The following is a 57671-nucleotide window of genomic DNA, read 5'->3' as shown; positions in this document are numbered from 1 at the left end:
CCGTTGACCTTGTTGTAAGCGCCCATGACCGCCCCGGCGCCCGCCCGTACGGCCGCCTCGAAGCCGGGCAGCTCCGTCTCCCGCATCGTCCGCTCGTCGGCGATGACATCGATCGACTCGCGCTCGTACTCCTGGTTGTTCAGGGCGAAGTGCTTGACGGTGACGATCAGGCCCTCGCCCTGGATGCCGCGGACCTCCTCGGCCACCAGCTCGGAGGCGAGCAGGGGGTCCTCGCCGAAGGTCTCGAAGTTGCGCCCGGCGTACGGGGTGCGGATGAGATTGACCATGGGGGAGAGCAGCACATCCTGGCCCAGCGCGCGGCCCTCGCGCCCGATGGTGCGCCCGTACTCCCGCGCCAGGGCCGGGTCGAAGGCGGAGGCGAGCAGCACCGGCGCGGGCAGCGCGGTGGCCCGCCGGGCGACCCGTACCCCGGCGGGCCCGTCGGCGAGGCGCAGCGGTGGAACGCCGAGCCGGGGGACACCGGGGGTGTAGCCCGCCTGCCCCAGGCTCAGGGGATCCTTCGCGCCGTGCAGCAGCGAGACCTTCTCCTCGAGCGTCATCCGGCCGATGAGGGAGTACACCCGGGAGGCGGGACCACTTGCGGGACCGGGCGCGGATCCGGGGCCGGAAGCGGGATCGGCCGCGGCCGCCGGCCATCCGCCACCACCGGTGGCGGCGACGGCCATCGCCCCTCCCAGGAAGGACAGGGCGGAACGTCGTGACAGGGCGCCCGGCATGGCGTCACTTCATCTCTCGCGGCTCGAAGACGTGGGTGTACGCAGGCGTGCTGACGTTGCTTCGGTGTCCGTCGGGTGAACACCGTGCGGACATCACATCACGCGGTCGGCCGCTCGCCGGTGTGCGCCGGGTTTCGGGATCGAGGTGTCGGGCTCAGTGCGCGGCGATCCGCGCGGCCACGCAGAGGTCCTCGTTGCGGTAGCCGAGGCGGGTGTAGAGCCGTTCGGCGGGGGCGTTGTCGGCGAGCTGCCACAGTGTGCAGAAGCCGTGCCGGCGTACGGCGTACCGGGTGAGCCAGGAGGTCAGCGCCGCGCCGAGCCCCTGGCCGCGCTGCCGGGCGTCGGTCGCCACGGACGCCATCAGCGGGGCGCCGCTGTCCCGCAGGCTGCTCAGGGCGCCGCAGGCCACCAGCCGCCCGTCCTCGTCCCGGATCCCGGCCCACAGGCTGATACCCGAGGAGTCGGGACCGGTCGAATGGGCCGGGCTGTGTTCCCGGAGGAAGGCCAGCAGCTCCTCGTGGTGGCCCTCGCCGAGCTCCACCACGCGCTCCTCACCCGGATGGACGGGCGGCTCGTCCGGTGTCCAGCGGAAGACCCACTCGACCACATCGGCCAGCGGCAGATGGCGGGCGACCAGGGTGTCGGTGCCGCGGGGACCCGTGAACTCCTTCACCTCGTCGGGAAGGCGCTGTGCCGCGCCCAGCACCAGTCCGGCGGCGGCCACCGGCTTCCCGACGCTCCACACATGACTCCGGGAGCCATCGAGCCAGGCCACGGCGCCGGGGCCGGACCAGCTGAGCCGGCCGGCCGGGCGTCGGCGCGCCGCGCCGAAACGCAGCAGGGCGGAGCCCGGGCGGTCCTCCAGGCCCTGGGTGAACAGATCCGCGGTGCGGGGAGGGAACGTCGTGGACTGCATCACTTTCGGAAGGGTGGGGAGTAGGGGAGGGGCGGTCCACTGTGGCATACCGCCCCGGGCCGGGGGCAAATGCGGTGGACCCCGCCCGGGAGGGGCGGGGTTCACGGTCACGGGGAGGGGTGCTCAGATGCGGTAGGCATAGTAGGCCGAGGTCGGGTACGAGGCGATGATGCTGGCCACGGACTTCCGGTAGGTGTTGACCGAGTGGTAGGTCAGATACGGGACCCCGCTGGAGCTCCGGTAGGTGACGACCATGGTGTGGTCCTTGGACCCGTCCTTGTCGAAGTCCATCTGCATGACGTCGCCGACGCCCATGTAGTAGACGTTCGCCAGGTTGGTGGCGCGCTTGGAGTCCAGCGTGAACCACGACCACTCGTTGGTGCCCACCCAGGACGTCGACTGGTACGAGGTGTCGTACCACCAGCTGCGGTAGTCCTCGGCGTCGCCGGACTTGTTGGCCCAGCCGCCCGCCTTCAGGGCCTGGCTGACGAAGTTGGTGCAGTCGCCACCGGCCTCGTTGAACTTCCGGTAGGCAGGGTTGTAGTTCTGCCAGTACTTCTCGGCGTACGCGGCCATCGCCGCGTAGTTGTAGCTTCCCGCGGGCTTGGTCTGCGGCCGGGACGGCACCGAGATGGCGGCGGGCGTCGCATCGGGCAGGGCCGTCGTCCTGGCCGCCACCGGCGCCGTGGCGGGCTCGTTGACCGCCAGCGGGCCGTCGTCGGTCGAGGTGAGGCCGGTCAGCCGCCACTTCCCGTCCGCGGTGGCGGCGAAGCTCAGCCGGTGGTGCGCCTGGAAGCCGGTCGTCGCGGGCTCGTCGCCGCGTATCTTCTTGTAGGCCAGCGTCGTGGTCTCGGTGGCCTGGACGGTGGCGTGTCCGGCCTCGACCCGCACCCGGTCCACCGTCACCTTGGTGTCGGCGGATGTGTACGCCTCGCCCAGGGCCGCGAGCCGCGCCTTGCGGGAGCGCAGCGTGGACAGCGCGGTGTCCTCGGTCCGGCTCTGGCCGGCCGACAGGCGGACGTTCTTCTCGGTGAGCGGGGCCGCGCGCCGCACCGACTGCTCGGTGTCCAGCAGCGCCGCCGTGCGCTGGGTCAGCACCGCGTCGGCCAGGCGCCCGAAGGACTGCGCGGTCGCGGTGTCCACGGTGCCGGCCGCCGCCGGGGTCTGCGCCGCGCTCGCGGCGGAGGCGGGCAGGACCACGGCGGACAGGGCCGCCGTCAGCACGGCCCCCACGGCGGATCTGAAGGTCGTTGACTTCACGTGTATTTCCCCTCCACACCCCCGGCCCGGACGGGCCGGGGTCACCGAATCATCACATGAACTCCGTGTGTGTGGAGGTCATGTGATGATTTCGGCTGTGCGGAGGCCGGGCCCGTCCGAGACTGTGCGTGGAGGCCGGGTCGTGCCTGGCGTTGTCACCAGGTGACGGGCAGCTCGTGTGCTCCGTAGATGACCATGTCGCTGCGCATCCGGACCTCCTCCGGGGGCACGGCGAGCCGCAGCCCCGGGAACCGGCGGATCAATCCGCGGTAGCCCGACACCAGCTCGATCCTGGCCAGATGCTGACCGAGACACTGATGGATGCCGTATCCGAAGGCCAGATGGCTGCTGCGGGGACGCCCGACATCGAGCGTGTCCGGGTCGTCCACCAGCGCCGGGTCCCGGTTGACCGCCGGGACCGAGACGGCCACGGACTGGCCCGCCGCGATGGTGACACCGCCGACGACCACGTCCTCCAGCGCGATACGGACGGGGAAGGCATTGACGATGCTGAGATAGCGCAGCAGCTCCTCGACGGCTGTCGGAAGGAGCGACTCGTCGGCCCGCAGCCGCTCGAACTGCTCGGGCCGGCGCAGCAGGGCGAAGGTGCCGAGGCTGAGCATGTTGGTGGTGGTCTCGTGGCCGGCGATCAGCAGCAGCCCCGCGATACCGCCGATCTCCATGTCATTGAGCTCGTCGACGGCGGTCAACAGGGAGATCAGATCGTCCTGCGGCTCCTTGCGCTTGGCCTCGACCAGTGTGCGCAGGAAGTCGTCGAGTGCGGTCTTCCCGGCGACGAACTCCTCGTCGGTGCGGTCCTGGCGGAGCAGCCGCGCGGCGACGGTCTGGAAGAACTCCCGCTCCTCGTACGGCACACCGAGCATCTCGCAGATCACCAGCGAGGGAATGGGGAGGGCGAAGTGCCGCACCAGATCGGCCGGTTTGCCGGCCGCCTCCAACGCGTCCAGTTGGTTGGCAACGATGTCTTCTACGCGCGCTTCCAGCTCGCGCATCCGCCGCACCGTGAAGTACCGCGTGAGCTGTCCCCGGTAGCGGCCGTGCTCCGGCGCGTCCATGGCCAGGAATGACCCCGCCCCGCTGCTGCGGTCCCGGCGGACCGACTCGGGGACCTTCCGCATCGTGTCGTCGCCACGCCAGCGCTCGGCGCTGAACCGGGAATCCCGCAGTACCTCCCGCGCCTCGTGATACCCGGTCACCAGCCAGCCGGCGCTGCCGCCGGCGAACCTCAGCGGGCTGATCGGTGGCCCGGTGAGCAGCGCACGTGCCGGGTTGACGTAGTCGTCCCGGTCGTTCGGATATGAAGGGAGGTCGTGGAGGTCTCGGAGGTCGTCATGGGTCGTGGGCATCGGAGCGTTCACGATGGCTCTCCTTCGTGCTTCCTCGAACTTTCCGGGGCGAACTTCCCGGAGCCGTCGGCCGCGGCTTTCAATAGGGAACGCTACCGATAGGGTTCCCTACTGAACAGAGGGACAGATCGGCTACCGTACGGATCTGGCCAGGTTTCCGAACAACTGGAGGAGAGGGGCACACCGATGCCGCCGCAGCGGTCAAAGACCGTGGAAGCGCTGATCGTCGGGGCGGAGCGGGCGTTCTCCGAACGCGGCTTCCACGGGGCCTCGATCGGATACATCTGCCAGTGCGCGGGCAGGACCACCGGGGCCTTCTACTCCAACTACGACAGCAAGCTGAAGCTCTTCCTCGATGTCTTCCGGCGGCACAGCGACCGCACCGCCGACTACATCGGGGAGCGGATCGCCGAGATGGACACCGGACGGGATCTGACCCCCCAGCTCGCCCGGACCTTCGCCGAGATCTTCAACGGGGAGCATCTGGACACCCGGTGGGTCTTCATCCACCTGGAATTCCGGCTGATGGCGCTCCGGGACGGCGATGCCGCCTCCGCGCTGGTGGAACACGAGAGGCGGTTCAGCCGCCGTATCGGCACCATGCTGGACGGGCTGTTCGATCGGGCCGGGCACCGGCCCGCCCTGCGAGGCACCGAACTGGCCACGCTGCTCGGCGCGATGACGCGGGGCATCAAACTGGACCGGGGCATCTACGCGATGGGCGGTGTCGACGACCCACTCTCGGCCGACCAGGTGGCGAGCGCGCTGGAGGGCTTGTTCCGCTCGGTGGACTGAGTCCGCGGCCACGTCACGCGCGTCGTCGTTCGCTTGGCCACCGCGGCTGTGGGTCGGCCACCGCGGCCTTTGCCCGCCCGCGGTGGCCTGAGCGTGCCTGAGGTCCGCCCGCCCGGCGGAAGCTGTCGACGGGACCGCCGAAACCGCCCTCGGGGCCCTTCTAGTTGATCGCCAGGGCGTCATCGCCCTTCATCCCCACGGTGCCCTCGCCCCGTCCCGTCCCTGCCGCCCTTGCACGACAGGGTCGGGAAAGGCTCGTCCTCGCCGCCCTTCCGGCCGGATCCAGGACACCCGTGGCCGCGATCTGTACGCCACCCTGCGCGCCTGGATCGACGCGAACACCGACGCCCAGCGGACCGCCCGCCATCCCGGTCTCAGCCGGAACACCGTCAGGGCCCATCTGCGGGCCGCCGAACACCTGCTCAGCCGTGATCTCCTCACCACCGGCTCCGGCATCCACGACCTGGTGCACGCCCTGCACATCACCGGACTCCAGCCGGTGGACTGACTGCGCACGGTGCACATATCGCGGGCGCGCGATGCGCACCGTGCACCGTTGCCCGCCCCGGTGATCCGCTTTACCGTCACTCCTGCCGCGCGGCGCGGGAACGAAGCCTCGCCTCCCAGCGTGACGCCGGTCTGTATCACCACGAGGGGAGTGATGCAGGCCGGCGCCGTACGGTGCTTCACAGCTCCGAGGGCTTCTTTCCCGCGGTGGGCGCGGTACCCGCTCGGGGACGTGCCGGTCCGCGTCCCCGGGTGACGGCGAGCACCGCACCCGACAGCAGCACCAGGGCGCCCAGCGCCTGCAGACCGCCGAAGGACTCGTCCAGGAAGAGCATGGCGCACACGGTGTTGATCACCGGGACCATGAACATCATCAACGACGCGGACGCGGGACCCACCGCGCCCACTCCGCGGTAGTAGAGGAGATTGGCGACGGCGGCCGGGCCGATGGCGAGGAACACCACGTTCAGCCAGAGGCCGGCCGGCAGCTCACTCCAGTGCGTATCGCCGATATCGGGTACGGCGAGCGCCCCCAGCAGCACCGCCCCCGCACACGTCGCGTAGGTCGTGGCGCGCAGCGGATCGACACCGGCCAGCACCCGGGGCCCGATGAGCGTGTACGCGGCCCAGCACACCGCGCTGAGCAGATAGAGCAGATCGCCCGTCAGCCGGGTGGCGCCGCCGTGCGCGCTGCCGCCCGCGCCGAAGAAGAACACCACTGCCCCGGCGAGCCCGAGCGCGAGCCCCGCCAGCCGTGCGCCGGAGGGCCGGTCACGGCCGGTGAACAGGAGAAAGGCGCTGGTGAGCACCGAGCTCAGGACGGGGATGAGGATTCCCGCGTCGAGCGAGGGCGCCAGCGACAGCCCCCAGAAGAAGAAGCCGTTGTAGGCGAAGACCCCCAGCAGGCCCGCGAGCGCGGCCCGCCCGCCACCGCGCGCGGAAGCAGGGGCGGCCGGTCTGCCGAAGAGCGCCACGGCCGCCAGCAGGGCGATGGCCCCGCCGCCGAAGCGCAGCAGCGCCGCCACGGTGTGCGGCATCTGGGCGACCACCGACTTGGAACTGGAGAAGGCGCTGCCCCACAGCAGCATGGTGACCGTGAGCAGGAGATACGGGCTCTTCCAGCCCTTGTTCGCAGGCATGCGCCGACCCTGGCCCCCGGCCTCGCCTCCGGTCTTGAACGCTGGTGCGCCCGCGTAGCGCCGCCCTGTCCGATCCGTGAGGAATACCCCTTCCCGGGGCGTGGAACCGAGTAGGTGTCATCCGTGGCAGCCAAGCCTCGGAGGGCAACCCGTGACATGGACCGTCCATGACGGTTCCCGCTTCGGAAGGTGGTAGGTGGTCCCGTTGAACACCGCTGACCAGGAGACACCCAGCGAGCGCAAGGAGTTCCGCCGATCCGGGCCGCACTTCGCCGACCGGATCACCGCCGACGGCCGGGACGGCTGGCCGGTGGAGGCCGGGCGCTATCGGCTGGTGGCCAGCCGGGCCTGTCCGTGGGCGAGCCGGGCGCTGATCTCACGGCGGCTGCTCGGCCTGGAGCCGGCCCTCTCGCTGGCCATCACCGATCCCATCCAGGACGAGCGTAGCTGGCGCTTCACTCTCGACCCGGGGGACCGGGACCCGGTGCTGGGCATCGCCTTCCTCAGCGAGGCGTACGACGCCCGCGAGACCGGATATCCGGGCGGGGTGAGCGTGCCCGCGGTCGTGGACGTCCCCAGTGGAGCGCTGGTCACCAACGACTTCCACCGGATCACCCTGGACCTCGCCACCGAATGGACCGCCCTCCAGCGCGAGGGTGCCCCGGACCTGTATCCCGAGGAGCACCGCGACGAGATCGACGACGTGGCGGAGGGGGTCTACCGCGATGTGAACAACGGTGTGTACCGGGCGGGCTTCGCCGAGCACCAGGACACCTACGACGACGCGTACCGGCGACTCTTCGCCCGCCTCGACGAGCTGTCCGAGCGGCTGTCCACGCGCCGCTATCTGGTCGGCGACACCATCACCGAGGCCGACATCCGGCTGTTCACCACGCTGGTCCGCTTCGACGCCGTCTACCACGGCCACTTCAAGTGCAACCGCAACAAGCTCAGCGAGGACCCGGTGCTGTGGGCCTATGTCCGTGACCTCTTCCAGACACCGGGTTTCGGGGACACCGTCGACTTCGACCACATCAAGCGCCACTACTACCGGGTGCACACCAACATCAATCCCACCGGCATCGTTCCGCTCGGCCCCGACCTCTCCGGCTGGCTGACCCCGCATCACCGTGAGGAGCTGGGCGGGCGCCCGTTCGGCGACGGCACCGCGCCCGGTCCGGTGCCGGACGGCGAGGTGGTACCGGAGGCGGGCCGGGCGGTCTGAAGTCGCACATGTCGCATTCCCGCCCCGTCACGCCCTCGCATGCGGCCTTGTTCGCCTGGTCTTCAAGCGATCGGCACACCTGTTACACAGACGCCATGTGTGCCACCCGGCTCATGTGCCACCTCGGCCCCGGCCCTGGCGGTCCGAACCGAAATGACGCGCGTCACCTCGCCCGAGGGATGCGATACCAGGTGAGGTCGGTGACCTTCCTGTGAGGGAATGGCGTCGATGAGGTGCGCGACTGTGTTCGTCGTGTGATCGGAAAGTGGCGGAATGCCCGGTTCCGGCTCGTGGGTGATTCGCCGCGTGGCGGACCCCGTGGTTACATCCCTTCCGCGCTCAGGCATTTCACGGAGCCCGGTGTCCTCCGGGCATCCCGTGACCATGCCGCGGGAGCTGATTCCCCTCGGCCCCCGTGCGCTGTTGCAAGCTCAAAGAGACGTTCACCCAAGGGAGACGCAACAATGAACAACGCGCCCAAGGTCGCGACCCAGGAGATCTCCGACGCCGAGCTGGACAACGTGGCGGGCGGGATCGCCAGCCCCGTGGGCGACGTCCTCGGCCCGGTGACCGGCGTCCTCGGCACCGTGACCGGCACCGTGGACGGCCTCACCGGCCTGAACACCACCGGCATCGTCGGTGGGGTCGTCGGCACCCTCTGAGGCTGCTTTACCGCTCCCCTGTGCCCCGGGCCTGCCTGGTCCGGGGCACTCGGCGGTCCGCGGCCCCCCTTGATCACTCCCTTCGCGGCTGAGGAAAGACTCTCGTGCAGTTCCGCCAGCAGGCCCTCTCCAAGCTGCAGTCGGCAGAGGACATCGACCTGCCGGTGCGCTACGCCCGCCCCCAGGGATGGCTGGCACTGGCGGTCACGATGGCGGTCATGGCCGGTGCCGCCGTATGGGCCGTCACCGGCACCGTGTCCAACACCCTTGATGCCACCGGGATCCTCACCCACGGCCAGGGCAGCTATGTGCTGCAGAGCCCGATCGCCGGCCAGGTGACCTCCGTCCTCGCCCAGGAGGGCAGCACCCTCCCGGCGGGCGCACCACTGCTGAAGGTCCGCACCACCCGTGGCACCACGGTCGTGCGCACCATCGCGGGCGGCCGGCTCACCACCCTCACCGCCTCGATCGGCTCCGTGCTGACCACCGGCGCCAACGTCGCCTCCGTGGAGCGGGTCGGCCACTCCGACGATCCCCTGGTCGCGACCCTGTACATCCCCGCGGACCGGGCGGCGTCGGTGCGGCCGGGCGCGTCGGTCGACCTCAGTGTGCAGTCCGCGCCCACCCAGACCTACGGTGTGCTCCGCGGTGAAGTGCGCGCCGTCGGCCGGACCGCCCAGTCGAGCCAGCAGATCGGCTCCTACCTCGGCAGTGAGCAACTCGGCGAGGAGTTCTCCAAGCACGGCCCGCCGGTCGCCGTCCAGGTACGCCTTCAGCGCAGCTCCGGCACCCGCTCCGGCTACCGCTGGTCGTCCCCCGAGGGCCCGCCGTTCGTCCTCGGCTCCATGACCCTGACCAGCGGCACCGTCCATCTGGCCGACCAACATCCCAGCGATTGGCTGCTCCCGTGACCGCGACGAACCAGGGCGGGCCGCCCCGGCCCGCACCCGCCGGAAGCAGCGGAGCGCGCCGCCCCCAGCCGGCCCGCGGACGGCGCCGGGCGCCACGTGGCGGAGCCGGACCGAGGAAGACCCGGCGCCGGACCGTGCGCACCCCCACCGTGCTCCAGATGGAGGCCCTGGAGTGCGGTGCGGCGTCGCTCGCCATGGTGCTCGCCCACTACGGGCGCCATGTGCCGCTGGAGGAGCTGCGGATCGCCTGCGGTGTCTCCCGGGACGGATCGCGCGCCAGCAATCTGCTCAAGGCCGCCCGGAGCTACGGTCTGCGCGCCAAGGGCATGCAGATGGAGCCCGAGGCCCTCGCGGAGGTCAAGGCCCCGGCCATCCTGTTCTGGGAGTTCAACCACTACGTCGTCTACGACGGAATGGGACGGCGGTTCGGCAAGCGCGGCGTCCACATCAACGACCCCGACAAGGGGCGCCGTTTCGTCCCCGTCGAGGAATTCGACACCAGCTTCACCGGTGTGGTCCTGGTCCTCGAACCCGAGGACTCCTTCCGCCGGGGCGGGCGCCGTCCCGGGGTGCTGGGCGCCCTGCCGCCGCGCATGCGCGGCACCACGGGCACCCTGCTGGCCTCGCTGCTGGCCAGCCTGCTGCTGGTGGCGGTGGGAGCCGCGGTCCCGGCGCTCAGCCGCACCTTCATCGACACCTTCCTGATCGGCGGCCAGGACTCGACGCTGGACCCACTGTTCGCGTCCATGGCCGTGGCGGTGGTGCTCACCGCCGTGCTGACCGGCGTCCAGCAGGCGAACCTGCTGCGCGGACGCATCATCTCCTCCACCCTCAGCAGCGCACGGTTCCTGCGGCATCTGCTGCGGCTGCCCGTCACCTTCTTCGCCCAGCGCAGCCCGGCCGACCTGGTCCAGCGGCTGCGTTCCAACGACACCGTCGCCGAAACCCTCGCCCGCGATCTGGCCGCCGCGGCCGTCGACGGGGTCGTCGTGGTGCTCTACGCCTTTCTGCTGTGGACCTACGATCCCCAACTCACCGGTGTCGGCGTCGGGTTGGCGCTGCTCAACGTGGTGGCGATACGGGTGGTGGTGCGGCTGCGGGCCACCAGGACCCAGAAGCTGCGGGCCGACACCGCGCGGCTGACCACCACCTCGTACACCGGTCTCCAGCTCATCGAGACGGTGAAGGCCACCGGCGGGGAGACCGGCTTCTTCCGCCGCTGGGCCGGACAGCACGCCATCACCCTGGAGGAGCAGCAGCGCCTCGGCGTGCCGAGCGCCGTACTGGCCGTGGTCGCCCCCACCCTCGCCACCCTCAACAGCGCCCTCATTCTCTGGATCGGCGGGCTGCGGGCCGTCGAGGGCCATATCTCCATCGGTCTGCTGGTGGCCTTCCAGGCACTGGTGACCCGCTTCACCGCGCCCATCACCCGGCTCAACGGAGTGGCCGGACGCATCCAGGACTTCTCCGCCGATGTGACCCGGCTCAAGGACGTGGAGAACTTCCCGGTGGACTCCCTCTACACCCGCGACGAGCCGCGCGAGGACACCCGCCGGCTGACCGGGCAGGTGACACTGGAGAACATCACCTTCGGCTACAGCCCGCTGGACGAACCGCTGCTGCGCGACTTCTCGCTGTCCGTCGGCCCCGGCCGCCAGGTGGCGCTGGTCGGCGCCTCCGGCAGCGGCAAGTCCACCGTCTCCCGGCTCGTCTCCGGCCTCTACGCCCCCTGGGAGGGGGTCATCCGCATCGACGGACAGCGTCTGGAGGACATCCCCCGCGGTGCGCTGGCCGCCTCGGTCTCCTTCGTCGACCAGGACGTCTTCCTGTTCGAGGGCACGGTGCGGGACAACGTGGCGCTCTGGGACCCGTCGATCCCGGACGAGGCGGTGGTGGAGGCCCTGCGGGACGCCGCGCTCTACGACGATGTGATCACACGGCGCCCGGAGGGGATCCACTGCCGGGTGGAGCAGGACGGCCGCAACTTCTCCGGCGGCCAGCGGCAACGGCTGGAGATCGCCCGCGCCCTGGTGCGCCGCCCCAGCGTGCTGGTCCTGGACGAGGTCACCAGCGCCCTGGACGCGCGTACCGAGCAGATCGTCATGGACAACCTGCGCCGCCGCGGCTGTGCGTGTGTGGTGATCGCCCACCGGCTCAGCACCGTGCGGGACAGCGACGAGATCCTCGTCCTGAACCGCGGCACGGTCGTCGAACGCGGACGGCACGAGGACCTCGCCGCCGCCGGAGGCCCGTACGCCGAGCTGATGAAGGAGCACTGACATGGCGTCCGTTCACCCGGCCGCGGCGGTGGCCGCGGACGGCGGCGACGCGGTGGTCCAGGCGCTGGGCGCCCTCGGCACGCCCGTCGACCGCGCCGGGCTGCGCAGCCTGCCGTTGGAGGGCCCACAGGTGCTCTGGCTCGTCGTCGGCGGGGCCCTGGACCTGTTCGCGGTCGACGCCGCCGAGGAGGGGCAGTGGCACTTCCTCGGCCGGCTGGAGACGGGCGCCGCGCTCCCGGGCCCGGTCGAGGGGCCACGCCACACCCTGCTGGGCCGGCCCTCGCAGGACTGCCTGGTGCGCCGCATCCCGCTGCGCGAGCTGTACCGCCCGGAGGCGTACGACGCGTACGGCACGGGCCGGACCCACGACCCGTACGGCACCCACGGGGGCGGCGGATTCCAGGACACCCCGCCCACCCCGCTGGAGCACGCCGTGGCGCTCGGGGTGAGCCGCAGCCTCGGCGTCCTCTTCCAGGCCCCGCTGGACGGCGGGGCCGCGCCCGAGGCGGAGGCGGCCGACGAGGACCTGCTCTGGCTGCCGGTGCCGCCCGGCAGTGTGCGCTACGGCGCCGAGTACAGCGCTCAGGCCGCCGGTGACCTCTTGATCGACGGCGCGCTGTGGCAGCGGATGGTCAACCAGCAGTACCGCCTCGGCACCGCCGTGGACCGCTGGATCGAGACCATGGAACGGGCCCACGCGGACCGCACCGCGGCCGGCATCCGGGCCGGTGAGGCCGTGCGCACCCGCGCCGACCAGGCGCTGATCGCCTCCATCGGAGGGCAGCGGCGGGAGCGGCGGCCGTCGGAGGAGAGCACCGACGACGCGGTGCACGCGGTGTGCCGCCGGGTGGCGGAGGCCGCCGGGATCACCCTGCCCGAACCGCCGAGGGGACGCGCCACCGAGGACCGTACGGACCCGGTGGAGCGCATCGCCGCCCACGCCCGGATCCGCACCCGCGCCGTCCGGCTGGAGGGCGGCTGGTGGCGGGAGGACGCCGGACCCCTGGTGGGCTACCGCGCCAAGTCCGGGGCCCCGGTGGCGCTGCTGTGGCGGCGCGGCCGGTACGAGGCGGTCAACCCCGCCTCGGGCCTGCGGATCCGCGTCGGCGGCGGCAATGCGGAGGAGTTCGAGCCGCGGGCCGTGATGTTCTACCGTCCGCTGCCCGACCGGCCGATGACGATGTGGCGGCTGATGCGCTTCAGCGTGCGCGGCGCCGCCGGGGACGCCCGCAACCTCCTGATCGCCGGGCTGGTGACGGTGGCGCTCGGCGCGCTGGTGCCGCTCGCCACCGGCCAGGTGCTGGGCGGCTTCGTGCCCCGCGCCGAGAAGAGCCCCATCGTCCAGATCTCCCTGGCCCTGATCGTCTCCGGCGTCGTCGCGGCCGCCTTCATGCTGCTGCAGAACCTGACCCTGCTGCGTCTCGAGGGGCGGCTGGAGTCCACCCTCCAGCCCGCGGTGTGGGACCGGCTGCTGCGGCTGCCCACCACCTTCTTCGCCCAGCGCTCCACCGGAGAGCTGGCCAGCGCGGCGATGGGCATCAGCACCATGCGCAGGGTGGTGTCCGGGATCGCCCCGACGGCCCTCCAGGCCGGCACCGTGGGCGCGATGAACCTCGCCCTGCTGCTGTACTACAGCGCCTCCCTGGCGCTCGCGGTGATCGCCGTACTGCTGGTGGTCTCCGGGGTCTTCCTCGGGATGGGGCTGTGGCAGGTGCGCTGGCAGCGACGGCTGGTGGAGAGCGAGAACAAGCTCAACAACCAGGCGTTCCAGACCCTGCGCGGGCTGCCCAAGCTGCGCGTCGCCGCGGCCGAGAACTTCGCCTACGCGGCCTGGGCCCGTGGTTTCGCCCACTCCCGCGATCTGCACCAGCGCACCGGGCGCATCAAGAACCTCACCCAGGTGCTGGACGCCGTCTACCTTCCGCTGGTCTCCCTCACCGTGTTCATGCTGCTGGCCGGCCCGGCGCGGGGCAGCATGTCGGCGGGGGCGTTTCTGACCTTCAACACCTCCGTGACCATGCTGCTCACCTCCCTTACGCAGCTCACCAACGCCCTGGTTTCGGTGGTCGCGGTGCTGCCCATGTTCGAGCAGGTCAAGCCGATCCTGGATGAGCCGCCGGAGGTCCGCGGCGGCAGCGCCCAGCCGGGGACGCTCTCCGGTGACCTGCGGGCCAGAAACCTCACCTTCCGCTACGGCGACGACGGGCCGCTGGTGCTCGACGATGTGTCACTGGAGATCCGGCCGGGCGAATTCGTGGCCGTCGTCGGCCCGAGCGGCTGCGGCAAGTCGACCCTGCTGCGGTTGCTCATCGGCTTCGAACGGCCGGTGTCCGGCAGTGTGCTCTACGACGGCCAGGACCTCGCCGCCCTCGACCAGGCGGCCGTGCGCCGCCAGTGCGGGGTGGTCCTCCAGAACGCCCAGCCGCTGGGCGGCACGGTGCTCGACTGCATCCGCGGCGCCGAGCCGTTCACCCCCGAGGAGGCCATGGAGGCCGCCGAACTGTCGGGTCTGGCCGAGGACATCCGCCAGATGCCGATGGGGCTCCAGACCATGATCTCCGGCAGCGGTGCCATCTCCGGTGGTCAGCGGCAGCGGCTGATGATCGCCCAGGCCCTGATCCGCCGTCCGCGCATCCTCTTCTTCGACGAGGCCACCAGCGCCCTGGACAACGAGACCCAGCGCATCGTCATCGACAGCACCCGCCGTCTCCACGCCAGCCGGCTGGTGATCGCGCACCGGCTGTCGACCGTCATGGACGCCGACCGCGTGCTGGTCATGGAGGACGGCCGGATCGTGGAGCAGGGCGCCCCGGCCGAGCTGATGGCCGTCCCGGGCGGAAAGCTGCACGAGCTGGTGCGACGCCAGATGAGCTAGTCAGGCTTCGCGGGGCTACGGGGCTACGGGGCTACGGGGCTACGGGGCTACGGGGCTACGGGGCGGCCGGGCTGGCGGCCTCCTCCTCGGCCTTGTGCGGCTGGACCACCGGGCCGGACCGCCCCCGCAGCGGAACCTCCTGGACGCACAGGGCGGCGATGAAGGCCACGGTGCAGACGACGGCCGCCGTCAGGAAGATCTGCTGGGTGCCGGTGGCGGCCGCGTGGAGATAGCCGTCCCTGGCGGCCTGCGGCAGCCGGGCCAGCGCCGCCGGGTCGGGCCGGACCTCGCCCGTCTCCGCGCCGGCGGGTGCGTGGCCCTGGACGGCGCTGGTGAAGAGCGAACCGAAGACCGCGACACCCAGCGAGCCGCCGATGGTGCGGAACAGGGTGACCGACGCGGAGGCGGCGCCCATGTCGCGCATCTCCACACTGTTCTGCGCGATCGTGGTGACCATCTGCATCTGGCAGCCCATGCCCGCGCCCACCAGGGCCATGAAGCACCCGGTGGCCGTGCGGGAGGTCGTGGTGTCCATGGTGGCCAGCAGGAACAGACCGACGGCCATGCAGACGGTGCCGACGATGGGGAAGATCTTGTACCGGCCGGTGGCGGACATGACCTTGCCGCCGACCTGGGACATGATCACCACGGGGATCATCAAGGGGAGCAGCAGCAGCCCGGAGCGGGAGGCGGAGACGCCCTGGACGGTCTGCTGGTACAGCGGCAGATACAGCGAGCAGCCGAACATGACCACCCCGCCCACCAGGATCAGTGAGGACGCCAGGGCGAAGTTGCGGTGCCCGGTGAAGATGCGCAGCGGCATGAGCGGTTCGGCCGCGCGCCGCTGCCGGGCCACAAAGGCGGCCACGCCCACCGCGGCCAGGGCGAACAGACCCAGGATCTGCCATGAGGTCCATGGATAGGTGGAGCCGGCCCAGGTGGCGGCCAGGGTCAGGGCGCAGATGGTCGCCGTCATCACGGTGATGCCCGGCCAGTCGATACGGGCCTTGGCGCGCGTGACGGGCAGCCGCAGCATGAGCTGACACCAGACCAGGGTGAGCACGCCGAGCGGCAGATTGATGAAGAAGGCCCAGCGCCAGCCGAGATGGCCGGTGACGAAGCCGCCGAGCAACGGGCCGCCGATGGTGCCGATGGCCATGATGGAGGCGGTCATGCCCTGGTAGCGGCCCCGCTCCCGGGGCGGTGCCAGCGAGGCGATCAGCGCGAAGGCGCCGGCGCCGATCCCGCCCGCGCCCAGGCCCTGCAGCGCCCGGAAGACGATCAGCTGGGTCATCGAATGGGCCGCGCCGGACAGCGCCGAGCCGAGCACGAAGACGACGACGGCGATCAGGTACATGTGCTTGCGGCCGTACAGATCGCCGAACTTGCCCCAGACGGGGGTGGAGGCGGCGGTGGCCAGGGTGTACGCGGTCACCACCCAGGAGATGTGCTCCAGGCCGCCGAGATCGCCCACGATCGTGGGCATCGCGGTGCCGACGATCGTGGAGTCGAGCATCGACAACAGCATCGCGAGCAGCACACCGAGCAGGGCCGGACGGACGTTCTTCGGGACGGCCTCCGGCGGGGCGGGATTGCCGGACGGCGGTGCGTCGGATACGGACATGGCTGATCACTTCCTTCTCAACGCGCTCGGCGCGGGGGTGCTCAGGCGGGCCCCGATCAGAAGAGCACACCGGACAAAAATCCCCGAAGCCCTCCGCGAGCACACGCTGCGGATGCACTCCGACGGCCAGCACGACCCCCGGATGGCACGGTTCGGATTGCGGAGTTCGCTCAAGTTTCCCGGCGGATGCCCTGTGCGGTGGCACGAGGGCGTTAGCGTCTGTCGCTATGCGGTGGGCGGGCGTGATCAACAGTGTGACCAGGACCGTCGGCGGGCCGAAGGGCCGGTGGACGGCGGGGCCGGGGCGGCATCGGCGGTGGCTGGTGGTGGCCGCCGTCGTGGCGCTCCTCGTTCAGATGGCGGTCGCGATGGTCACCACGGCGGTGGAGCAGACGCCGACCATCGACGAGCCCGTGTACGTCGGCACGGCGGTGGACTCCCTGCACCATCACCGGGTGCGCTACAACCCCGAGCATCCACCGCTGGGCAAGCTCATCATCGAGGCGGGGGTGGCCCTCGCACGCCCGCACCTCGACGCCGCCTTCGCCGGTGACCAGACGGCGCTCGGGCGGCATGTGCTCTACGAATCGGGCAACGACCCCTGGCGGCTGATGCTGTGCGCACGGCTGCCGATGATCGCGCTGACGCTGCTGTTCGGGCTGGTGGTGTTCGCGTTCGCCCGTGAGCTGACCGGACCCGTGGGCGGGGCGGTGGCGCTCGCCCTGTACACCTTCTCGCCGGACATCATCGCGCACGGTTCCCTCGCCACGCTCGACGTACCGGCGGCCGGTTTTCTGCTGACGTCGGTCTGGCTGCTGTGGCGGGCGCGGCGGCGGCCACGGCGGTATCTTCCGCTCGCGGGGGTGGCGCTCGGGGCGGCCCTGGCCACGAAGATGAGCATGCTGGCGGCGGCGCCGGTGCTGCTGCTCCTGGCCGTGCTCTCGGTCTGGTACGCCCGCCGTACCCACGACCGCACACCGCGCGGCCATGCGCGGTCCGTCGGGATCGGGGTGGCGGCGGCGGTGGCCGTGGCGCTGATCGCGGTGGCCGTGGTGTGGGCCGCCTACTTCGTGGTCGACCCCCGACTGCGCTGGACGCCCACCGGGCCGGTGCCGGTCGTCCACGGGCTGCGCGGGCTCGCCGTCGACCTGCTGCCGCTCCCGGAGGCGTACCGCGACGGGATGCGTGTCCAGTTCGGCTTCGAGCACGACACCTGGCATGGCTTTCTGCTCGGCCGCCGCTACCTCGGGTCGCTCTGGTACTACCTGCCCGTCGCGCTGCTGGTGAAGACGCCCCTGGGCATGCTCGCGCTCTGGCTCGCCGGGACCGCCGTGATGCTGGTGGTGCCCCGGCTGCGGCCCGCCGCGCCGTATGTGCTGATCCCCGCGGCCGTGCTGCTGCTCGCCGCCCTGGACGGAGCCCGCAACCTCGGGGTGCGGTACGCCATCTTCCTGCCGATGTTCCTGGCGGTGGCGGCGGCCGGGCTGATGGCCGTGCGGCGGCGCTGGGCGTATGGGGCCACGCTGGCGCTGGTCCTGTTCGTCGCGGTCAGCTCGCTGCGGACGTATCCGTACTATCTGCCGTACTCCAACGAGGCATTCGGCGGCCCGTCCCGGACCCATCTGCGGCTGCATGACTCGAACGTCGACTGGGGGCAGGACCTGGGGCGGCTGGCCGACCGCCTCCGGGAGCGATACCGGGGCGAGCGGATCTGGCTCCTCTACAAGGGCAGCGGTGTGCCGTCCGCCTACGGCATCCACGCGTCGGACCCGCGACGGGTCCCCCCGGAGGAGGTGCGCGGGCTGCTGGTGGTCTCGGACTCCTCGATCGCCCAGGCCACCGGCCGGCTGGCGGCGCTGATCGACCGCGGTGAGCCGATCGACGAGGTCGGCCACTCGATCACCATCTACCGCCGCTGACCACCCCTGTCATGTCATGACATCTCTCACAGCGGGCGCCGTAGTGAAGAGGGCGTAGTGGCTCATACCGACTGGCCGACATAGTGGTTTTATCTTCCCTGTCGGAAATAGCCGGTTCCGCGCCCTCTCTGCCCCCGGTGCTCCGGGCCCGTTGTCCACTCGCCTGGTTGCCCGCGATTTCTGATGGGGCGTCGGCCCACCCGAGCACTCCCCGGAACCGGCTCAGCATGTCTCGCCGCTGATCGCAAGCGCCGTCCTCGCTACGAACCCTTGTAGTACGAACACGTGTGTTGCCCCGCGTGGCGACGGCTCCAAGAATGACGGGCCTCAACCGAGTGTGAGGTCACGTATGAGCAAGCACCGCAACAGCACGACGCACCGCCGCAAGATAGCCATCGCCACCCTCGCCTTGGCCGCCGTGGGCGTTCCCTCGGCCGCGATGGCACAGTCCGCCACCGCGGGCTCCTCCGCCGCCACTTCCGCGGCCGCCACCGACCAGCAGGAAGTGGTGGATCTCGTCAACAGCGAGCGCAGCAAGGCTGGTTGTAAGCCGCTGACCGTGAACGAGAAGCTGACCAAGGCCGCCCAGGACCACAGCGAGGACATGGCGGCCCACAGCAATATGTCGCACACCGGCTCCGACGGGTCCTCCCCGGGTGACCGGATCGAGCGCGCGGGCTACTCCTGGAGCACCTACGGAGAAAACGTGGCCTACGGCTACGAGTCGCCCAAGAGCGTCATGGAGGGCTGGATGTCCAGCCCCGGCCACAAGGCCAACATCCTGAACTGCGACTTCAAGGAGATCGGCGTCGGCGTGGCGCAGCCCGGCCACTACTGGACGCAGGACTTCGGCGCCGCCCGGTAGTTCATCCCTCCCGAGCCGGGTACAGCCGGCCCAGCCCCAGCGCCGCCGGTGGCGGCAGGGGGCGGGCCGGCTCGGCCCGCCCCGCCTCGAAGGACCGCAGAAGGTGCGCCACCAGCCGCCGGGACGCGGCCGGTGCGGTCGCCGCGTCGCCGATGACACCTCGGTTGGCCAGGAAGACGACGCTCAGATCGGACACGTCGAAGTCCTGGCGCAGCCGTCCCGCGGCCTTGGCGCGCCGGACCACCTCGGCGAAGCCGTCCTCGATGCGCAGCCGCTCCCGCTCGAAGCCGACCGCGTCGGGGAACGACGACAGGAACGCGTCGTTGAACCCCCGGTCGTGTGCCTGCGAGGCACACACCGACTCGATGGTCCGGCGGAAGCCCCGCCACGCGTCCTCGTCGGCCAGGGCGTCGTCGACGATCGCCGAACAGGCGGCGAACTCGTCCGAGAACACCGCCATGACCAGTGCCTCACGGGTGGGGAAGCGCCGGTAGAGCGTGGCCACCCCGACTCCGGCATGACGGGCGATGGTGGCCATCGGCACATCGATCCCGCGCGAGACGAACAGCGCCCGGGCCGTCTCGAGGATGCGCCGGCGATTGGACTCCGCGTCGGACCGCAACCCTGAGCCCTGGACGGCCGGATCCCCGGTGGCGGGCGCTATGTGAGAGACGCGGGAAGGCATGCTTCTCACCTTACGCCGACCCGGCGGTTCGACCCTTTATGCGCATTAGCGTGGCGGCAACCCCGATGTGCGAAAGGGACGATGAGGGCGATGAGTGAGATGCGCGCGGCACGGTACGACCGGTACGGACCTCCCGAGGTGCTGTACGAGGGCACGCTGCCCAAGCCGGTGGCCGGTCCGCGGGAAGTGCTGGTGCGGGTGCACGCCACGAGCGTGAACGGTGGCGAGCTCTCGGGCCGGGCGGGCAAGGCGAAGCTGGTGACCGGACGGAAGTTCCCCCAGGGCACCGGCGTCGACATCGCCGGGGAGATCGCCGAGGTGGGCTCCGCAGTGCGCCATCTCGCGGTGGGCGACCGGGTGTGGGGGGTGATGCCGCACTGGACGTTCGGGGCGGCCGCCGAGTACGTGGCCGTCCGGCCCCGTCAGCTCTCCTTCGCCCCCGACGGCATCGATCTGGTCCGGGCCGCGGCCCTGCCCGCCGTCGGCACCACGGCCATCACGGCGCTGCGCGACAAGATCGGTCTGCGGAGCGGCGAGCGGCTGCTGGTGCGTGGCGCGGCCGGCGGTGTCGGCAGCGTCGCCGTGCAGCTCGGACACGCGCTCGGCGCCCATGTCACCGCGCTCGCCGGGGCGAAGACGCTCGACCTGGTCCGGGAGCTCGGAGCCGATGAGGCGTATGACTACCGGACCACCGGCCCGGCCGCCCTCGGGCCCTTCGACGCGGTGCTGGACACGGTGGGCACCGAGCTTCGCGCCTACCGCGGGCTGCTGTCGCCCGGTGGGCGCATGGTGGCCATCGCCTACGACACCGACCGCCCGCTGTCCTCACTGGGCTCCGTTCTCCTCTCCACCGTGCACGGCTCACGGCGGGTGCGGATCTTCACCGGCGATCCCCTGCACCAGCTCTTCGCGGACCTTGCCGCGTATGTGGAGAAGGGGGCCATCCGGCCGGTCATCGACACCGTCCATCCGCTCTCCGGCGTGGGGGCGGCCCACCGCGCCATGGAAGCCGGCGGCGTCCGCGGCAAACACGTCATCCAGGTGATATGAGGCCATAAAACAGAGAAACGCCCCGGCTGCCTTGACGGCCGGGGCGTTTCTCAGCGTATATTGGGGATTTCCATGTGCTAATGAATTTATGGCATACGGAAACCTGATGAAGTCATCGTATCCCGGCGGGAGTCGAATTGTCAAACGAGGAATGGGGCCGTGAGCAAGAATTCCTTGATCTGCTCAACGGGCGCCTCGCCGAGCTCAGGGCACGAGCCGAGGAGTCGGTGACCGAAGCACTGTCCTTGGAGGGCACCACCTACCAGGCTCGGCTGGAGCGTGATGTGCTGGTGGCCGAGCGGTCCGGTCTGCTCGCCGCGTTCGAGTCGGGGGAGCGGGGGCTGTGTTTCGGCCGGCTGCTGTTCCGCGACGGCCGTGACCACCACATCGGCCGCATCGGCATCCGGCGCGATGACGCGGACCGCACCCCGCTGGTCATCGACTGGCGTGCCGATGTGGCGCGTCCGTTCTATCTCGCCACCGGGCACACTCCCATGGGGCTGCGTCGCAGGCGCCACATCACCACCGAGGGCCCCAGGGTCACCGGGTTGCACGACGAGATCCTGGATCTCGCGGACACCATACGGACCGGGCATGAGGGGTCCGACGCGGACGCCGTACTGCTCGCCGCCCTCGATGCCGCGCGCACCGGCCGGATGCACGACATCGTGCAGACCATCCAGGCCGAACAGGATCAGATCATCCGCGCCCCGCACCACGGCGTCCACGTCGTCGAGGGCGGCCCCGGCACCGGGAAGACCGTCGTCGCGCTGCACCGCGCCGCGTATCTGCTCTATGCGCAGCGGGAGTTGCTGGCCCGTCGCGCGGTGCTGATCGTCGGGCCCAACCCGGCGTTCCTCGGCTACATCGGAGAGGTGCTGCCCTCGCTCGGCGAGACGGGCGTGCTCCTCGCCACGCTCGGTGAGCTCTTCCCCGGGGTGACGGCCACCGGCACCGACACCCCCGAGGCCGCCGAGGTCAAGGGCCGCGCGGAAATGGCGGATGTCCTGGCCCGCTTCGTACGGGACCGGCAGACGCTGCCCGACCCCGCGATCGTGATCGACCACGACGACGGCGAACTGGTGCTGGACCGGGACATCGCGTCCGAGGCCGGCCACAAGGCCCGGGAGACCGGGCTGCCGCACAACCTCGCCCGTCCGCACTTCGCGTTCCGCATCATCGACGACCTCACCGATCAGCTCGTCGACCGGATCGGCGCGGACCCCTACGGCGGGCCCAACCTCCTCGGCGCGGACGACGTCGCCCAGCTCGGCAAGGCGATCGCGGTCAACCCCGAGGTGCACGCCGCCATCGAGCAACTGTGGCCGGCCCTCACCCCGCAGCAGCTCGTGGCCGACTTCCTCAGCGACCCCGTCCATCTCTCCGACGCCGACGCCGCCGCGATCCGCCGCGCCGACGGCGAGTGGACCCCCGCCGACGTCCCGCTGCTGGACGAGGTCGCCGAACTCCTCGGCCACGACGACTCGGCGGCCCGCGCCGCCGCGGAGGCCGAGCGCCAGGAGCGCATCGACTACGCCCAGGGCGTGCTCGACCTTTCCTACGGCTCCCGCACCCTGGAGTTCGAGGACCGCGACGACGAGGAGTCGGAGGTGCTGGCCGCCCATGACCTCATCGACGCCGAACGGCTGGCGGACCGGTCCGAGGAGCGCGACCACCGCAGCGCCGCCGAACGCGCCGCCGCCGACCGCACCTGGGCCTTCGGCCACATCATCGTGGACGAGGCCCAGGAGCTGTCCGTGATGGCGTGGCGGCTGCTGATGCGGCGCAGCCCGACCCGTTCGATGACACTGGTCGGCGACCCGGCGCAGACCGCGGAACCGGGCGGCTGCGGCTCCTGGTCCTCGATCCTGGAGCCGTACGTGGGCGACCGCTGGGAGCACACCCGGCTCGGCGTCAACTACCGCACCCCCACCGAGATCATGGAGATCGCGGCGCGGGTGGCCCGCACCGTCGACCCCGCCTTCCAGCCGCCGCGCTCGGTCCGCGCCACGGGGGTGCGGCCCTGGGCGGAGCACACCGGCGATCTGCCCGGCGCGGTGGCCGCCGCCGTGGCGCGGGAGACCCGCGCCGAGGGCCGTCTCGCGGTGATCGCCCCGGGAGACCGCCATGACGCGCTGTCAGCAGCCCTCCCGGAGGCGTCCACCGGCCGGTCGCCGGACCTGACCAGCGCGGTGGTGCTGCTCGGCCCCCGGCAGGCCAAGGGGCTGGAGTTCGACACGGTGATCGTGGCCGAGCCCGGGGAGTTCGGCACCAGCGACCTCTATGTGGCGCTCACCCGGGCCACCCAGCGGCTGGGCGTGGTACACACCGGGCCGCTGCCGGAGGGGCTGCGCGACCTGACCGATCCGTCCGAGCTGACGGACCCCTCCGACCCCTCCGATCTGGCAGGTCACGAGGGGTCCGACGGCTCCCCGGGGACGGTGATGTCGCGGAACTCCGCCCGGGCGTCCTCGGTGTAGGCGCCCACACTCCCCGCCGCGTACGGGCGTTCCCGGTCGGTGAAGCCCACCACCCGACGGTCGTCCACCGACACGGTCATCCGCGGACCTTGCTGCCGGACCCGTACGTCCGACCAGTCACCGACCCGGAAGGGTCGGGTGCCGGTGGCCGGGAACCGCTGCCCGCCCCGACCACCACGAGGACGACGGCCGGCACCAGCCCCCCGGCACGCCACCAGGCTGCGCCGCCGGTGGCGGGGGTGACGGGGGGTGTGGTCAACTGCCGTCGGTCATGACGGGCGTCGTGATGACGAGCAGTCCTCGCTGGATCCGCTGGTGCTCACCCGCAGCGCGCCGCCGGAGGTGTTGGCGCTGTCCGCGAGGCAGTAGCCGGACACGTTCTGGAGGATCACGTCCGCCGGGCTGTCGCTGCCGCGCTGTGCCGTGAAGCGGTTGAAGCGGAGCGCGGTCCCGGAGTTGGCGATGACCGCCGGACGGCCGTCGTTCTTGGCGAACTTGACCGAGCTGTCGTTGAACGTGATGTGGTCCGCGTTGTGCAGATACCAGCCGAAGGCGGGACGGGTGCCGATGCTCTTCGGGTTGTAGTCGCCGGAGTCGTTGCTGGGAACACCGGTGGACATGGTGCCGTTGCCGCCGGGCAGGGTGAGATTGACGTGGCTGAAGGTCACACCGCTGATGTGATTGCCACCGGACTCGCCCCAGAGCGTCGGGCTGAAGGAGGGGGTGTTACCGGCGCCGGTGATGTTGTCGTAGGTGATGTCGCTGATGTGGCCGACTCCCGGATTTCCCCCGCACCGTTTTCTCGTCCCGATCTTCTGCATGATGGGAGAGTGCACATTGGTCATGGTGATGTCGCGGTAGTGCACATCGGAGATGTTGGCGCCGTCCATCGAGACCATGCCGAGCCCGGACTTGTCCGCACCGGTGATGGTGATGCCCTGGAAGACGTAGTCCGTGAAGTCACCACAGGTTTCGGAGCCGAACATCAGGGCGTTGCAGCATTTCGCGGAGAGATGTGAATCGGTCACCCGCACATGGCCGTTGGGCAGCTTGGCGCCTAGGGCGTAGTCGCTCTTGAAGACGAGCGCGTCGTCATTGGCGGCGATATTGGCGTTGGTGACCGTGACATTGGTGGTGCTGATGATGTTCCAGCCGTCGCGGTCGCTCGCCGTGTCGATGGTGAGATGGTCCGAGGTCACGTTCTTGCAGCCGTTGATGAGGGCCGCGAAGTGGCCACCGCGCCGCAGGGTGATCCCGTCGAGGGTCAGCCCGTCGCAGCGGGTCAGAGAGATGATCTTGTCTGCCTCGCCGGAGTCGGGGTTTCCGGTGATGAGGTTGCCCGCGCCGTCGATGGTTCCCGAGCCGGTGAACCCGATGTCGGTGAGCTTGTCGCCGTAGAACATCGCGTTGTGGAAGTGGCTGTGGCCGTAGTCCTGGTAGTCGTCGTTCGGATTGGACTCGGCCTTGTCGTAGGTGTCCGCGCTCGAACCGAGAATGGTGGCCCCGGAGTCGAGCTGGATGGTCACCTCGCTCTTGAGGTGGACGGTGTTCTTGGACTTGTACTGTCCCGACGGGAAGCGGACGATCCCGCCCCCGGCGCTGTTGGCCGCCGTGATGGCCTTCTCGATGGCGGCGGAGTCATTGCTCGAACCGTCGGCCTTCGCGCCGTAGTCCATCACGCTGAACACCGGGGCCGCGGTGGCGGCCTCCTCTTGTGCGGGGGCGGCGGTCGCCTGGGGCACCTGCGATAACCCGAAGACGGCGGCGAGTGCGAGCGCCGCGCCTGCGGCGAGTCTCTTCATCTTTCGTTCTCCTTCTCCTGTGGAGCTGTGGAGATCCGACGTGTTGTTAGGTCTGGACCTATTTGACCTGCAGCGATCCCCTTGTTGGGGCGGTATTTCTCGATACGGGCCAGGAAAGGTAGGATCTCTCTCCTCTGTGGAAAGTAACAGGCGGATGCGAGCTGTCAATGGCCTCCGGCCGCCGATCACCTACGATCCCGCTGTGGCCCACTTCCGTATCCAGCGGCGCACCCCTCTGCCCGTCGGCGAGACCTGGCGACGGCTCACCGACTGGCCGCGCCACGGCGCCCATGTGCCGCTGAGCGGCGTCACCGTCCGTCCGGCGGGGCCGACCCGCGTGGGCACCATGGTCGTGGTGCGCACCGGCGTCGGCCGCGCCGGATTCGACGACCCCATGGAGGTCGTGCGCTGGGACCCACCCGCCGGTGACCTGCCCGCCGGTGACACTCCCGGCATCTGCAGGCTGGAGAAGCGCGGCTCGGTGGTCCTCGGATGGGCCGAGATCGAGGTGCGCCCCCGCGACGGCGGGTCCGAGGTGGTGTGGCGCGAGGAGGCGCGGCTACGGGGGCTGCCCCGGCTGTTCGACCCGCCCACGGTCTGGTCCGGCCGTCTGCTCTTCGGTCGTGTGATCGACGCGCTGCTCGAGGACTGACGGGCACGTCGGTCCGGCCTGGCGCCCGGCTCTCGAACCACCCGACCCGCACGGCAACTGACGACCGGCGACCGGCTCGATCATCCGCGCTCATCGCTGGGTAGGGATGCGCCGAGCCCCCGCCGGGGCCCGTACCGCGCACGGCACACCGCACGGCACCGCACCGCCCCCGAAGGCCACCGAACGCCACGGAGAAGATGTCCCATGCGCAGTCGCTCCAGCACCCTGGCCAGCCTCACGGTGTTGTTCGCCCTCCTCGCCCTGCTGCTGCCCGCCACCGCGGCCACCGCCACCGCGGCCACCGCCCCCGGGCCGCTGCCGCTCGTCACCCCGCACCCGCAGGAGATGTCCCGCATCGGGGCGGACGTCCATGTCCCCGCCCGTGTCCGCCTTGTCGTCGCGGACGGTGTGGACCGTCCGACACGTGACCTCGTCACCTCCGTGCTGCGCCGCGCGGGGGCTTCGCGGATCCAGGACGGTCCCGGGCCGAAGCTGACCGTGACCGTCGGCCGGATCACCGACGCACGGGTGGTGCGGGCGTTCCGGGCCGCCGGGGGCCGGGTGCCCGGCGAGCTTCCCGCCGAGGGCTACGCACTCGCCGCGGGACGCGCCTCGGTGGCGCTCGCGGGCGCCGACTCGGACGGGACGTATTACGCGGCGCAGACGCTGCGTCAGCTGGTATCCGGCCACCGGACGATCGCGTCCGTCTCTGTCGCGGACCATCCGCTGATGCCGCTGCGCGGGGTGATCGAGGGCTTCTACGGAAGCCCCTGGACCCAAGCCGAGCGCATGGACCAACTGGCGTTCTACGGGGACGTCAAGATGAACACCTACATCTACGCGCCGAAGGACGACCCCTACCACCGGGAGAAGTGGCGCGAGCCGTATCCCGCCGCCAAACTCGCCGAACTCGGCGAGCTCGTCCGGCAGGCCACCGACCACCATGTGCGGTTCACCTTCGCCGTCTCCCCGGGGAACTCCATCTGCTACAGCGACCCCGCCGACATTGCCGCGCTGGAGGCCAAGCTGGACGCGGTCTACGACCTCGGGGTGCGCAGCTTCTCCATGCCGCTGGACGACATCAGCTATACCCGCTGGAACTGCGAGGCCGACCGGGCCACTTACGGAGACCCCTCCTCGGAGGCGGCCGCCGAGGCGCAGTCCGACCTGCTCAACGCGGTGCAGAAGGAGTTCCTGGACGAGCGGGCGGACACCAGGCCGCTCCAGATGGTGCCGACCGAGTACGGGGATGTCACCGACACCCCGTACAAGCGCGTCCTGCGCGAGCGGCTGGACGCGCGGGTCGAGGTGATGTGGACCGGAACCGACGTGGTGCCGCCACGCATCACCGTCGCCGACGCGGAGCGGGCCGCGGCCGTATGGGGGCGGAAGGTCTTCGTCTGGGACAACTACCCGGTCAACGACTACGGCCAGGCCGAGGGCCGACTGCTGCTCGCTCCGTACGACGCCCGCGAGCCCGGCCTGCACCGGCAGCTCTCCGGCCTGGTCCTCAACCCGATGAACCAGGCCGCCGCCAGCAAGGTCGCCCTCTTCGGCGGGGCGGACTTCGCCTGGAACGACACCGGCTACGACGCCGACCGCACCTGGCGGGCCGCCGCCCGCTACCTCGCCGGGGACGGCTCCGGCGCGCGTCCGGACCGTACGGCCGCCACCGTTCGCTCTCTGCTGGCCTTCTTCGACACCCAGCATCTCGCGCCCACTTTCGGCGCCGAACCCTGGCAGCCGCAGGCCCCCGAACTCGCCGCCCGGCTCGACCGGTTCCGCACCGCCTGGGAGGCGGGGCACGAACGAACGGCCCTGCGGGATCTGCGCCCGTACGCCCGGCTGCTCGCCACCGCCCCGGAGCGCGTCCGGACCGGTGTCACCGACCCGGGATTCGTGGCGGACTCCGCGCCCTGGCTGGACGCGCTGTCGCTGTGGGGGAGCGCCTTCGAGCGCACCCTGGACGCGCTGGGCGCCCGTCTCGACGGCCACGAGGCCGAGGCCGCACAGTGGTTCGCCGAGGCGGCGTCGGACGCGAAGCGCGCCGGGGAGATCCGCACCATCCCGGGCGAGACCCGCCCCGAGGGGCCGGTGCGCATCGCCGACGGGGTGCTCGACACATTCATCGCCGAGGCGGCCGAGGCGGCCGAGACCGCCGAAGTCGCTGAGCCCTCTCAAACCGCCTGAGCTTCCGCAGTGTTGTATCCCCGCGAAGGTGGTGACGCTCGGATGGTTCTGCACTACCCTCCGTAGCATGGGGGTGCAGGGGGAAAGTACGGGGCGAGGGACCGCGGTGGTGATCGGCGGAGGTCTCGCCGGGATACTGGCCGCATGGGCGCTGCGTGGATATGCCGAGCGCATTGTCATAGTCGAGCGTGACCGCTATCCCGAGCGGCCCGCGTTCCGCTCGGGTGTTCCGCAAGGGCGCCACGCACACCTGCTGCTGGAGGCCGGGCATCGGGCGCTGGAAGCGCTGATGCCCGGTGTCCGCGAGGAGTTGACGGCCGCCGGTGCGGTGCGCGTCCCGATGTCGGGCGTGCGCTGGCTGGGCGCGGCCGGGTGGCTCGCGAAGTACGAGAGCGAGGTCGCGTTCCTCTCGTGCACCAGACCGCTGCTCGACCATACGGTGCTGCGCCGGGTGCGCGGCGAGCCCACGGTGCGCTGGCTGGAGAACACGGACGTCGTCGGCCTCCTCGGCGCGCCGGGTGAGGTGACGGGCGCTCAGGTCCGGGCGCGGGGCGACGCCCGCGCCGAGGTGCGCGAGGTGCGCGCGGAGCTGGTGGTCGACGCCTCCGGGCGCACCTCCGCGCTCCCCTCCTGGCTGGCCCGGCTGGGCTGCCCGCCCGCCCCCGAGGAGCGCGTCGACGCGGGCGTGTCGTACGCCAGCCGGCTCTACCACCGCCCCGCCGGACCGGATCCGGGCTTCGCCGCGCTCTATCTGCAGACCAAGGCCCCGGACGCGCCGAGGCTCGGCGTGGCGCTGCCGGTGGAGGACGGCCGGTGGATCGCCAGCCTCGGCAGCATGCGCGGAGCGCAGGCCGAGCCCGGTGCGGCCGGTTTCGACCGGCAGTTAGGTCTGCTGCGGGACCCGAGCCTGCGCGAGCTGCTGGCCCGGGCCGAGCCCGCCGGTTCGGTCCGCGGCTTCTGGCCCGGCCCCGGTGTGCGGCGTCACTACGAGCGCCGGGCGCCGCGCGGCCTGGTGGTCATCGGCGACGCCGTGTGCACCTTCAACCCGGTCTACGGCCAGGGCATCACCGTGGCCGCGCTCGGCACCCGTGCCCTGCGGGCCGCCGCCGAGCGCCACGGCGGCATCGGCCACCGTACGGCGGACACCGCCCGTAAGGGCATCGCGGCCGCCACGAACACCGCCTGGATGCTGTCCTCCAGCGAGGACGTGCGCTTCCCCACCACCACGGGCGGCCCCGCCGGAGTGTCGGTGCGGGCTCAGCACCGCTACCTGGACCGGGTCATGCGGCGTGCCACCGTCGACCCACGGGTCTGCAAGGCCCTGCACGAGGTGATGTCGATGGCCGCCGCCCCCACCGCGCTGATGCGACCCGCCGTCCTGGGAGCGGTGCTGCGCGGAGGAGGGAGCGGCCGACCCACATCCCCCTAGTGATCCTCGTGGCAGCCGGACGGTGCCGGTGGACCGTCCTAGCATCGACAGCATCCGGGTGTTGAGGCCACCCGCACCCCTGCCCCGACGACACGTCAACGGACCGTCCATACGGCCCCATCAGGAGCACAGCGTGCGAGCGACTTTTGCGGATTTCACCATCGATCCGCCTCGATTCGGCAATGGCACGGCCCGCTACGAGCGATGCCATCCCGACCGTGACCGCCTCGCGATCGGCGCGGGCGGACGGGGCGAGCTCGACTTCGCGCTGGACGACGACGAACTGCCGGAACAGCTCACGCTGACCCTGATCGCGCGGGTCTCACCGCTGGGTGAATCACTAGGATGCGCGCCGATCGACATCACCGTCAACGGGCATGCGGTGATCAAGCAGTTCACCGTGCCCGGCGGCGCCCGCCCCCGGGAGGTGGCCTTCGCAGTCCCCGGTGAGGCGCTGGTGGCGGGCACGAACACGCTGTGTGTCCGCGGCTGCGCCGAGGCGCGCGGCCTGCTCTGGCTGTACCGCATCACCGTAGAGCCCTCCCGTATCTGCGCCCGTATCCACCTCATGACGGAGGAGCAGCCTGCCGAGGCGGCGGTGTGCGTCTACCGCACCGAGTGGCGCGCCCCGGGCTCCGCCGAATGGCGGCCCGCCCCGCGGCTGCTGGTCCATCTCGACCGGGGCGAGGGCTCGCTCCCCGCTCGCCTCGCCTGGCGCGGGCAGGACGGCGCGGAGGCGTCGATCGGCTTCCAGCCGGCGATGACGGAGTTCTACGGACACCGCCGGGCCGCCGACGGCACGCTCACCGAGTACCGGGGGGCGCTGGAGGGCCGCTCGGCCCTCCAGGACAGCGCGTTGGAAGAGGTGATGCACCGCTTCCGTACGGAGGAGGGCGGTGCGGCCGGGGGCGGCCGCCACCTCCGCCAGGAGCTGCGGCTGCTGATCGAGGACGGGGGGCCGCCCGTCGAGCGGGTGATGTGGGGCGACCCGTCGGGCCACTCGAGCACGGTGTCGCTGCTCGCCGCCGAGCCCGGTCCGGAGGCCGAGGTGACCGACCTGGTCACCAGGATCCGGGCGCACGGCGAGTTCACCGAGGCGGGCGAGGTCGCGGAGAACCTGCTGCACGACTCATGGCACAAGTGGCTGGGCCATGGGGGCCGCGGCTGGCTGGAGTTCACCCTGCGGCGGCCCGTCGCCGTCGGCCACTACGTCCTGACCTCGGCGAACGACGTCCCGGGCCGCGACCCCAGGGACTGGACCCTCAAGGGTTCGAACGACGGGGAGCACTGGGTGGACCTCGACTCCCGCGTCGAGGAGAGCTTCGCGCATCGCCATCAGCCCCGGGGATTCACCTTCCCCGCCCACGCGGCCTACGGCCACTACCGCCTGGAGATCACCCGGAACGCGGGGGAGGACCATGTCCAGCTCTCCCAGGTCCGGTTCTTCACCTCCGCCCCCCAGCCGAAGGGCTTCATCGGCCACTACCAGCGAGCGGGCGAGGCGCCGACCGGATACCGCGGCACATCGCTGTCGGCCACCGCGGAGCCGGAGTCGGCTAAGGCGCTGCCGCGGACCGTCGAGCAGTGGCGGTCCTATCTGGCGGAGTACAGCGCGGCCATCCTGCGGGTGGCCGACGACGAGGACCTGAGCGGGGTCGGCGACGATCAGCGGGCGGCCGGCTGGCTCGGGTTCGAGGGCGCGGACGAGGACAGCGTCCACGCCCTGGAGGAGCGGCTCGGCACCCGGCTCCCGCCGAGCTACCGGGCCTTTCTGGGGGCCTCCGACGGCTGGCTGAACATCAGCCCGTTCATGTGGCGGATGCGGACGGCCAAGACCGTCGGCTGGCTCCGCGAGGCCGACCCCGAGACCTGGAGCGTCATCCGCGGCGGCGAGGGCGAGGACTGGGACGACACCGCGTTCATGGACCGGGCGCTGCTGGTCTCCGAGGAGGGCGACGCCCAGCACTGGCTGCTGGACCCCGCCGATGTGTCCGAGGACGGGGAATGGGCCGCGTACATCTGGGCGAGCTGGTATCCGGCCCTGGGCGACCGGCACGCCTCGTTCGCCGAGCTGGTCGCCGAGGAGCGCACCGGATTCGAGGACCAGGCGGCCCTGGAGATCCGCATGGCGCGCCCCGGGAGCGCCGGGGAGCTGGTGGCCGAGGGCCGGGCACAGGCCCTGCGGGGCGAGGTGCGAAGGGCGATGGCCACCTTCGAGCAGGCCGCGGTCAAGGGCTCGGGCGCCGGCGCGTATCTGGGGATCATCCTGGGGGCGTTCCTCGACATCAGCGTGGCCCACCACTGGATCCGCAACCGCGTCCTCGGGGACCCGCATGTGATCGAGGTGATCGGCATGGAACAGATACGGGCCGAGGCCGCCCCGCTCTATCTGCGCTGTGCGGCCGAGGAATGGACCGGCACCCCCGGTGGCTATGTCTCGGCCCTCGGCGACATCCTGCCGCGGCTCCCGGACGGCGTGGACGGTGTCGTGGGCGCGGGCGGTGTGTCCGCGGGGGGCGCCGCCACCGAGGGCGACGACACCGCCGCCTGGGTGGCCAGGGCCGCCGCCTTCGTCCCGCCGGCCCTGCCCGAATCCCGCACCTTCCAGCAGGCGCTGGACCTGGCCAGGGCGCTGGCCGACCGCGGCGCCATCGACCAGTCCTGGGCCGTGATCGAGGCCGCCCTGCCCCACTGGCACTCCGACTCCCCGCACCGCATCGCCCCGGTCGTGCTCCTCACCGATCCGGCCTTCCGCGAGGTGATCACCCCGGCCCGGGCCCGTCGCGTCGTCACCACGCCCCGGGGAGAGTTCCGCGAGTAGGCCCCTTCCCTTCTACGGCCTGCCCTCCTATGGCCCGCTCTCCTAGAGCCTGCTTTCCTATGGCCTGCCGTCCGTCGCCGGAAGGCCGTCCAGGAGGGTGCCGAGCGCGGCCGTCACCAGCGCGCACACCTCGTCCGGGTCCGCGTCGGCCAGCGGCTCCTTGCCCACCAGCACCCGCATCATCCCTATGCCGAGCAACCAGGACAGCGCCAGGTCCGCCCGCAGCTCATGGTTGTCGGCGCTGGACAGGGAGGCCAGCACCCGTGCGTAGTCGTCGCTGATGGCGCGCACGGCCGTACCGATCTCGTCACCGCTGTCCACCGAGCGCAGCAGCGTCGCCAGCGCGCGGGTGCCCGGTTCCTTCGCGCCGTGGCCCAGCAGCCCGCGCAGGGCGGTCTCCGGCAGCTCATGGGGTGGGGTGGTGCGCAACTGTTCCTCCCCGTTGTGCGCGATCACCTCGCCGAACAGCGCTCTCTTCGAGCCGAAATAGCGGAACAGCAGCGCCTGGTTGACCCCGGCGCGATCGGCGATGTCCCGCACCGTCGCCCGTTCATAGCCCCGCTCGGCGAACAGCGCCGCCGCGGCCTCCATCAGCCGCCGACGTGTGTTCCGCGCGTCCCGCCGCTGTCCCTCGGACACGGTCGTCCCCATCACGACACACCCCTCTCGTCAGCTTGCGGCGATGTACCCGTCGGGCCGTCAGATCAACGGCGCAAAGGGGCCGTTGACCGTACCAGCCGACGGCTCCTACGTTTGTAAGCACATGCTTACGCAAGGGAGGTCACGGTGACCACAGCGGAGACGACACCCCTCACCTATCCCTTCAACTCCTCCGACGGGCTGGCGCTCAGCGAGGCGTACGAACAGGCCAGGAACCGCACGGGATTACTCCGGGTGCGCTTGCCCTACGGCGAGCCCGCCTGGCTGGTCACGCGGTACGCAGACGCCCGGCTGGTGCTCGGCGACCGGCGGTTCAGCCGTGCGGAGGCGCTCCACCACGACGAGCCACGGCAGTCCGAGGGCCGGCGCGACAGCGGCATCCTGACCATGGACCCGCCCGACCACACCCGGCTGCGCACCCTCGTCGCCAAGGCGTTCACCGTCCACCAGGTGGAGAAACTCCGCCCCTGGGTCCGGCGGTTGACCCATGACCTGCTCGACGACCTGGAGACGGCGGGGCCACCGGCCGATCTCGTGGACCGCTATGCCCTGCCCATTCCGGTCGGGGTCATCTGCGCCATGCTCGGCGTCCCGGAGGAGGACCGGCCGAGGTTCCGGACCTGGAGCGACGCCGCGCTGTCCACCAGCTCGCTGAGCGCCGAGGAGTCCGCCCGCAACACCGATGAGCTGCGCGCCTATATGGCCGGGCTGATCGAGGCCCATCGCAGCAGCCCCCGGGACGACATCATGACCTCGCTGATCGAGGCGAGGGACGCGGGCGACCGACTGTCCGAGCTAGAACTCGTCGATCTGTGCGTGGCCATCCTGGTGGCCGGGCACGAGACCACGGCCACCCAGATCCCCAACTTCGTACTGACGCTGCTGGAGCACCCGGACGAGCTGCGGCGGCTGCGCGAGAACCCCGATCTGCTGAACGGTGCCGTCGAGGAGCTGCTGCGCTTCGTCCCGCTGGGCATGGGGGCCTCCCAGGCCCGCTACGCCACCGAGGACGTCGAGGTGGGCGGCACCCTGGTGCGCACCGGGGAGCCCGTGCTGGTCGCGGTCGGCTCGGCCAACCGCGACGCGCTGCGTTTCGACGAGCCGGGCATCCTGAACGTCGCCCGCCCCGCCGCCCAGCACCTCGGCTTCGGCCACGGTGTGCACCACTGCCTGGGCGCGCCGCTGGCCCGTCTGGAGCTCCAGGAGGCGCTCGGGGCGCTGATCACCCGCTTCCCGGAGCTGCGGGCGGCCGGGGATGTGGAGTGGAAGGGCCAGATGCTGGTCCGCGGGCCCCGTGTCATGCCGATCGCGTGGTGAGCGGGATGACCTGGAAGGCGGAGATCGACGCTGGCCGGTGCATGGCGTCCGGCATGTGCGCCGGAATCGCCCCCGACCTGTTCGTCCTCGACGAGGAGCATGCCCGGCCGCGACACGAGGAGGTCCCGGAGGAGGAGCGGGTGCTGGACGCGGCGGACTCCTGTCCCGCGCTGGCGATCACCATCCGCGACGGCACCACGACCGTCGGACCGCGTCCCTGAACCCTTTCTCAGAAACCCGCGTCAGGACTTCTGGGCGACACCCGCCCAGAAGGACACCTCTTCGTCGGTCACATCGCCGGTCTCCACCTGGGAGTCCGTTTCGGCCAGGTCGGTGCGCCACCGGTGCGGCACCTCCAGGCCCGGTTCGGCCAGCTCCAGCCCGGTGAAGAAGCGTTCCACCTCGTCCCTGGTGCGGATCTTCCCCGGGATGCCCCCCTTGTTGTAGATCTGCACGGTCTTCTGGGTGGCCTCGGGGTCGAAGTCCGGGGTGATGTGGCTCAGCACCAGAAAGGAGCCGGGGGCGAGCGCGTCGACCAGCCGTTGGACGATCTCGTACGGGCCCCACTCGTCGGGGACGAAGTGCAGCAGCGAGACCAGGCTCAGCGCGACGGGCTCGGACAGGTCCAGCACCTCGGTGAGATCGGGCGAGGCGAGGATGTTCCCGGGCTCGGTGATGTCCCCGTGCACATAGGCGGTGCGGCCCTCGGGGCTGCTCTTGAGCAGGGCCTGGGCGTGGGCGAGGACGATGGGGTCGTTGTCCACGTAGACGACCCGGGCATCCGGGGCGATTCCCTGGGCGATCTCGTGGAGATTGGGCCGGGTGGGAATGCCGGTGCCGATGTCGAGGAACTGGCGGATGCCCCGCTCGGCGGCGAGGAAGCGGATCGCGCGGTGCATCCAGGCCCGGTTGGTCCGGGCGGCGATCATGACACCCGGCCAGAGGGTGAGCACCTTGGCCGCGGCCTCACGGTCGGCGACGTAGTTGTCCTTGCCGCCCAGGAAGTAGTCGTACATCCGGGCGCTGTGCGGTCGCCCCTGGTTGAGGGGGGTGTTGGGGGGCTCCGGCCCGCTTCCGGTCTGGGATGCTACCCCTTGCGCGCTCACGTGGCTCTCCTCCGTATCCGGGCGCGATCGCTCGCGCCGCGGCCGACTGTTCCCAGGATGGTAAACCGCCTGCCGGTACGGGGAAGTTGAGGGGCCCGGTCGCGGCCGGCGCCGTTACGCGCCGGCCGCACCGCCCGATGAGGCCCCGGTCAGGACGCCACGTTGGCCATACGTTCACGCAGGCTGCGCGGCCGCATATCGGTCCACACCTCGTCGACGTACGCGGAGCACTCGTCCTTGGTGCCCTCCTTGCCGACGGGGCGCCAGCCCTCGGGCACCTCGAGGTCGGCGGGCCACAGCGAGTACTGGTCCTCGTCGTTGCGCAGCACCTGGTAGCGGGCGTTGTCGTCCATGGTCGTTCTCTCCTGTCGGTGATCGGTCAGGTTGGGGATGGTCGGTGAGATAAATGACGGTCAGTGGGCTTTCGTCGGCTGCCCCTCCTCATGGCGCCGGGACAGCGTGCGCAGGGTCGGGCTGGCGGTGGCCAGGACGGCCGCGGCGGCCATCCCCATCGCGCAGAGCAGGATCGCCCGGTCGCCCGGCACGATCTGGGCGAGCGATCCGCCCAGCGCGGGGCCCGCCGCGCCCGCGGCTCCGCAGGCCAGCACGAGTGTGCTGGTGAGCCTGCCGCGCAGCTCGTCCGGGGTGCGCAGTAGCTGATCGGTCATGATCGCGGTGTTGGCCGTCGGCGGGAACAGCGCCATCAGGGCGAACAGCACCCCGATGAGATAGCCGCTGTCCACGAGTACGGTGACCGGGGCGAAAACGGCCAGGGCCCAGAACACCGCGACGATGGCGCCGTACGAGCCCAGCCGCCGGTACAGCACGGGCGCCACCAAGGCGCCGGCCACCCCGCCCACCCCGAGCATGGCCGCCATCACACCGACCTCCCCGGAGGGCACCCCCCGGGACTCGGCGAGCACGATGACGACGAGATAGAAGGCGCTGAAGAACAGATTGAGCACCACCGCGCATGCCACGGTGACCCGGATCCTGCGCTCCCGCCACACCCACCGCAGCCCGGCCAGCGCCTCACGGCCCAGTGGGCCCACTCCGCCGGGGGGCCGCTCGCGCCGGGGCAGCCTGACGAAGAGCAGCGCGACGAAGGAGAGCGTATGCGTCACGGCGTCCACCAGGAAGGGGACGAACCGCCCCACGGCGAAGAGGAATCCGCCGGTCGCGGTGCCCGCGAGCTGGCCCATCGAGGCACGTGCCGTGTTCATCGCCACCGCCGTGGGCAGATGGTCGTCCGCCACCAGGGTCGGCAGCGACGCGTTCTCCGCCGGTTCGAAGAGTGCCGCGCTCGCCCCGAACACCGCCGCCACGGCCACCATGTGCCAGACGCTGGCCGCACCGGCCCACACGGCGACCACCAGGCTGATCGCGGAGACCGCCTGGGCCGCCTCGCAGCCCAGCATGATGGCCTTGCGGTCGTAGCGGTCCACCAGGACACCCGCCGGGAGCCCCACCACCATCTGCGCGGCGGCGATGGTGCCCATGACCAGGCCGGAGGCGGCGGCCGAGCCGGTGAGCGCGAGGACCAGCAGCGGAAACGCGATCACCGCCGCGTGGAAGCCGAACTCCGAGAGCGCCTGACTGCCCCACAGCAGCCGGTAGTCCCGGTTGCGCGAGAGGGGAACCGGCGGGGACACCGGCGGGGCCGCGGTCATACGGCGCCCCGGCAGTCCGCGGCGATCCGGCGCAGCGCCTCCGCAAAGTCCCCGGCCACCGCCTCCACGGTCGCCCTCTCGTGCACATCGGGGCGGTAGCGCCAGGTGAAGCCGAGCCGGCCGTCCTGCACCGCGCCCACCACCTCCAGCAGATGGGAGCCGCCCTTGCGCGGGTCGTGGTCCTGGCCGAACGACCCGTGCTCGGCGTGCACCAGACCGCCCTGCGACCGCGCCGACCGGGCGTCCCACTGGCCCAGGTAGTTGAACACGATCTGCGGCCCGGCGCCGTGGCGGGACAGCCGCTCACGCAGCGAGGGCGGGCCGAAGGCCCGCAGCGCCCCGAAGCCGAAGCCGTTGCCGGGGACGGTCCGCAGCCGCCGCCGGACCGACTTGACCAGACCGCGCCAGTCGGCCGGCCCGCTCTCGGGGATGTCCGGCAGCTCGAAGGAGACCGGGTACATGGTGGTGAACCAGCCCACCGTACGGGAGAGATCGACCCCGTCCAGGATGTCCTCGCGCCCATGGCCCTCCAGCTCCACGGATACCCGCTCCTGGCCCGTCCAGCGGGACAGCGCCAGCGCGAGGGCGGCGAGCAGCACATCGTTGATCCGGGTGCGATAGGCGGTGGGCGCCGAGCGCAGCAGCGCCTCGGTGTCCCGCTCGTCGAGCTCGACCGGCACCGTACGGATCTCGGACCCCGGCGCGGCCACCTGATGGTCGACCGGCAGCGGCCGTGCGTCGAGCGCCCCGCACCAGTGGTCGGCCTCGTGGTCGAGCGCGCCGCCCGCGACATGTTCGGCGAGCCCCCGCGCCCAGTCGCGGAAGGCGGTGGTCCTGGAGCCGAGGTCCACCGGTTCGCCGCGTACGCCCTGCTGATAGGCGATGTCCAGATCGTCCAGCAGGATCCGCCAGGACACCCCGTCGATGACCAGGTGGTGCGCGGTCAGGAAGAGGAACGGCCGCCGGCCCTCGCCGAAGCGGAACAGCGCGGCCTTCAGCAGCGGCCCCCGGCCGAGGTCGAAGTCCGCGTGGAGCGCGTCGGCGGCCTTCTCCATCGCCGCGTCCGCCTCCCGCGCCGGCCGGCCGGACAGGTCCTGGCGGTCCAGGACGGCGACCTCGGCCTCCGGTTCGGGGACGTGGCTCCGCCATTCGCCGCCGTCCTCGGTGAACCGGGTGCGCAGCGCATCGTGGTGGACCAGGAGCGCGGCCAGCGCCCCCTCGAGCGCCTTCTCGTCCGGCTCCTGGTGCAGCTCCAGCAGGGTGGACTGGTTGAAGTGGCGTGGATTCACGGTGTGGGTGGCGAAGAACCAGCGCTGGATCGGGGTGAGCGGAAGCGACCCGGTCACCGGCTCCGCACGGACCTCGTCCCGCTCGGCCGTGGCCACGGTGGCGAGCGCGGCCACCGACTGATGGGCGAACAGGTCCTTGGTGGTCAGCCGGAGCCCGGCCTGGCGGGCGCGGGAGACCACCTGGATGCTGAGGATGGAATCCCCGCCGAGGTCGAAGAAGTTGTCCTCCACGCCCACCCGCTCCAGACCGAGCACATCCGCCCAGATGTCCGCTATCCGGTGCTCCATCGGGGTGCGCGGGGCGACATGGCCCGCACCGGAGGTGACGGGCGCCGGATCCGGATCGGGCAGGGCCCGGCGGTCGACCTTGCCGTGGGGCGTGAGCGGAAGGGCGTCCAGGGTGGCGAACGCGGACGGCACCATATGGGACGGAAGGGTCTGCCCGAGGACGTCGCGCAGCGAGGCGGCGGTCGGCGCGGCGCCCGGCGCCGGGACGACATAGCCCACCAGGCGCTTCCCGCCGGACGGCTGCTCCGGGGTCGGGGCGGTCTCGCGTACGGCGACCACCGCTTCCCGCACCTCCGGACTGCGCCGCAGCGCGCTCTCCACCTCGCCGAGTTCGATCCGGAAGCCCCGCACCTTGACCTGGTCATCGGCCCGGCCCAGGAACCTCAGCTCACCGTCGCCGGTCCACCGCACCACATCGCCGGTGCGGTACATCCGGCCGCCCACCGGGCCGAACGGATCGGCCACGAACCGGGCGGCGGTCAGCCCCGGACGGCCCAGATAGCCGCGCGCCAGACCGACGCCCGCCACGTACAGCTCCCCGGCCACGCCTACCGGCACCGGGCGCAGCGCCTCGTCCAGCACATGGACCCGGGTGTTCGGGATCGGCCGGCCGATCGGCGGCGCTCCCGACCCCGCCGTGAGCGGGCCGGACCAGGTGCTCACCACCGTGGCCTCCGTCGGGCCGTAGGAGTTGACCAGGCGCCGGCCCGGCGCCCAGCGGTCCACCAGCTCGGCGGAGCAGGCGTCACCGCCGACGATCAGGGTCCGCAGATCCGGCAACCCCGCCCGCCACGCCGCCTCCGGCACGGTGGCCAGCGCGGCCGGGGGGATCAGCGCATGGGTGATCCGCTGCCCGCCGAGCACCTCGGCCAGCCGCTCGCCCAGCAGCGGGCCCTCGTCACCGATCACCAGCGTCGCGCCACGGGGCAGCGAGACGCACAGCTCCAGGACGGAGGCGTCGAAGCTGGGGGAGGAGAACTGGAGCACACGGTCCCCGGCCCGCACGTCGTAGTGCGCGGCCGCGGCCGCCGAGAAGCTGGCCAGCCCCGCATGGGTGACCACGACCGCCTTGGGCACACCGGTGGATCCGGAGGTGTAGATGACATACGCCGGATGGTCCGGCGTCAGGCCACGGCCGGGCGGTGGCCCGGCGGGGCCGTCCTCGGTCCACACCGAGGCCGCGTCGTCGAGCACCACCGAGGGCGCGGCGTCCCGCAGCATGAACGCCACCCGCTCCTCGGGATAGCCGGGGTCGACCGGCAGGAACGCACCGCCCGCCTTCGCCACGGCAAGCTGCGCCACCAGCATCTCCACCGAGCGCGGCAGCACCAGCGCCACCAGGCGCTCCGGCCCCACGCCCTGGCCGATCAGCCGGTGCGCCAGCCGGTTCGCGGCCGTCTCCAGCTCGGCGAAGGTGAGATCGCCCTTCCCGTACCGTACGGCCGTGGCATCCGGGGAGACGGCCGCCTGCCGCTCGAACAGCTCGCGCAGCGTGGCCGGGTCCACCTCGCGCCGGGTGTCGTTCCATTCGACCAGGGTGCGCCGCAGCTCGCCCGGGGTGGTCAGCGGTAGTGCGCCCACCGGCCGCCGCGGATCCTCGGCGATCCCGGCGAGCAGCGTGCGCAGGGCGCCGCCCATCCGCTCCACGGTCGGGGCGTCGAACAGGTCGGTGCTGTAGCCGATCAGCCCGCGCAGCACCCCTCCCTCGGCCTCGGCGAACTCGAAGGTGAGGTCGAAGGCGGCGGTGTCGGTGTCCAGCTCCACGTCCGCCAGCTCCAGACCGGGCAGCTCCAGCGCCCGGCCCGGGGCGTTCTGCAGCACCACCATCGCCTGGAACAGCGGTGTCCGGCTGGTGTCCCGGACCGGCCGCACCTCGTCCACCACCCGCTCGAACGGCACCGCCTGATGGGCGAAGGCGTCCAGGACGGTGCCGCGCACCTCGGCCAGGAAGTCCCCGAACGGGGCATGCGGATCGACCGTGGAGCGCAGCACCAGGGTGTTGACGAAGAAGCCGATCAGCCGCTCCACCTCGGGGCGCTCCCGCCCCGAGGTGACGGTGCCCACGGCGATGTCCCGCCCGCCCGACAGCCGGGCCAGCAGGATCTGGGACGCCGCCACCAGCGTCATGAACAGAGTGGTTCCCCGCGCCTGCCCGAACCCCTTGAGGCACAGGCTCACTTCGGCGGGCACCGTGAACTCCACGGTCGCGCCGTGCTTCGTCCGCACCGCGGGCCGGGGCCGGTCGGTGGGCAGCTCCAGCGGCGGGACGCCAGCCAACTGGCGTGCCCAGTAGGCAAGTTCCTCATCCGCGCGGGGAGCGGTGAGCTCGCCGCGCTGCCAGGCGGCGAAGTCCGCGTAGTGCACCGGCAGCGGGGGCAGCGCCGCGGGCTCACCGCTCAGCGCCGCCCGGTACAGCTCCCGCAGATCACCGGTGAGCACACCGGTGGACCAGCCGTCGGTGATGATGTGATGCAGCGTCAGGCTCAGTACGTGCTCCTGGCCGCCGAGCCGGATCAGCCCGGTCCGCAGCAGCGGTCCGCGCCGCAGATCGAACGGGCGCGCCCGTTCGTACGCCAGCAGCTCCACCAGCTCCGCCTCCCGCCCGTCGGCGGGGAGATGGGACAGATCGTACGGGTCGAGCCGGATCTCCCATGGGTCGTGCACGATCTGCACCCCGCGGCCGTCCACCGCGTCGAAGGTGGTCCGCAGTGACTCATGCCGCGCCACCAGCGCGGTCAGCGCCGCGCCGAGCGCGTCCACATCGAGGGCTCCGCGCATCCGCAGCGCCAGCGGGGTGATGTACTCGGCGCTGTCCGGCGCGAAGGAGTCCAGGAACCACAGACGTTGCTGCGGATACGACAGCGGCAGCTCGCCGTCCCGGGCCACCGGTGTGATCGGGGCGGATCGGTCCCGGGCGCGGCCGTCCGCGCCACCGAGCGCCTCGGCCAGGGCGGCGACGGTCGGATGGGTGAACACCAGGCGGGGCGAGGGCTCCACCCCGAGCACCTCCCGCAGCCGTGAGGTGAGCCGGATGGAGAGGATCGAGTCGCCGCCGAGCTCGAAGAAGTTGTCCCCGGCGCCGACCCGTTCCACCTCCAGCACCTCGGCCCACACCGCCGCCACGGCCTGTTCGGCCCCCTCGCGCGGTGCGCGGTAGAGCGTGCGGCGGATGTCCGGGCCCGGGGCGGGCAGCGCCGCGCGGTCCAGCTTCCCGGTCGGGCCGAGCGGCAGCACCTCCAGCGGGACGACGGCGGACGGCACCATATAGTCCGGGAGCCGCTCCGCCGCGTACGCCCGCAGCCGCGCACCGTCCACCGCCCCGTCGCCACCGGCCACCACATAGGCCACCAGCCGCTTCCCACCGGGACCGCCGCTCTGGGCGACCACGGCGACATCCGCCACCTCGGGATGCCCGGCCAGCACCCCCTCCACCTCGCCCGGCTCGATCCGGAAGCCACGGACCTTGACCTGGTCATCGGCGCGGCCGAGGAACTCCACCGTGCCGTCCGGCCGGCGGCGCGCCAGATCGCCGGTGCGGTACATCCGCTCCCCGGCGGGCCCGTACGGATCGGCGAGGAACGCCGCGGCGGTCGGACCGGGACGGCCGAGGTAGCCACGCGCCACCCCTTCCCCGGCGAGGAAAAGCTCCCCGACCACCCCCGGCGGCACGATCCGCAGCCGCGCATCCAGGACGTGGACCCGCATGTTGTCCAGCGGCCGGCCGATCGGTACCACCTCGGGCACCTCGTCGGCGCGGGACATCGGGAAGGACGTGGCGAAGGTCGTCGTCTCGGTCGGCCCGTACCCGTCCACGACGGTCAGCCCGGGACAGCGGTCCAGCACCCGGCGCACCGAGGCCGCGGGGACCACATCGCCACCCGTCCACACCTCGCGCAGCCCCGCGAAGCAGTCCGGCTCGTCCTGCGCCAGCAGCCGGAACAGCCCGGCGGTCAGCCAGAGTCCGGTGATCCCCTGCCCGGCCACCAGCCGGCGCACCGCAAGTGCGTCCAGCTCGCCCGATGTCACCACCACCCGGCCACCGCCCAGCAGCGGCACCCACATCTCGTAGGTGGCGGCGTCGAACGCCACCGGCGAGTGCAACGGCACCCGCTCATGCCCGCCACCGGCGAAGGCGCGGTCCAGGGCGAGCGCCGCCACATCGCGATGGCGCACCCCCACGGCCTTGGGCACACCGGTCGACCCGGAGGTGAACATCACATACGCCAACTGGTCCCGGTGCACCGGCACCATATGCGCCATCGGCTCGGCCTCCCGCGCGGCGGCCACCTCCTCCGGCGTCAGCATCACCGCGGCGCCCGCCTGGTCCAGCAGTGTCCGCCGCCGATCGCCCGGGGCGCGGACGTCCACCGGTACGTACACCCCACCGGCCCTGGCCACCGCGAGCTGGGCCACGACCAGCTCCACCGACCGGTCCATGAGCAGCGCCACCCGGTCCTCCGGCCGTAGCCCGGACCGCATCAGGTGTTCCGCCAACCGGCTGGCCCAGTCGTCGAGTTGGGCATAGCTGAGCGAGGTGGCGCCGTCGGTGACGGCGACGGCGTCCGGGGCACGGCGGGCCCGCTCGGCGAACAGCTCGGCCAGCGAGCCCTCCGGCAGCGGCCGGGCGGTGGCATTCCACTCGCCCATCGCCCGGAGGCGCTCCGCCGCCGTCAGCAGCGGCAGCTCGTCCAGGGACCGTCCGGCGCCGTCCGCGATCCCGGTCAGCAGCGTCTGAAGATGGGCCGCCGCCCGCTCCACCGTGGCCGCGTCGAACAGCGCCGGATCGTAGGCGATGTCGAAGCCCAGCCGGTCGCCGAGATAGGCACGCAGACACAGCGGGAAACTGGTGGAGTCCTCGGCCCGCACCTCCCGGACACGGATCCCGGCACCGGCCGCCGACGCCTCGTCGAAGGGGTAGTTCTCGAACACCACCATGCTGTCGAAGAGCGTCTCACCGGCCGGAAGCGCGCTGAGGGCCTGGATCCGGGGGAGGGCGACGAAGTCGAAGCGGCGGGACTCGCTCTGCTGCTCCTGAAGCTCCCGCAGCCACTCCACGACCTCACGGCCGCCCTCGGCCACGGCCCGGGTGGGGACCGTGTTGATGAACATGCCGACCATCGTCTCCACGCCCGGCAGCCCCTCCGGACGGCCCGAGACGGTGGTGCCGAACACCACATCGCGCTCACCGCCGTACCGCGAGAGCAGCAGCGCCCACGCCCCCTGAACCACCGTGTTGACCGTCAGCCCGCCGCCGCGCGCCGTCTCCCGCAGCCGGGCGGACACCTCCTCGGTCAGCTCCAGCCGGGTCAGCGCGGTCGAGGTGGTGCAATGCGCCTCCCGGGGCGGCCGGTCGTACGGCAGTGGCGTGCGGGCGCCGAACCCCGCCAGCACCCCGCGCCAGTGGCGCTCCGCCCGCTCCTGGTCCTGTTCGCGCAGCCAGCGCAGAAAGTCCCGGAAGGGCCGGCGCGCGGCCGGCTGCGGTGTGCGGCCGGCGACGAGGGCCGCGTAGGTCTCGCACACCTCGGCGAAGATCTGACCGGTGCTCCAGCCGTCGAGCATCAGATGGTGGGAGGTCCACACCAGCATGACCTCGTCATCGGGCAGCCCGGCCACCGCGATCCGGCTCAGCGGGGCCGAGGTGAGTGCCATCCCGGCGGCGCGGTCCTCGGCCAGCAGCCGGCCCAGCGCCTCCTCCCGCGCGGACTGTGTCAGCCCCCGCCAGTCCAGCCGGGCGGTGGGCAACCCGGCCCGGCGGTGGACGAGCTGGACGGGCTCGGCGAGCCCCTCCCAGCGGACGGAGCTGCGTAAGCCCGGCGTACGGTCCACCACCCGCTGCCACGCGTCGGCGAAGGCGTCCGGGTCGGCGATCCCGCCGATCCGGATGGCGATCTGGTCGAAGTAGGCGCCACCGGTGGCACCGCTGTCCACGAGGCCGTGGAAGAGCATGCCGGCCTGGAGCGGGGTCAGCGGATAGACGTCCTCCACCACGCCGCCGTCACCGGCGATCAGGTCCACCTGGTGCTGGTCGAGCCGGGCGAGCGGGAAGTCGGACGGGGTGCGCCCGCCCGCGCCGGGCTCCGCGCAGTGCGCCACGATCTCCTTCAGCGCGGCCAGACAGTCGTCCGCGAGCCGGCGCACGGTCGCCTCGTCGTACATCCGGGCCGGATAGCTCCAGCCCAGCTCCAGCCGGCCGTCCTGGACCGCGCCGGTGACCTCCAGCAGACACGGGCGGATCTCCCCGGGCGGGGCGTCCTGGCCGGTCACGGGGAGGGCGGCCCGGTAGAGGCCGGGGGCGCCGCCGTCGTCCGCCGCCACATCCCACTGGCCGTGGTAGTTGAAGACGATCTGCGGCGACGGGCCGCCCCGCAGCCCCCCGGCCGGGGAGCCCTCGGGGGCCAGATGGCGCAGCGCTCCGTAACCGAGCCCGTGGTGCGGGACGGCGCGCAACTGCTCCTTGACGGACCGGAGGGTGTCGCGCCACCCCGCCTCGGCGTCGACGGCCAGCGCGAGCGGGTACTCGGAGGTGAACCAGCCGACCGTACGGGAGAGATCCAGGTCCTCGAAGAGATCCTCGCGGCCGTGTCCCTCCACGCCGATCAGCACCGTGTCCCCACCGGTCCAGCGCGCGAGCGCCCGGCCGAGCGCGCCCAGCAGCACATCGTTGATCCGCGTCCGGTAGACACCGGGGACCTGGCGCAGCAGCGCCTCCGTCTCGGCCCGGCCGAGGACGGTGGTCACCGTGGCAGCCGTCCCATGGGTGTTGGGGCCCTCGCGGTCGACGGGGAGCGCGGCGGGCGCGGAGCACGCCACGCCCGTCCAGTACTCCAGATCGCCGTCGAGCCCGCCGGAGCGCACGTGTTCCGCCAGCCGGGCGGCCCACCGCGTGAAGGCGCTGCTCGCCGGGGGCAGGGTGGCCGGGCCACCGGCGGCGGCGCGGCGGTAGGCGGTCTCCAGATCGCCGAGCAGGACCCGCCAGGAGACGCCGTCCACCACCAGATGGTGGGCGGTGAGCAGCAGCTCGGACGGCCGCCCGGCGCCGAAGGTGAACAGCAGCACCCGCAGCACCGCCCCCTCGGCGATGTCCAGCCCCGTCTGGGCCGCGACCGTGGCCTCCCGTACGGCCTCGGCGCGTCCGGCATCATCAAGACCGGACAGGTCGTGCCGCACCAGGACACCGTCGGGGGCGGCGGGAAGGACCTCCTGTCGCCACCGCCCGTCGACGACCAGGAAGCGGGTGCGCAGCGCCGCGTGCTGCGCCACCAGGGCGTCCACCGCCTGCCGCAGGGCGGCCTCGTCGAGGTCGCCGGTGAGTTCCAGCCGGTGGCTCATGGTGAAGTGGTGCCGCTCGCCGGTCCGCCGCCCGTCGAGGTACCAGTGCTGGATCGGGGTCAGCGGCGCCGGTCCGGCCACCGCCCCGGCGGGCTCCGGAAGCGGCTGCCGTCCGGTGGCCTCGACGCTCAACGCGAGTTCCGCGATGGTCTGGTGGCGGAAGACGTCCTTGGAGGTGAGGGTCAGCCCGGCCTGGCGGGCGCGGGAGACGATCTGGATGCTGAGGATCGAATCGCCGCCCAGGGCGAAGAAGTTGTCCTCCACACCCACCTGGGGGACGCCCAGCACCTCGGCCCAGACGCCCGCCAGCACCGTCTCGGCCGGGGTCCGGGGCGCCACATACGGTGACCCTTGCTCCGGCCGGTCGGGGGGAGCGGGCAGCGCGCGCCGGTCAACCTTGCCGCTGTCGGTGCGGGGCATCCGCTCCAGCGTCACGAAGACGGCCGGGACCATGTAGTCGGGCAGGGTGCGCTTGAGCCGGTTGCGCAGCTCCACCGGATCGGGGAAATCGGCGGCCTCAGCGGGCGGACCGGCGGCCGCGTTGGCCGAACTACCGGTCACCAGATAGGCCACCAGCCGCCGGTGGCCGGTGTCCTCACGGGCCACGACCACCGCCTCCTGGATCGCCGGATGGTCCAGCAGCGCGGCCTCGATCTCGCCGGGCTCGATCCGCAACCCACGGATCTTGAGCTGCTCGTCGGCGCGGCCGAGGAACTCCAGCGCCCCGTCCGCCGTCCAGCGCGCCCGGTCGCCGGTGCGGTACATCCGGCTGCCGGGAGGGCCGTACGGATCGGCGACGAAATGCCCCGCGGTGAGCCCGGGACGGCGCAGATAGCCGCGGGCGACCTGGGCCCCGGCCAGATGGAGTTCCCCGGGGACACCGGGCGGCACGGGCCGCAGCGCGCCGTCCAGGACGTACGCCCGCAGATTGCGGCCGGGCCGTCCGATGAGCGGGCGCTCGCCGAGACCGGCCAGGTCGCCGTAGACCGCGTCCACGGTGCATTCGGTGGGCCCGTAGAAGTTGTACGCCGCCACGCCCGGCACCGCGCGCAGCTCCCGCCACAGTGCCGTCCCGAGGGCCTCGCCGCCCACCATGACGATCCGGGGGCGGGGGGGGCCTCGGGCGAACAGCCCGGCCGCCATCAGCTCATGGAGGTACGACGGGGTGAGGTCGACGAAGTCCACGCCACGGGCGTCGATCAGCGCCACGAGCGCGGCCGGGTCGAGCCGTACCGCGTCGTCGACCAGATGCACCTCCTGGCCCGCGGCCAGGAAGACCGCGCCCTCCCAGGAGGTGTCGAAGGAGAACGCGGCGGTCAGCGCCGCGCGCAGCGGACGGCCCGCCTCGGTCCGGTGCGGTGCGATGAGCTCGGCCGCGTGGTCGAGACAGAGGTTGACCAACTGGCGGTGCTCGACGGCGACGCCCTTGGGGCGGCCGGTGGACCCCGAGGTGTAGGTGATGTACGCGGTGTGCCCGGGGAGCAGCGGGGACAGCCGGTCCGCGTCGGTGGGATCGGTGTCCCGCAGCCCGTCCAGGGTCGCGTCCCGCAGGACATCGGGGGTGAGGACGACCTCGGGCGCGGCGTCCTCCAGCAGGAATCGCGCGCGCTCGGCGGGCAGTTCGGGGTCGACGTAGAGGTGCGTACCGCCCGCCTTGAGGACGGCGAGCAGGGCCACCATCAGATCGGCGGTGCGCGGAAGCCTGACCGCGACCACCTTCTCCGGGCCCACGCCGAGGCCGATCAGATGGTGCGCCAGCCGGTTGGCGCGGGCGCCCAGCCCCGCGAAGTCGTAGGTGGCGTCGGCGGCCACCAGCGCAGTGGCGCCCGGGGTGCGGGCGGCCTGCTCCTCGAAGAGTCGGGGGAAAGTGGTGTCCGCCACCGCGAGCGCGGTGTCGTTCCACTCCTCCAGCACCGTCCGCCGTTCCCCGGCGGTCAGCAGCGGCAGTTCGCCCACCCGCAGCCCGGGGTCCTCGGCCACCGCCTCCACCAGCAGCCGCAACTGGCGGGTCATCCGCTCCACAGTGGCCGCGTCGAACAGGTCGGTGTTGTACTCCACGAAACCGGTCAGGGCGCCGAGGCGCTCCACGAAGTCGAAGCCCAGATCGAAGACGGCGGTCCGGCCCGGGACCCGGACGGCCTCCACGGTGAGACCCGGCAGGTCCGGCACCTCGGCGCCCAGATTGTGCAGCGCCACCATGACCTGGAAGAGCGGGGTGCGGCTGGTGTCCCGCTCGGGCTGGAGCGCGTCCACGATCCGCTCGAACGGCACGTCCTGGTGGGCGAAGGCGTCCAGCACGGTGCCCCGCACCCGGGTGAGCAGCTCCTCGAAGGGTTGGTCGGCGTCCACCCGGGTGCGCAGCACCAGCGTGTTCACGAACATGCCCACCAGATGCTCCAGTTCGGGGCGCTCACGTCCCGAGGTCACGGTGCCCACCGCGATGTCCTGCTGGCCCGACCAGCGGGCGAGAAGCACCTGGCAGGTGGCGAGGAGCGTCATGAAGAGGGTGGCATCGCCGCGCCGCCCGGCCGCGCGCAGCCGCTCCACCAGCCCGGCGGGCAGGGCGAACTCCAGCAGCGCCCCGCATCTGGTCTGCACGGCCGGCCGCGGACGGTCGGTCGGCAGCTCCAACGGCGCCGACTCGGCCAGCCGCGCCCGCCAGTACTCCAGTTGCGGCTCCACCGCCGCCGCGCCACCGAGCGGATCGCGCTGCCACGCCGCGTAGTCGGCGTAAGCCAGCGGCAGCGGGGCGAGCACGGGCGGCCGTGCCATGACCGCCGCGCCGTACAGCTCGCTCAGATCGGCGCCGATGACGGCGGTGGACCAGCCGTCCGTGACGATGTGGTGCATCGTCAGGGTGAGCACGTGTTCCTCGTCGTCCAGCCGGATCAGAGACGCCCGCAGCAGCGGCCCGGTGCGCAGATCGAAGGGGGTGGCGCCCTCCCGCTCCAGCAGCCGCGCCAGCTCCCGCTCGCGGTCGGCCGCGGGACGGGCCGTGAGGTCGTGCGAGGGCAGCGCCACCGGGTACGGGTCGTGCACCCGCTGCACCCCGCGGCCGTCCACCTCGGCGAAGGTGGTGCGCAGCGGCTCGTGCCGGGCCACCAGACCGTCCAGGGCGGTGCGCAGGGCGGCCGTGTCCAGACGGCCGCGCAGCCGCAGCGCGAACGGCGTCACATACTCCGTGCCGCCGTCGTCGAACGAGTCCAGGAACCACAGGCGCGCCTGCGCGAAGGACAGCGGCAGTTCCCCGTCCCGTGGCACGGCCGGGATGCTGTCCGTACTCCCGCGCTCCTCAGGCGCGGTCAGCGCGGCGGCGAGCTCGGCCACGGTGGTGTGGGTGAACAGCGCGCGCGGGGTGACGTCCACACCGAAGGCCGTTCGCAGCCGGGAAGCCACCCGAATGGCCAGGATCGAATCGCCGCCGAGGGCGAAGAAGTCGTCCGTCGCCCCGGCCTCCTCGACCGGGAGGACCTCGGCCCACACCCGCGCCACCGTACGCTCGGCCTCGGTGCGCGGGGCGATCCGCTCGGCGCTCGCCGCGAAGCCGTCCGGGCCGGGCGCGGGCAGCGCGCCCCGGTCCCGCTTGCCGTTGGCGGTCAGCGGCAGCGCGTCAAGTGACAGGAACGCCGCCGGAATCATCTGTGCGGGCAGCGACCGCTGCAGGAACTCCCGCAGCTCGGCGGCGTCCGGTGGCGCGGCCGCACCGGCGGCCACCACATAGGCCACCAGCCGCCGTATCCCGGGCTGGTCCTCCCGCACGGTCACCACCGCGTCGCCGACCTCCGGATGGGCCACCAGGGCGGCCTCGATCTCCCCGGGCTCGATCCGGAAACCGCGGATCTTCACCTGGTCGTCGGCGCGGCCCAGATACTCCAGCTCCCCGTCCGCGCTCCACCGGGCCCGGTCGCCGGTGCGGTACATCCGGCTCCCGACGGGCCCGTACGGATCGGCCACGAAACGGGACGCGGTCAGCCCCGGGCGGCGCAGATAGCCCCGGGCGAGCCCGGCCCCCGCCACATACAGCTCGCCGACCGCCCCCGGCGGCACCGGCTGAAGACCCTCGTCCAGCACATACACCCGCAGATCGGGGATGCCGGTGCCGATGGCGCTTCCGGTGGCCGCCGCGAGCGACGCGGTGGCGCGGTCGAGCGGGGCGTAGGTGACATGCACGGTGGTCTCGGTGATCCCGTACATGTTGACCAGCACCGGCGCGGTGTCCGGATGCCGCGCGTACCAGCCCGCCAGCCGCCGCGCGTCGAGCGCCTCACCGCCGAACACCACCCGGCGCAGGGCGAGCCGGGCCCCGGGGTTCTCCTCGTCCGCGCGCATCAGCCCCTGGAAGGCGGACGGCGTCTGGCTGAGCACCGTCACCCGCTCCTGCGCCAGCAGCCGCAGGAACTCCTCCGGGGAGCGGGAGACGGCGTACGGCACGACCACGAGCCGGCCGCCGTGCAGCAGCGGCCCCCAGATCTCCCACACGGAGAAGTCGAAGGCGTAACTGTGGAACAGCGTCCACACATCGCTCGCGTCGAACGAGAACCACGCATGGGTCCGGGAGAACAGCCGGACCACATTGGCGTGCGGGATCACCACCCCCTTGGGCACGCCCGTGGACCCGGAGGTGTAGATGGCGTATGCGGGACTGTCCGGCAGCGGCCCCGAACCGGCCGGGACGGCGGCGGGCCGACGCTCCAGGTCGGCGATCAGGGCGGGGTCGTCCAGGCACAGCCGGGCCACGGCGGTGTCCTCGCCGAGCCGCGCCGCCAGGGCGGCGGTGGTCAGCAGGACGACCGGTTCGGCGTCGGCGAGCATCCGGGCGATCCGGCCGGACGGCTGGTCCGGGTCGAGCGGCAGATAGGCCGCCCCCACCTTCAGCACCGCCACGATCGCCACGATCATGTCCGGCGAGCGGGGCAGCGCCAGCGCCACATACCGCTCCCGCCCGGCCCCCTCGGTGATGAGCCGATGCGCCAACCGGCTGGCCCTCGCGTCGAGTTCGGCGTACGACAGCGATTCCCCGGCGCAGGAGACGGCGATGGCCCCGGGGGTGCGGGCGGCCTGCTCCTCGAACAGCTCCACCAGGGTCCGCTCCGGTGTCGCCGGGGCCGCGCCGCCGCCCCACTCCACCAGGATCCGCCGGCGCTCCTCGCCGCTGGTCCACGGCAGCGCCCGCAGCGGACGGTCGGTGTCCGCCGCGATCGCCGTGAGCAGCAGGCACAGCCGGTCGGCGAGCGCGGCCGCGGTCCGGGCGTCGAACAGCCCCGGGTCATAGCCGAGATCGAAGCCCAGCCGGTCGGAGAGATGCGCCCGCAGACTCAGGCCGAAGTTGGTCGCGTCGACGGATTGCACCTCGACGATCCGCAGCCCCGCCTCGCGCGCCGAGGAGTCGTCGAAGGGGTAGTTCTCGAACGCCACCATGGAGTCGAAGAGCGGGGTCCCGGCGGGCAGCTCGCTCCAGCCCGACACCTGTGCCAGCGAGACGGATTCCTGGCGCCGGGACGCGGACTGCGCCATCTGGAGCTCCCGCAGCCAGTCACCGGTGTTCCGGGCGGCGTCCACCCGGACCCGGGTCGGCAGGGTGTTGATGAACATCCCCACCATCGACTCGACCCCGGCCAGCTCCGCCGGGCGGCCCGAGACGGTGGTGCCGAAGACCACGTCCTCCACACCGCCGTACCGGGACAGCAGCAGCGCCCAGGCCCCCTGCACGATCGTGTTGACGGTCAGGCCCCCGCCGCGGGCCGTACGGCGCAGCTCCTCCGACACCTCCGGGGTGAGCGCCACCGCCACGGTCGCCGAGGACCGGGCCCGGTGGGACTCCACGGCCACGCGGTCGCGGGGGAGCGGGGTCGGCGCGGTGAAGCCCGCGAGCAGCTCCCGCCAGTGCCGCTCGGCCTCCTGCCCGTCCTGCCCGGCCAGCCACTGCAGATAGTCTCGGAACGGCCGGCGGGCGGGAAGTGCCGGGGTACGGCCCCGAGTGGCCGCGGTGTACCGCTCGCACACCTCGGTGAACACCTGCGCCAGGCTCCAGCCGTCCAGGACCAGATGGTGCGAGGTCCAGATCAGCGCCACCCGGGCATCGGTCAGCCGGGCGATGGCCAGCCGCATCAGCGGCGGCGTGGCCAGGTCGATGCCCAGGGCCAGGTCCTGGGCTCGGAAGCGCTCCAGCTCGGCCTCGCGCCGCTCATCGGACAGCCCGCGCCAGTCCAGATGGGTCACGGGCACCTCGGCCCGGTGGCGGACGATCTGCAGCGGCCGCTCCACGCCCTCCCAGACGACGCCACTGCGGAGCACCGGGGTGCGGTCCACCGTCTCCTGCCAGGCCCGGGCGAACGCCTCCGGGTCGCGCACCCCCTCCAGGGTCAGCACGGCCTGGTCGAGGTAGACGTCCTCCTCGCCGCCGACCAGCCGGTGGAAGAGCATGCCCTCCTGAAGCGGCGTCAGCGGATAGACGTCCTCGACCTCCCGTCCGTTGCCCACCAGCCGGTCCACGGCGGCCTGGTCCAGCCGGGCCAGGGGGAAGTCGGAGGGCGTCCGGCCGCCCGCGCCCGGTCCGTCGCAGTGCGCCACGATCTCCCGCAGCGCCGTGAGCATGCCGTCCGCAAGCCGCCGCACCGTGGCCGCGTCATGGACCCGGTCGGAGAACAGCCAGGTCAGCTCCAGTTCACCGGCCGCCACCACGGCGGACACATCGAGCGGATACACCGAGGGCTCGTCGGCGGCCAGATCCCGCCCCAGGCTCTTCCCGGTGAGGGTGAACGCGCCACCGTCCCCGCCCGAGCCCCACTGGCCGTGGTAGTTGAAGCAGATGCCCGGCAGCGGGGCGTCGGCGAGCGCCCGTGCGGGGGAGTCCGGGGCGCTCAGATACGCCAGCGCCTCATAGCTCAGCCCCCGGTGCGGCAGCGCGCGCAGTTGCTCCTTCACCGACCTCAGCACCACGCCCCAGTCGCCTGCGGGCAGTGTCAGCGCCACCGGGTACTGCGTGGTGAACCAGCCCACGGTCCGGGACAGCTCGACGGCCGCGTCCAGCTCCTCCCGGCCATGGCCCTCCATGGCCACCAGCACCCGGTCCTCGCCGGTCCAGCCGGCGAGCACCCGCCCCAGCGCGCTGAGAAGCACATCGTTGATCTGCGTCCGGTACACGGCGGGCACCCGGCGCAGCAGCCCGTCGGTGACCTCGCGGTCGAGCGTCAGGCGTACGGTGTGGGTGGACCCGGCCGTGGCCGTGCCCGGGCGGTCCACCGGAAGGTCCGCGCCGCCCGCCTCCCGTACGCGCTCCCAGTACGCCAGATCGCCGTCCAGCAGCCCCTCCCGCACCTGCTCGACCAGCCGGTGGGCCCAGGTGGTGAAGGCGGCGGAGGCGGGCTCCAGCCGCACCGGCTCCCCGGCGGCGGCCTGCCGGTAGGCGCTCTCCAGATCGCCCAGCAGAATGCGCCACGAGACGCTGTCCACGGCCAGATGGTGTGCGGTGAGGAACAGCCGCGGCCGGGCCCCCGCCCCGCGCCGGAGCAGGGCGCCCCGCAGCAACGCCCCCGTGGTCAGGTCGAGTTCGGCGCGGGCGGCCGCCGCGGCCGCCTCGGCGGCGGCCGTCTGCTCGGCGCCGTCGAGCCCGGCCAGATCGTGGTGGCGCAGCAGCGGCCCGCCCGCGACGCCGTCCGCGAGCTGCCGCCACCCGCCGTCGTCGCCCTGGACGAACCGGGTGCGCAGGGCCGGGTGGTGCGCGACCACGGCGTCCAGCGCGGCGTCCAGCGCGCCCTCGTCCAGGTCGTGCGGCGGATCGAGCACCATCGACATGGTGAAGTGGCGCAGCGGGCCATGGGTGGCGAAGAACCAGTGCTGGATCGGCGTGAGCGGCGCCGGACCCGCCGCGTCCACCGCCTCGTCGGCGGGGGCGCCGGGCGCGCTGCGCGGCGTCACGGCTGCGGCCAGCTCGGCGATGGTCTGGTGCAGGAAGACATCCCGCGAGGTGAGCGCGAGTCCGGCCTGGCGGGCGCGGGCGACGATCTGGATGCTGAGGATCGAATCGCCGCCCAGCTCGAAGAAGTTGTCGCTCACTCCCACCGTTCGGGCGCCCAGCACCTCGGCCCAGATCCGGGCGAGCTCCCGCTCCGTCTCCGTGCGCGGAGCCTCGGCGGCCCGCTCCGGCCGGTCCGCGTCGGGCCGCGGGGCGGGCAGCGCCCGGCGGTCCAGCTTGCCGCTGGCGTTGAGCGGCATGGCGTCGAGGGCGACGAACGCACCGGGGACCATATGGCCGGGCAGAGTGCGCCCGAGGGCCGCGCGCAGTTCGGCGGAGGCGGGCGGCTCACCGCCCGGGGCGGGCACGTAGTAGGCGGCCAGCCGCGTGTGGCCGCGGTCGTCGGTCACCGCGACGACGGCCGCCTCGGCGACGGCCGGAAGATCGAGCAACGCCGCCTCGATCTCGCCCGGTTCGATCCGGTGGCCCCGGATCTTCACCTGGTGATCCGCGCGGCCGAGGCAGTCCAGCTCCCCGTCGGCGGTCCAGCGGGCCAGGTCCCCGGTGCGGTACATCCGGCTCCCGGCGGGCCCGTACGGATCGGCCACGAAACGGGACGCGGTCAGCCCGGGACGGCCCCGGTACCCCCGAGCCACCTGCTCACCGGCCAGATACAGCTCACCCGCCACCCCCACCGGCACCGGCTGGAGCCGCGAGTCGAGCACATAGGCGCGCAGATTGCCCAGCGGCCGGCCCACCACCGGACGCCCGGCGCCGCCGATCCGGGCGGCGAGCGCGTCGATGGTGCACTCGGTCGGACCGTAGAAGTTGTACGCCGTCGTGCCCGGGGCGTCCGCCAGCCGCAGCCACAGCGACGGGCCGAGCGCTTCGCCGCCCAGCATCAGCACCCGCGGCCGGTGCCGGGGGTGGTCCAGCAGTCCGGCCGGGAGAAGCTGCCGCAGGTAGGAGGGGGTGAGGTCGAGGAAGTCGATGCGGTGCTCGGCGATGTGCTCCACCAGCGCGGCCGGATCGAGCCGGGTGGCCTCGTCGATGAGGTGCAGCTCATGGCCGTCCGCCAGCAGGAGCAGCCCCTCCAGCGAGGTGTCGAAGGAGAACGACGCGGTCAGCGCCGCGCGCAGCGGCCCGCCGCCCGCCTCGGCCACAAAGCCCTGCCGGTGGCCGACCAGCAGATTGACCATCGACCGGTGCTCCACGGCCACCCCCTTGGGGCGGCCGGTGGATCCGGAGGTGTACAGGACGTAGGCGGCGCTGCCCGGGTGCAGTGCGGCGGTCCGGTCCGCGTCGGTGGGATCGGCCGTCGGCAGTGTGGCGGGGACGGCGCGCAGGGCGGCCTCGTCGAGCACCAGCACCGGTTCGGCGTCGGCCAGGAGGAACGCGAGGCGCTCGGCGGGGAGTTCCGGGTCGAGGGGCAGGTAGACCCCGCCCGCCTTGAGCACCCCCAGGATCGCCACGACCATGTCGGCGGTCCGCGGCAGCTTCACCCCGACGACGCGCTCCGGCCCCACGCCCTGGGCGATCAGATGGTGCGCCAGCCGGTTGGCGGCCGCGTTCAGCCCCGCGAAGTCGTAGGTGGCGTCGGAGGCCACCAGCGCCGTCGCTCCCGGGGTACGGGCCGCCTGCGCCTCGAACACCGCCGGGAACGTGGCCGGTTCGACCGCGAGCGCGGGGCCGCGCCCGGCGGCCGTCATCCGCCGCCGCTCGCCGTCCGTGAGCAGGGACAGCTCCCGCACCGGCCGGTCCGGATCGGCGGCCACCCCGTCGAGCAGCACCAGCAGATGGCCCGCCATCCGCTCGGCGGTCGCCGTGTCGAACAGCTCGGTGCTGTACTCCAGCAGCCCCCGCAGCTCCTCCCCGTCCTCGACGAACTCGACGCTCAGGTCGAAGGTGGCCGATTGCCGGGGCACATCCACGCTCGCCACGGCCAGCCCGGACAGCCGGGGCGCGCTCCGCGGGGCGCTGTGCAGCAGCACCATCACATCGAACAGCGGATTGCGGCCCGCCTCCCGGCGCGCCCCCACGGCCTCCACCAGCCGCTGGTATGGCGTCTCGTCATGGGCGAAGGCGTCCAGCACCGTGGCCCCGGCGTCGGCCAGCAGCTCACGGTAGGAACGGGCCGTGTCCACCGCGGAGCGCAGCACCACGGTGTTGACGAAGAAGCCGACGGCGCGCTCCAGTTCGGTGCGGCCACGGCCGGAGGTGACGGTGCCGATGGCGATGTCGTCCTGCCCCGACCAGCGTGCGAACAGCCCCTGGCAGGCGGCGACCAGCGCCGTGAACAGCGTGGTCCGCTCCCGCGCGGCAAGCGCGCGCAGCCGGTCCGCGGTGGCGCGGTCCACGGTGAACTCATGGATCGCCCCCGCCGAGGTGGGCGCTGGGAGCCGGGGCCGGTCGGTGGGCAGCTCCAGCGGGACGACGCCGTCCAGCCGCCCCTTCCAGTAGTCGAGCTGCCGGTCCAGCGCGGCCCCGGAGAGCCGCTCCCGCTGCCACACGGCGAAGTCGGGATAGTGCACCGGCACCGGGGGCAGCGGGTCCGCGCCGGACTCCGCGCCGTACAGCGCGCACAGCTCGCCCTGGAGCAGCCCCATCGACCAGCCGTCGGTGACGATGTGATGGGCCGTGAGCAGCAGCACGTGCTCGTCCTCGGCCAGGCGGATCAGCAGCGCCCGCAGCGGCGGGCCGGTCCGCAGATCGAACGGCCGGGCGTACTCGGTCAGGAGCAGCCGGTCCAGCGCCTCCGGCCCCCGGTGAGCGCCGATGAGGTCGGCCACCGGCAGGGGCACGGGCGCGGCCGGGTGCACCACCTGAGCGGGCCGGCCGTCGATGTCGTCGAACGTGGTCCGCAGCGCCTCATGCCGCTCCACCAGGGCATCCAGCGCCCCGGAGAGCGCCGCCACGTCCAGCGCGCCGGTCAGCCGCAGCGCCAGCGCGCTGTTGTACCCCGCCTCCTCCGGCTGGAGGGTGTGCAGAAACCACAGCCGTTCCTGGGCGAAGGACAGCGGCAGCGGCCGCGCGCGGTCCGCGCGGGGGATGGCGGCGGCGCGCCCGGCCTTGCCCGCGAGGCGGCGGCGAAGGGCCTCCCGCAGCTCCTCGGGCAGCGCGGAAGCACGATCGTTCCTCGAAGACGTCATGTCGTCCTTCCTCACCGGTCGTCGTGGTCGCCGCCGCCGGAAGCGGCGTCTTCGAGTTCGCGCAGGATGTGCTCCTCGACCAGGTCGGCGAGGGCGGAGACGGTACGCGCGGTCAGAATGTCCCGCGGGGTCAGGTCGACGGCGAACGCCTCCTTGGCGCGGGAGGCGATCAGCAGGCTGCGGACCGAGTCACCGCCCAGGGCGAAGAACTCGTCCTCCGCGCCGACCGGCGCCACCCCCAGCACCTCCGACCAGATCTCCGCGATGACCTCCTCGGTGGGGGTACGCGGGGCGATATGGCCGGCCGGTGCGGCGGCGGTGGTGGTGGAGGGGCCGGGCGCGGGCAGCGCCGCGCGGTCGGTCTTGCCGTTCTCGGTCAGCGGCAGCCGGTCCAGCACCGCGAACGCCGACGGGACCATCGGGCCCGGAAGCGTGCGGCCCAGATGGGTGCGCAGTTCGGTGTCGGCCGGGGCGGCGGCCCCGGGCGCGAGGACCAGATGGGCCACCAGCCGGCGCACACCGGGCTCGTCCTCCCGCACCGTCACCACGGCCTCCGCGACGGCGGGGTGGCCGCACAGGGCGGTCTCCACCTCACCGGCCTCGATGCGATGGCCGTGCAGCTTGAGCTGATGGTCGACGCGCCCCAGATGGTGGAGGCGGCCCCGGGCGTCGTAGCGGGCGAGGTCGCCGGTGCGGTACATCCGGGAGCCGGGCGGCCC

General features: G+C 72.3%; 33 protein-coding genes (2 of these 33 running past the window's edge). 17 read left to right on the top strand and 16 right to left on the bottom strand.

The genetic code is table 11. The features are described from left to right. The 4 genes from STRVI_RS24130 to STRVI_RS24115 all read right to left on the bottom strand — a co-directional run. A protein-coding gene (locus tag STRVI_RS24130) for a beta-glucosidase (RefSeq protein ID WP_043236464.1) crosses the window boundary here: on the bottom strand, positions 1 to 737 show its start. It extends 1771 nt beyond the left edge of the window; 737 of the gene's 2508 nt are visible here — the first part of the coding sequence; it begins with the start codon at positions 735 to 737; the stop codon falls past the left edge of the window. 154 nt (positions 738 to 891) lie between these two features. Beyond that, on the bottom strand, positions 892 to 1653 hold the full coding sequence (locus tag STRVI_RS24125; RefSeq protein ID WP_014058243.1) for a GNAT family N-acetyltransferase: 762 nt from the start codon (positions 1651 to 1653) through the stop codon (positions 892 to 894). A 123-nt stretch (positions 1654 to 1776) separates the two neighbouring features. Next, positions 1777 to 2913: an amidase domain-containing protein gene (locus tag STRVI_RS24120; protein ID WP_014058242.1), complete on the bottom strand. Its 1137-nt coding sequence runs from the start codon at positions 2911 to 2913 to the stop codon at positions 1777 to 1779. A gap of 155 nt (positions 2914 to 3068) precedes the next feature. Then, positions 3069 to 4292, bottom strand: a complete 1224-nt coding sequence (locus STRVI_RS24115) for a cytochrome P450 (protein WP_014058241.1) — start codon at positions 4290 to 4292, stop codon at positions 3069 to 3071. Between the two features lie 174 nt (positions 4293 to 4466). Between STRVI_RS24115 and STRVI_RS24110 the strand changes: the two genes are divergently transcribed. Both STRVI_RS24110 and STRVI_RS56060 read left to right on the top strand, forming a co-directional pair. Continuing rightward, positions 4467 to 5075, top strand: coding sequence for a TetR/AcrR family transcriptional regulator (locus STRVI_RS24110; protein WP_014058240.1), 609 nt, complete (start codon positions 4467 to 4469; stop codon positions 5073 to 5075). 97 nt (positions 5076 to 5172) lie between these two features. After that, entirely contained in the window at positions 5173 to 5583 is a 411-nt protein-coding gene (locus tag STRVI_RS56060) for a helix-turn-helix domain-containing protein (RefSeq protein ID WP_353477079.1), read from the top strand. 178 nt (positions 5584 to 5761) lie between these two features. Here the strand turns inward: STRVI_RS56060 and STRVI_RS24100 are convergent, their stop codons facing one another. Further along, positions 5762 to 6721 carry a DMT family transporter gene (locus STRVI_RS24100; protein ID WP_014058239.1) on the bottom strand — a complete coding sequence of 320 codons (960 nt, stop codon included), beginning with the start codon at positions 6719 to 6721 and terminating at the stop codon, positions 5762 to 5764. A gap of 205 nt (positions 6722 to 6926) precedes the next feature. Here STRVI_RS24100 and STRVI_RS24095 point away from each other — a divergent pair, with 205 nt between their 5' ends. The 5 genes from STRVI_RS24095 to STRVI_RS24075 all read left to right on the top strand — a co-directional run bounded on the left by STRVI_RS24095 (position 6927) and on the right by STRVI_RS24075 (position 14673). Then, entirely contained in the window at positions 6927 to 7946 is a 1020-nt protein-coding gene (locus STRVI_RS24095) for a glutathione S-transferase family protein (protein ID WP_014058238.1), read from the top strand. Positions 7947 to 8410: 464 nt separating this feature from the next. Further along, complete coding sequence (locus STRVI_RS24090; protein WP_014058237.1) at positions 8411 to 8608, top strand: hypothetical protein; 198 nt, start codon at positions 8411 to 8413, stop codon at positions 8606 to 8608. A 104-nt stretch (positions 8609 to 8712) separates the two neighbouring features. Beyond that, positions 8713 to 9519 carry an HlyD family efflux transporter periplasmic adaptor subunit gene (locus tag STRVI_RS24085; RefSeq protein WP_014058236.1) on the top strand — a complete coding sequence of 269 codons (807 nt, stop codon included), beginning with the start codon at positions 8713 to 8715 and terminating at the stop codon, positions 9517 to 9519. 134 nt (positions 9520 to 9653) lie between these two features. After that, positions 9654 to 11798 (top strand): NHLP family bacteriocin export ABC transporter peptidase/permease/ATPase subunit, encoded by a 2145-nt coding sequence (locus STRVI_RS24080; protein WP_014058235.1) that lies wholly within the window; start codon positions 9654 to 9656, stop codon positions 11796 to 11798. Between the two features lies 1 nt (position 11799). Further along, positions 11800 to 14673: an NHLP bacteriocin export ABC transporter permease/ATPase subunit gene (locus STRVI_RS24075; RefSeq protein ID WP_014058234.1), complete on the top strand. Its 2874-nt coding sequence runs from the start codon at positions 11800 to 11802 to the stop codon at positions 14671 to 14673. Between the two features lie 55 nt (positions 14674 to 14728). Here STRVI_RS24075 and STRVI_RS24070 read toward each other — a convergent pair whose 3' ends face one another. Further along, positions 14729 to 16297: an MDR family MFS transporter gene (locus STRVI_RS24070; RefSeq protein WP_014058233.1), complete on the bottom strand. Its 1569-nt coding sequence runs from the start codon at positions 16295 to 16297 to the stop codon at positions 14729 to 14731. 227 nt (positions 16298 to 16524) lie between these two features. Between STRVI_RS24070 and STRVI_RS24065 the strand changes: the two genes are divergently transcribed. Next, positions 16525 to 18216: a phospholipid carrier-dependent glycosyltransferase gene (locus STRVI_RS24065; protein ID WP_014058232.1), complete on the top strand. Its 1692-nt coding sequence runs from the start codon at positions 16525 to 16527 to the stop codon at positions 18214 to 18216. Between the two features lie 349 nt (positions 18217 to 18565). Next, entirely contained in the window at positions 18566 to 19081 is a 516-nt protein-coding gene (locus tag STRVI_RS24060) for a CAP domain-containing protein (protein WP_014058231.1), read from the top strand. Between the two features lies 1 nt (position 19082). On the opposite strand, the gene STRVI_RS24055 is transcribed toward STRVI_RS24060, so the two are convergent. Further along, positions 19083 to 19766 (bottom strand): TetR/AcrR family transcriptional regulator, encoded by a 684-nt coding sequence (locus STRVI_RS24055; RefSeq protein ID WP_014058230.1) that lies wholly within the window; start codon positions 19764 to 19766, stop codon positions 19083 to 19085. A 90-nt stretch (positions 19767 to 19856) separates the two neighbouring features. Here STRVI_RS24055 and STRVI_RS24050 point away from each other — a divergent pair, with 90 nt between their 5' ends. Both STRVI_RS24050 and STRVI_RS24045 read left to right on the top strand, forming a co-directional pair. Then, positions 19857 to 20816, top strand: a complete 960-nt coding sequence (locus STRVI_RS24050) for an NAD(P)-dependent alcohol dehydrogenase (protein WP_043236456.1) — start codon at positions 19857 to 19859, stop codon at positions 20814 to 20816. A gap of 137 nt (positions 20817 to 20953) precedes the next feature. Next, on the top strand, positions 20954 to 23296 hold the full coding sequence (locus STRVI_RS24045; RefSeq protein ID WP_014058228.1) for a HelD family protein: 2343 nt from the start codon (positions 20954 to 20956) through the stop codon (positions 23294 to 23296). Here STRVI_RS24045 and STRVI_RS48410 read toward each other — a convergent pair. Together STRVI_RS48410 and STRVI_RS24040 are read right to left on the bottom strand one after the other, a co-directional pair. After that, entirely contained in the window at positions 23227 to 23511 is a 285-nt protein-coding gene (locus tag STRVI_RS48410; protein WP_251982727.1) for a family 16 glycoside hydrolase, read from the bottom strand. The genes STRVI_RS24045 and STRVI_RS48410 overlap by 70 nt on opposite strands. Positions 23512 to 23565: 54 nt before the next feature. Next, on the bottom strand, positions 23566 to 25098 hold the full coding sequence (locus tag STRVI_RS24040) for a glycoside hydrolase family 28 protein (RefSeq protein ID WP_014058227.1): 1533 nt from the start codon (positions 25096 to 25098) through the stop codon (positions 23566 to 23568). 202 nt (positions 25099 to 25300) lie between these two features. On the opposite strand from STRVI_RS24040, the gene STRVI_RS24035 reads away from it, so the two are divergent. Continuing rightward, on the top strand, positions 25301 to 25750 hold the full coding sequence (locus STRVI_RS24035) for an Immediate-early protein 2 (RefSeq protein WP_043239637.1): 450 nt from the start codon (positions 25301 to 25303) through the stop codon (positions 25748 to 25750). A gap of 80 nt (positions 25751 to 25830) precedes the next feature. Here STRVI_RS24035 and STRVI_RS56055 read toward each other — a convergent pair whose 3' ends face one another. Next, positions 25831 to 26052, bottom strand: a complete 222-nt coding sequence (locus STRVI_RS56055) for a hypothetical protein (RefSeq protein WP_353477044.1) — start codon at positions 26050 to 26052, stop codon at positions 25831 to 25833. Here STRVI_RS56055 and STRVI_RS24030 point away from each other — a divergent pair. The 3 genes from STRVI_RS24030 to STRVI_RS24020 all read left to right on the top strand — a co-directional run bounded on the left by STRVI_RS24030 (position 25955) and on the right by STRVI_RS24020 (position 32190). Then, positions 25955 to 27940 carry a beta-N-acetylhexosaminidase family protein gene (locus tag STRVI_RS24030; protein ID WP_014058225.1) on the top strand — a complete coding sequence of 662 codons (1986 nt, stop codon included), beginning with the start codon at positions 25955 to 25957 and terminating at the stop codon, positions 27938 to 27940. The two genes, STRVI_RS56055 and STRVI_RS24030, sit on opposite strands and share 98 nt — an antisense overlap. 109 nt (positions 27941 to 28049) lie before the next feature. Further along, positions 28050 to 29369, top strand: a complete 1320-nt coding sequence (locus STRVI_RS24025; RefSeq protein WP_251982726.1) for an NAD(P)/FAD-dependent oxidoreductase — start codon at positions 28050 to 28052, stop codon at positions 29367 to 29369. A 133-nt stretch (positions 29370 to 29502) separates the two neighbouring features. Beyond that, positions 29503 to 32190, top strand: a complete 2688-nt coding sequence (locus STRVI_RS24020) for an SMI1/KNR4 family protein (protein WP_014058223.1) — start codon at positions 29503 to 29505, stop codon at positions 32188 to 32190. 57 nt (positions 32191 to 32247) lie between these two features. Here the strand turns inward: STRVI_RS24020 and STRVI_RS24015 are convergent, their stop codons facing one another. After that, positions 32248 to 32841, bottom strand: a complete 594-nt coding sequence (locus STRVI_RS24015) for a TetR/AcrR family transcriptional regulator (RefSeq protein WP_014058222.1) — start codon at positions 32839 to 32841, stop codon at positions 32248 to 32250. A gap of 135 nt (positions 32842 to 32976) precedes the next feature. Between STRVI_RS24015 and STRVI_RS24010 the strand changes: the two genes are divergently transcribed. Together STRVI_RS24010 and STRVI_RS24005 are read left to right on the top strand one after the other, a co-directional pair. Further along, entirely contained in the window at positions 32977 to 34167 is a 1191-nt protein-coding gene (locus STRVI_RS24010; protein ID WP_014058221.1) for a cytochrome P450, read from the top strand. Between the two features lie 5 nt (positions 34168 to 34172). Next, entirely contained in the window at positions 34173 to 34388 is a 216-nt protein-coding gene (locus STRVI_RS24005; protein WP_043236453.1) for a ferredoxin, read from the top strand. Positions 34389 to 34409: 21 nt separating this feature from the next. Here the strand turns inward: STRVI_RS24005 and STRVI_RS24000 are convergent, their stop codons facing one another. The 5 genes from STRVI_RS24000 to STRVI_RS23980 form a co-directional block, all read right to left on the bottom strand. Then, positions 34410 to 35273, bottom strand: coding sequence for an SAM-dependent methyltransferase (locus tag STRVI_RS24000; RefSeq protein ID WP_014058219.1), 864 nt, complete (start codon positions 35271 to 35273; stop codon positions 34410 to 34412). 149 nt (positions 35274 to 35422) lie between these two features. Then, complete coding sequence (locus STRVI_RS23995; RefSeq protein WP_014058218.1) at positions 35423 to 35626, bottom strand: MbtH family protein; 204 nt, start codon at positions 35624 to 35626, stop codon at positions 35423 to 35425. A gap of 60 nt (positions 35627 to 35686) precedes the next feature. Further along, positions 35687 to 36943, bottom strand: coding sequence for an MFS transporter (locus tag STRVI_RS23990; RefSeq protein ID WP_014058217.1), 1257 nt, complete (start codon positions 36941 to 36943; stop codon positions 35687 to 35689). Continuing rightward, a complete protein-coding gene (locus STRVI_RS23985) occupies positions 36940 to 56952 on the bottom strand; it encodes a non-ribosomal peptide synthase/polyketide synthase (RefSeq protein WP_014058216.1) in 20013 nt (6670 codons plus the stop codon). The genes STRVI_RS23990 and STRVI_RS23985 overlap by 4 nt, the downstream gene beginning before the upstream one ends. Before the next feature lie 11 nt (positions 56953 to 56963). Beyond that, on the bottom strand, positions 56964 to 57671 hold the 3' end of the coding sequence (locus STRVI_RS23980; RefSeq protein WP_014058215.1) for a non-ribosomal peptide synthetase. Its footprint extends 17946 nt past the window's final position; 708 of the gene's 18654 nt are visible here — the last part of the coding sequence; its start codon lies beyond the right edge, outside the window — the gene reads right to left on this strand; its stop codon occupies positions 56964 to 56966.

Origin of the sequence: Streptomyces violaceusniger Tu 4113, from assembly GCF_000147815.2 — a bacterium.
GTDB classification, from domain to species: domain Bacteria; phylum Actinomycetota; class Actinomycetes; order Streptomycetales; family Streptomycetaceae; genus Streptomyces; species Streptomyces violaceusniger_A.
This window is presented reverse-complemented; position numbering and strand designations above follow the sequence as displayed.

What these genes read in the sequence shown, in the direction of transcription:
- STRVI_RS24125 (WP_014058243.1), bottom strand. Translation starts at nt 1,653, where the DNA reads ATGCAGTCCACGACGTTCCCTCCCCGCACCGCGGATCTGTTCACCCAG.
- STRVI_RS24110 (WP_014058240.1), top strand. Translation starts at nt 4,467, where the DNA reads ATGCCGCCGCAGCGGTCAAAGACCGTGGAAGCGCTGATCGTCGGGGCG.
- STRVI_RS24100 (WP_014058239.1), bottom strand. Translation starts at nt 6,721, where the DNA reads ATGCCTGCGAACAAGGGCTGGAAGAGCCCGTATCTCCTGCTCACGGTC.
- STRVI_RS24090 (WP_014058237.1), top strand. Translation starts at nt 8,411, where the DNA reads ATGAACAACGCGCCCAAGGTCGCGACCCAGGAGATCTCCGACGCCGAG.
- STRVI_RS24075 (WP_014058234.1), top strand. Translation starts at nt 11,800, where the DNA reads ATGGCGTCCGTTCACCCGGCCGCGGCGGTGGCCGCGGACGGCGGCGAC.
- STRVI_RS24070 (WP_014058233.1), bottom strand. Translation starts at nt 16,297, where the DNA reads ATGTCCGTATCCGACGCACCGCCGTCCGGCAATCCCGCCCCGCCGGAG.
- STRVI_RS24065 (WP_014058232.1), top strand. Translation starts at nt 16,525, where the DNA reads ATGCGGTGGGCGGGCGTGATCAACAGTGTGACCAGGACCGTCGGCGGG.
- STRVI_RS24060 (WP_014058231.1), top strand. Translation starts at nt 18,566, where the DNA reads ATGAGCAAGCACCGCAACAGCACGACGCACCGCCGCAAGATAGCCATC.
- STRVI_RS24055 (WP_014058230.1), bottom strand. Translation starts at nt 19,766, where the DNA reads ATGCCTTCCCGCGTCTCTCACATAGCGCCCGCCACCGGGGATCCGGCC.
- STRVI_RS24050 (WP_043236456.1), top strand. Translation starts at nt 19,857, where the DNA reads ATGAGTGAGATGCGCGCGGCACGGTACGACCGGTACGGACCTCCCGAG.
- STRVI_RS24040 (WP_014058227.1), bottom strand. Translation starts at nt 25,098, where the DNA reads ATGAAGAGACTCGCCGCAGGCGCGGCGCTCGCACTCGCCGCCGTCTTC.
- STRVI_RS24030 (WP_014058225.1), top strand. Translation starts at nt 25,955, where the DNA reads ATGCGCAGTCGCTCCAGCACCCTGGCCAGCCTCACGGTGTTGTTCGCC.
- STRVI_RS24015 (WP_014058222.1), bottom strand. Translation starts at nt 32,841, where the DNA reads ATGGGGACGACCGTGTCCGAGGGACAGCGGCGGGACGCGCGGAACACA.
- STRVI_RS24005 (WP_043236453.1), top strand. Translation starts at nt 34,173, where the DNA reads ATGACCTGGAAGGCGGAGATCGACGCTGGCCGGTGCATGGCGTCCGGC.
- STRVI_RS23995 (WP_014058218.1), bottom strand. Translation starts at nt 35,626, where the DNA reads ATGGACGACAACGCCCGCTACCAGGTGCTGCGCAACGACGAGGACCAG.
- STRVI_RS23990 (WP_014058217.1), bottom strand. Translation starts at nt 36,943, where the DNA reads ATGACCGCGGCCCCGCCGGTGTCCCCGCCGGTTCCCCTCTCGCGCAAC.
- STRVI_RS23985 (WP_014058216.1), bottom strand. Translation starts at nt 56,952, where the DNA reads ATGACGTCTTCGAGGAACGATCGTGCTTCCGCGCTGCCCGAGGAGCTG.